Source organism: Bacillus sp. FJAT-25509, from assembly GCF_001420605.1.
Classification (GTDB): domain Bacteria; phylum Bacillota; class Bacilli; order Bacillales; family Bacillaceae_G; genus Gottfriedia.
Map to the genome: position 1 here is coordinate 1 of NZ_LJIZ01000028.1, position 53,365 is coordinate 53,365.

Annotated in this window: 53 protein-coding genes, 2 tRNA genes and 1 rRNA gene; 1 reads left to right on the plus strand and 55 read right to left on the minus strand. The window is 34.3% G+C overall.

The genetic code is table 11. The features are described from left to right. The 46 genes from AN960_RS18135 to metG all read right to left on the minus strand — a co-directional run. Positions 1-212 (minus strand): 16S ribosomal RNA (locus AN960_RS18135); the annotation flags it as partial. Between the two features lie 356 nt (positions 213-568). Beyond that, complete coding sequence (gene lysS, locus AN960_RS18140) at positions 569-2,050, minus strand: lysine--tRNA ligase (protein WP_056474397.1); 1,482 nt, start codon at positions 2,048-2,050, stop codon at positions 569-571. A gap of 134 nt (positions 2,051-2,184) precedes the next feature. Beyond that, entirely contained in the window at positions 2,185-3,183 is a 999-nt protein-coding gene (gene dusB, locus AN960_RS18145) for a tRNA dihydrouridine synthase DusB (RefSeq protein WP_056474399.1), read from the minus strand. A 30-nt stretch (positions 3,184-3,213) separates the two neighbouring features. Then, positions 3,214-3,414 (minus strand): helix-turn-helix domain-containing protein, encoded by a 201-nt coding sequence (locus tag AN960_RS18150; RefSeq protein ID WP_056474403.1) that lies wholly within the window; start codon positions 3,412-3,414, stop codon positions 3,214-3,216. Next, entirely contained in the window at positions 3,366-3,863 is a 498-nt protein-coding gene (gene folK / locus AN960_RS18155; RefSeq protein ID WP_056474408.1) for a 2-amino-4-hydroxy-6-hydroxymethyldihydropteridine diphosphokinase, read from the minus strand. The genes AN960_RS18150 and folK overlap by 49 nt, the downstream gene beginning before the upstream one ends. Continuing rightward, complete coding sequence (gene folB / locus AN960_RS18160; protein WP_056474411.1) at positions 3,860-4,222, minus strand: dihydroneopterin aldolase; 363 nt, start codon at positions 4,220-4,222, stop codon at positions 3,860-3,862. The genes folK and folB overlap by 4 nt, the downstream gene beginning before the upstream one ends. Beyond that, positions 4,215-5,057 (minus strand): dihydropteroate synthase, encoded by an 843-nt coding sequence (folP, locus tag AN960_RS18165; protein ID WP_056474414.1) that lies wholly within the window; start codon positions 5,055-5,057, stop codon positions 4,215-4,217. The genes folB and folP overlap by 8 nt, the downstream gene beginning before the upstream one ends. Next, positions 5,054-5,926: an aminodeoxychorismate lyase gene (gene pabC / locus AN960_RS18170; RefSeq protein ID WP_056474417.1), complete on the minus strand. Its 873-nt coding sequence runs from the start codon at positions 5,924-5,926 to the stop codon at positions 5,054-5,056. Before pabC ends, folP begins: the two co-directional genes overlap by 4 nt. Then, positions 5,923-6,510 carry an aminodeoxychorismate/anthranilate synthase component II gene (gene pabA / locus AN960_RS18175; protein ID WP_056474418.1) on the minus strand — a complete coding sequence of 196 codons (588 nt, stop codon included), beginning with the start codon at positions 6,508-6,510 and terminating at the stop codon, positions 5,923-5,925. The genes pabC and pabA overlap by 4 nt, the downstream gene beginning before the upstream one ends. After that, positions 6,507-7,925 carry an anthranilate synthase component I family protein gene (locus AN960_RS18180; RefSeq protein WP_056474420.1) on the minus strand — a complete coding sequence of 473 codons (1,419 nt, stop codon included), beginning with the start codon at positions 7,923-7,925 and terminating at the stop codon, positions 6,507-6,509. Before AN960_RS18180 ends, pabA begins: the two co-directional genes overlap by 4 nt. A gap of 144 nt (positions 7,926-8,069) precedes the next feature. Then, positions 8,070-8,990, minus strand: a complete 921-nt coding sequence (cysK, locus tag AN960_RS18185; RefSeq protein WP_056474424.1) for a cysteine synthase A — start codon at positions 8,988-8,990, stop codon at positions 8,070-8,072. A gap of 154 nt (positions 8,991-9,144) precedes the next feature. After that, a complete protein-coding gene (hslO, locus tag AN960_RS18190; protein WP_056474429.1) occupies positions 9,145-10,020 on the minus strand; it encodes an Hsp33 family molecular chaperone HslO in 876 nt (291 codons plus the stop codon). Positions 10,021-10,033: 13 nt separating this feature from the next. Next, positions 10,034-10,798: a type III pantothenate kinase gene (locus tag AN960_RS18195; RefSeq protein WP_056474433.1), complete on the minus strand. Its 765-nt coding sequence runs from the start codon at positions 10,796-10,798 to the stop codon at positions 10,034-10,036. A gap of 246 nt (positions 10,799-11,044) precedes the next feature. After that, positions 11,045-12,961: an ATP-dependent zinc metalloprotease FtsH gene (gene ftsH, locus AN960_RS18200; protein ID WP_056474435.1), complete on the minus strand. Its 1,917-nt coding sequence runs from the start codon at positions 12,959-12,961 to the stop codon at positions 11,045-11,047. 81 nt (positions 12,962-13,042) lie between these two features. Then, positions 13,043-13,582 carry a hypoxanthine phosphoribosyltransferase gene (gene hpt / locus AN960_RS18205; RefSeq protein WP_056474436.1) on the minus strand — a complete coding sequence of 180 codons (540 nt, stop codon included), beginning with the start codon at positions 13,580-13,582 and terminating at the stop codon, positions 13,043-13,045. A 9-nt stretch (positions 13,583-13,591) separates the two neighbouring features. After that, positions 13,592-14,980: a tRNA lysidine(34) synthetase TilS gene (gene tilS / locus AN960_RS18210; RefSeq protein WP_056474437.1), complete on the minus strand. Its 1,389-nt coding sequence runs from the start codon at positions 14,978-14,980 to the stop codon at positions 13,592-13,594. Between the two features lie 71 nt (positions 14,981-15,051). Then, positions 15,052-16,176, minus strand: a complete 1,125-nt coding sequence (gene prkT / locus AN960_RS18215) for a serine/threonine protein kinase PrkT (RefSeq protein WP_056474438.1) — start codon at positions 16,174-16,176, stop codon at positions 15,052-15,054. After that, complete coding sequence (locus AN960_RS18220) at positions 16,145-16,879, minus strand: VWA domain-containing protein (protein WP_056474441.1); 735 nt, start codon at positions 16,877-16,879, stop codon at positions 16,145-16,147. Before AN960_RS18220 ends, prkT begins: the two co-directional genes overlap by 32 nt. 80 nt (positions 16,880-16,959) lie before the next feature. Then, entirely contained in the window at positions 16,960-19,434 is a 2,475-nt protein-coding gene (gene spoIIE, locus AN960_RS18225) for a stage II sporulation protein E (protein WP_056474443.1), read from the minus strand. 333 nt (positions 19,435-19,767) lie between these two features. Beyond that, positions 19,768-19,839: transfer RNA gene (locus AN960_RS18230), tRNA-Glu, on the minus strand. Between the two features lie 11 nt (positions 19,840-19,850). Then, a tRNA-Met gene (locus tag AN960_RS18235) sits at positions 19,851-19,927 on the minus strand. 154 nt (positions 19,928-20,081) lie between these two features. Next, the gene (locus AN960_RS18240) at positions 20,082-20,552 is read right to left on the minus strand and encodes a S1 domain-containing RNA-binding protein (protein WP_056474447.1); all 471 of its coding nucleotides are present in this window, start codon (positions 20,550-20,552) and stop codon (positions 20,082-20,084) included. A gap of 85 nt (positions 20,553-20,637) precedes the next feature. After that, positions 20,638-21,015 (minus strand): FtsB family cell division protein, encoded by a 378-nt coding sequence (locus AN960_RS18245; RefSeq protein ID WP_056474450.1) that lies wholly within the window; start codon positions 21,013-21,015, stop codon positions 20,638-20,640. Then, the gene (gene yabQ / locus AN960_RS18250) at positions 21,016-21,627 is read right to left on the minus strand and encodes a spore cortex biosynthesis protein YabQ (protein WP_056474454.1); all 612 of its coding nucleotides are present in this window, start codon (positions 21,625-21,627) and stop codon (positions 21,016-21,018) included. Further along, entirely contained in the window at positions 21,624-21,929 is a 306-nt protein-coding gene (gene yabP / locus AN960_RS18255; protein WP_056474457.1) for a sporulation protein YabP, read from the minus strand. The genes yabQ and yabP overlap by 4 nt, the downstream gene beginning before the upstream one ends. 90 nt (positions 21,930-22,019) lie before the next feature. Then, positions 22,020-22,289 (minus strand): RNA-binding S4 domain-containing protein, encoded by a 270-nt coding sequence (locus AN960_RS18260; protein WP_056474461.1) that lies wholly within the window; start codon positions 22,287-22,289, stop codon positions 22,020-22,022. Positions 22,290-22,323: 34 nt separating this feature from the next. Beyond that, on the minus strand, positions 22,324-23,778 hold the full coding sequence (yabN, locus tag AN960_RS18265) for a bifunctional methyltransferase/pyrophosphohydrolase YabN (RefSeq protein ID WP_056474464.1): 1,455 nt from the start codon (positions 23,776-23,778) through the stop codon (positions 22,324-22,326). An 18-nt stretch (positions 23,779-23,796) separates the two neighbouring features. Continuing rightward, complete coding sequence (locus tag AN960_RS18270; RefSeq protein WP_056474467.1) at positions 23,797-25,386, minus strand: putative polysaccharide biosynthesis protein; 1,590 nt, start codon at positions 25,384-25,386, stop codon at positions 23,797-23,799. Between the two features lie 223 nt (positions 25,387-25,609). Next, entirely contained in the window at positions 25,610-26,146 is a 537-nt protein-coding gene (spoVT, locus tag AN960_RS18275; protein WP_056474471.1) for a stage V sporulation protein T, read from the minus strand. 231 nt (positions 26,147-26,377) lie between these two features. Continuing rightward, entirely contained in the window at positions 26,378-29,908 is a 3,531-nt protein-coding gene (mfd, locus tag AN960_RS18280; RefSeq protein WP_056474473.1) for a transcription-repair coupling factor, read from the minus strand. A gap of 176 nt (positions 29,909-30,084) precedes the next feature. Next, positions 30,085-30,318, minus strand: a complete 234-nt coding sequence (locus tag AN960_RS18285) for an anti-sigma-F factor Fin (protein WP_056474476.1) — start codon at positions 30,316-30,318, stop codon at positions 30,085-30,087. 90 nt (positions 30,319-30,408) lie between these two features. Continuing rightward, positions 30,409-30,972, minus strand: a complete 564-nt coding sequence (gene pth / locus AN960_RS18290; RefSeq protein WP_082459581.1) for an aminoacyl-tRNA hydrolase — start codon at positions 30,970-30,972, stop codon at positions 30,409-30,411. Between the two features lie 101 nt (positions 30,973-31,073). After that, a complete protein-coding gene (locus AN960_RS18295; RefSeq protein ID WP_056474480.1) occupies positions 31,074-32,027 on the minus strand; it encodes a ribose-phosphate diphosphokinase in 954 nt (317 codons plus the stop codon). Positions 32,028-32,071: 44 nt separating this feature from the next. Next, positions 32,072-33,430 (minus strand): bifunctional UDP-N-acetylglucosamine diphosphorylase/glucosamine-1-phosphate N-acetyltransferase GlmU, encoded by a 1,359-nt coding sequence (glmU, locus tag AN960_RS18300; protein WP_056474484.1) that lies wholly within the window; start codon positions 33,428-33,430, stop codon positions 32,072-32,074. 141 nt (positions 33,431-33,571) lie between these two features. Further along, a complete protein-coding gene (gene spoVG, locus AN960_RS18305) occupies positions 33,572-33,862 on the minus strand; it encodes a septation regulator SpoVG (RefSeq protein ID WP_056474486.1) in 291 nt (96 codons plus the stop codon). A 903-nt stretch (positions 33,863-34,765) separates the two neighbouring features. Beyond that, on the minus strand, positions 34,766-35,137 hold the full coding sequence (locus tag AN960_RS18310; protein WP_056474488.1) for a RidA family protein: 372 nt from the start codon (positions 35,135-35,137) through the stop codon (positions 34,766-34,768). Between the two features lie 51 nt (positions 35,138-35,188). Further along, complete coding sequence (gene purR, locus AN960_RS18315; RefSeq protein ID WP_056474490.1) at positions 35,189-36,031, minus strand: pur operon repressor; 843 nt, start codon at positions 36,029-36,031, stop codon at positions 35,189-35,191. A 53-nt stretch (positions 36,032-36,084) separates the two neighbouring features. Continuing rightward, positions 36,085-36,954 carry a 4-(cytidine 5'-diphospho)-2-C-methyl-D-erythritol kinase gene (gene ispE / locus AN960_RS18320; protein ID WP_056474493.1) on the minus strand — a complete coding sequence of 290 codons (870 nt, stop codon included), beginning with the start codon at positions 36,952-36,954 and terminating at the stop codon, positions 36,085-36,087. Between the two features lie 184 nt (positions 36,955-37,138). Next, a complete protein-coding gene (locus tag AN960_RS18325; protein WP_056474548.1) occupies positions 37,139-37,297 on the minus strand; it encodes a small, acid-soluble spore protein, alpha/beta type in 159 nt (52 codons plus the stop codon). Between the two features lie 118 nt (positions 37,298-37,415). Then, on the minus strand, positions 37,416-37,685 hold the full coding sequence (gene veg / locus AN960_RS18330; RefSeq protein ID WP_056474496.1) for a biofilm formation stimulator Veg: 270 nt from the start codon (positions 37,683-37,685) through the stop codon (positions 37,416-37,418). Between the two features lie 204 nt (positions 37,686-37,889). Further along, complete coding sequence (yabG, locus tag AN960_RS18335) at positions 37,890-38,768, minus strand: sporulation peptidase YabG (protein WP_056474498.1); 879 nt, start codon at positions 38,766-38,768, stop codon at positions 37,890-37,892. 190 nt (positions 38,769-38,958) lie between these two features. After that, positions 38,959-39,834, minus strand: coding sequence for a 16S rRNA (adenine(1518)-N(6)/adenine(1519)-N(6))-dimethyltransferase RsmA (rsmA, locus tag AN960_RS18340; protein WP_056474500.1), 876 nt, complete (start codon positions 39,832-39,834; stop codon positions 38,959-38,961). After that, positions 39,834-40,388 carry a ribonuclease M5 gene (gene rnmV, locus AN960_RS18345; RefSeq protein ID WP_056474503.1) on the minus strand — a complete coding sequence of 185 codons (555 nt, stop codon included), beginning with the start codon at positions 40,386-40,388 and terminating at the stop codon, positions 39,834-39,836. Before rnmV ends, rsmA begins: the two co-directional genes overlap by 1 nt. Before the next feature lie 140 nt (positions 40,389-40,528). Continuing rightward, positions 40,529-41,737 carry a resuscitation-promoting factor gene (locus AN960_RS18350; protein WP_056474505.1) on the minus strand — a complete coding sequence of 403 codons (1,209 nt, stop codon included), beginning with the start codon at positions 41,735-41,737 and terminating at the stop codon, positions 40,529-40,531. A 186-nt stretch (positions 41,738-41,923) separates the two neighbouring features. Then, complete coding sequence (locus AN960_RS18355; RefSeq protein ID WP_056474510.1) at positions 41,924-42,694, minus strand: TatD family hydrolase; 771 nt, start codon at positions 42,692-42,694, stop codon at positions 41,924-41,926. A gap of 424 nt (positions 42,695-43,118) precedes the next feature. Then, a complete protein-coding gene (gene metG / locus AN960_RS18360; RefSeq protein ID WP_172795440.1) occupies positions 43,119-45,101 on the minus strand; it encodes a methionine--tRNA ligase in 1,983 nt (660 codons plus the stop codon). Positions 45,102-45,398: 297 nt separating this feature from the next. On the opposite strand from metG, the gene AN960_RS18365 reads away from it, so the two are divergent. Further along, positions 45,399-45,683: an AbrB/MazE/SpoVT family DNA-binding domain-containing protein gene (locus AN960_RS18365; RefSeq protein WP_056474515.1), complete on the plus strand. Its 285-nt coding sequence runs from the start codon at positions 45,399-45,401 to the stop codon at positions 45,681-45,683. Positions 45,684-45,789: 106 nt separating this feature from the next. On the opposite strand, the gene rsmI is transcribed toward AN960_RS18365, so the two are convergent. The 9 genes from rsmI to AN960_RS18410 form a co-directional block, all read right to left on the minus strand. Then, a complete protein-coding gene (gene rsmI, locus AN960_RS18370; protein WP_156339725.1) occupies positions 45,790-46,665 on the minus strand; it encodes a 16S rRNA (cytidine(1402)-2'-O)-methyltransferase in 876 nt (291 codons plus the stop codon). Beyond that, positions 46,661-46,927, minus strand: a complete 267-nt coding sequence (locus tag AN960_RS18375) for a GIY-YIG nuclease family protein (RefSeq protein WP_056474521.1) — start codon at positions 46,925-46,927, stop codon at positions 46,661-46,663. Before AN960_RS18375 ends, rsmI begins: the two co-directional genes overlap by 5 nt. Next, complete coding sequence (locus AN960_RS18380; RefSeq protein ID WP_056474524.1) at positions 46,914-47,654, minus strand: tRNA1(Val) (adenine(37)-N6)-methyltransferase; 741 nt, start codon at positions 47,652-47,654, stop codon at positions 46,914-46,916. Before AN960_RS18380 ends, AN960_RS18375 begins: the two co-directional genes overlap by 14 nt. A 182-nt stretch (positions 47,655-47,836) precedes the next feature. Next, the gene (gene yabA, locus AN960_RS18385; protein WP_056474527.1) at positions 47,837-48,196 is read right to left on the minus strand and encodes a DNA replication initiation control protein YabA; all 360 of its coding nucleotides are present in this window, start codon (positions 48,194-48,196) and stop codon (positions 47,837-47,839) included. Between the two features lie 12 nt (positions 48,197-48,208). Further along, positions 48,209-49,036 carry a PSP1 domain-containing protein gene (locus tag AN960_RS18390; RefSeq protein WP_056474530.1) on the minus strand — a complete coding sequence of 276 codons (828 nt, stop codon included), beginning with the start codon at positions 49,034-49,036 and terminating at the stop codon, positions 48,209-48,211. Between the two features lie 3 nt (positions 49,037-49,039). Further along, positions 49,040-50,035 carry a DNA polymerase III subunit delta' gene (holB, locus tag AN960_RS18395; RefSeq protein ID WP_056474533.1) on the minus strand — a complete coding sequence of 332 codons (996 nt, stop codon included), beginning with the start codon at positions 50,033-50,035 and terminating at the stop codon, positions 49,040-49,042. 213 nt (positions 50,036-50,248) lie between these two features. Continuing rightward, positions 50,249-50,881, minus strand: coding sequence for a dTMP kinase (gene tmk, locus AN960_RS18400; protein WP_056474537.1), 633 nt, complete (start codon positions 50,879-50,881; stop codon positions 50,249-50,251). A gap of 12 nt (positions 50,882-50,893) precedes the next feature. Then, positions 50,894-52,315, minus strand: coding sequence for an aminotransferase class I/II-fold pyridoxal phosphate-dependent enzyme (locus AN960_RS18405; RefSeq protein WP_056474539.1), 1,422 nt, complete (start codon positions 52,313-52,315; stop codon positions 50,894-50,896). Between the two features lie 335 nt (positions 52,316-52,650). Then, the gene (locus AN960_RS18410; protein WP_286131748.1) at positions 52,651-52,839 is read right to left on the minus strand and encodes a sigma factor G inhibitor Gin; all 189 of its coding nucleotides are present in this window, start codon (positions 52,837-52,839) and stop codon (positions 52,651-52,653) included. Between the last annotated feature and the right edge of the window lie 526 nt (positions 52,840-53,365).

Below are 53,365 nucleotides of genomic sequence, written 5' to 3' on the forward strand. Positions count from 1 at the left end.
ATCTTTCAATAAAGGAACAGGAGTTCCTTTATGTCATCCGGTATTAGCTCCGGTTTCCCGAAGTTATCCCAGTCTTAAAGGTAGGTTGCCCACGTGTTACTCACCCGTCCGCCGCTAACTAACGGGAGCAAGCTCCCATTAATCCGCTCGACTTGCATGTATTAGGCACGCCGCCAGCGTTCGTCCTGAGCCAGGATCAAACTCTCCATAAAAGTTAAGTTTAAATCTTGTATTGCTCAAAAAACTAATAATTGACGTTTACTTCATGTTTTGTTTAGTTTTCAAAGTTCACTTCATCGCTCTGAGGCGACTTAAACATCTTAACATTTTCTTTCGAATGTTGTCAATGTTTTTTTAAAAGTTTTTTTGTTGTTGTTTCGAATTAACGTGACAACGTTTAATAATATAACACCTATAAAAACAAAATACAATACCTAAAATTAAATTCTTTTTATTCAGATAGTTTATACCAGATTCCAATAAATAAATGATGTCCTTATTCCTTTAAAAAGATACATCCAATCTTAAAAAAAACTGGCTAAAAGTACCCTTTTAGCCAGTTAGTTTCTTACTTATGTCTCATTAACGGGAACAATAGAACGTCACGGATTGAAGGAGAATTAGTTAACAACATAACTAATCGATCAATACCGATTCCTAGACCACCAGTTGGTGGCATACCGTGCTCTAATGCTTCGATGTAATCATCATCCATCATATGTGCTTCGTCATTACCAAGCTCACGTTCTTTAAGCTGTGCTTCAAAACGCTCTTTTTGGTCAATTGGGTCATTTAACTCTGTGAATGCATTAGCATGTTCACGCGCCACAATAAATAACTCAAAACGATCAGTAAAACGTGGATCGTCAGCATTCTTTTTCGCTAGCGGTGAAATTTCAACAGGGTGACCATAAATAAATGTAGGTTGAATTAACGTTTCCTCAACTTTTTGTTCAAAGAATTCGTTAATAATATGGCCAACGGACATATTCGCATTAACTTCAACATTATGTTCTTTAGCATATTCTCTTGCTTGCTCAACTGACATCTCTGGCCAGAAATCTACTCCACAAGCTTCTTTAATCGCATCTACCATATGAAGTCTAGTCCATTTTGGCTCTAGGTTTACCGTGTACTCACCATAAGGAATAGTAGTAGTTCCTAAAACTTCTTTAGCGATATGAGCAATTAGATTCTCAGTAAGTTCCATAATATCAGCATAATCAGCATAAGCTTCATATAATTCAATCATCGTAAACTCTGGATTATGACGAGTAGAAATACCTTCATTACGGAATACGCGACCAATTTCATAAACCTTTTCAAGTCCACCTACAATTAGTCGTTTTAAGTGTAGCTCAATTGCAATACGCATATATAATTCCATATCAAGCGCGTTATGATGAGTGATAAATGGTCTTGCAGAAGCTCCACCTGCAATTGCATGTAGCATAGGAGTTTCAACCTCTAAATAACCTTGGCTATCTAAATAACGTCTCATAGATTGGATAATTTTACTGCGAGCAATAAATGTTTGTCGGCTATCCATATTCATTAAATCTAAATATCTTTGACGGTAACGTTGTTCAACATCTTGTAAACCATGGAATTTATCAGGAAGTGGTAATAACGCTTTTGAAAGGAATGTATATTCTTTAACTTTAATAGATAATTCCCCTACATTCGTTTTAAATACCACACCAGAAACACCTACAATATCACCTAAATCAGTAATATCAAAGATTTCATATTGTTCTTCGCCTACAGCATCTTTACGTACATAGATTTGAACTTGTCCATTTAAATCTTGAACATGTGCAAATCCAGCTTTACCTTTACCACGTTTAGTCATTACTCGACCTGCAAATGAAACAACAATCGCTTTTTCTTCTAATTCTTCCTTAGAAAACTGGTCAAATTGTGCTAATAAATCGTTTGAAGAATGTGTGCGCACAAACTTCTTACCGAATGGATCGATACCTTTTCCTTCAAGTGTTTTTAATTTCTCCCTACGTATAAGGGCTTGATCATTTAATTCTTCGTGACTCATTTTCTCAACTCCACGTAATTATTCAATAAATATTTAAATACAATATGATTTTAATAGAAAAACTGCCAGTAATTCGATCTGGCAGTTTTGTTTACTATAACTTATTATATTTTGTCAAGCGAAACCTGTCAAACTTACAAAGCTTGAGCAGCTTTCATTTTTTCTTCCACTTCATTAACGTATGTTGTTAATACTTCAACCATTTGAGCACGAGTACTAACCTCGTTAATTTGATTTCGAACTAATACAGTGCCTTTCAAACCTTTTAAATACCATGCTGCATGTTTTCTCATTTCCATTACAGCTACATGTTCTTTTTTCAAATCAATTAAACGGTCTAAATGCAATAAACATACATCAATTTTTTCACGTGCTTCTGGCTCAGGCATTAATACACCAGATTCCAAGTATTTTACTGTACGATAAATCATCCATGGATTCCCTAAAGCAGCACGACCAATCATTACGCCATCACAGCCTGTTTCATCTAACATACGCTTGGCATCTTGAGGAGTCTCCACATCCCCATTACCGATTACCGGAATAGAAACCTGATTTTTAACTTCTTTAATCCAGCTCCAATCAGATTTCCCTTCATACATTTGATAACGAGTTCGTCCGTGGATTGCAACTGCTTTTCCACCCGCTGCTTCAACTGCTTTTGCATTATCTACTACATATATGTGATCGTCATCCCATCCAAGACGCATTTTAACTGTAACTGGTTTACTTACATTCTGTGCTACAGCATATACCATTTCATGAATTTTATTTGGGTCTAAAAGCCATTTAGCTCCTGCGTCCACTTTTGTAATCTTAGGAACAGGACACCCCATATTAATATCAATAATATCTGCATTCGTATTTTCGTCAACATACTTAGCAGCTTCAACTAATGTTGATTTATCACCACCAAAAATTTGTAAGCTTAATGGCTTTTCACGTTCATCCATATAAAGCATATCTAATGTCCGCTTATTATTGTGAAGAATAGCTTTATCACTTACCATTTCTGCGCATACTAAACCTGCACCAAATTCTTTTACTGTTAAACGGAAAGCTGAGTTACAAACTCCAGCCATCGGTGCTAATACGACGGGATTTTTCATCTCGATGTCACCAATTTTTAGCACATCCCATCCTCCTTCTATTACAATAAAACCCTATATTGATAATTCCTCAACACTTACTTTTAATTGTTTTGCACAATCATGCAAAAACTGTTCAGTTGGCATACGATTCCCTCGCTCAACTTCACCTAACACTGAAACAGAAACTCCAAGGTTTTTTGCAAAGCCTTCTTGGGTAAAACCTTTTAATTTTCTAAAAGCCCTAATCCGTCTACCCCACTTTTCAGCTTCCATAATCGAACTCCTTTATCCTCTAAAAATTTAGTTTCAACCTTAATTGATTGATTAATTTCTTTTAAGGGGATTAATACAAAGCTTCTTTCAAACATTCTCGGGTGCGGTATTCTTAGGTGCTCAACTTCTATATCTTCGTGATTATAGAGTAAAATGTCAAGGTCTATTGTTCTTGGACCCCAACGTAATTCCCTTTTTCTACCAAGGTTTTGTTCGATTCCTTGCGTAACATCAAGTAATTGAAGTGGTGTCAAATTGGTAGAAATTTTAATAACGAGATTTAAAAATGGATCTTGGTCTACGTAACCAACTGGGTCTGTTTCATATATAGAAGAGATTTGTTCTACTTGAATGTCGGGATGGTCCACTAATTCCCTAATAGCTTTTGTAAGAAAACCTTCTCGGTCGCCTATATTTGTTCCTAAACTTAAATATGATTCATTTTTCATATGCGACCTCTTGTTATTTCAACTGCTACAAAATCATAATGTCCTGGTATTGGTGGATCTGGTTTTATGACTTTTACAGTACATTGTTGAATTAAATCGTATGTATTTAATATTTGTTTGGCAATCTCTTCAGCCACTGATTCAACTAAATCATAAGACTGACCTTGAACTACTTCTTCGCAGGTTTTAAATAAGTCTGCGTAACTTACTGAATACGCCAAATCATCTGTTTCTCCTGCTTTTTTTGTATCTAATTCGACAATTAAGTCAACATTAAATCGTTGCCCTAATGTTTTCTCTTCTTTAAATACACCATGGTATCCATAAAATCTCATACCTGTTACATAAATTTTATCCATTTTTAACTCCAATCTTTAACATCGCATCCATCATTTTAGTCATACGGGAAATCGCTAATACATCATGTACTCGTACAATTTCGCAACCTTTCGTAATACCTAAACAAACTGTAGCCCCTGTACCTTCCATTCGCTCATGTACTTCAGTACCAAGAACCTCCCCTATAAACCTTTTTCGAGAAGTACCAAGTAACACTGGATAATCCAATGCTTTGATTTGCTCCATTTGGTTTAAAACTTCCAAATTCTGCTCAGCTGATTTTGCAAAACCAACACCCGGATCCAAAATAATCATTTCATCCTTTACACCTGCGCGTTTTGCAATATTAATACTTTCTACTAAATCACAGACAAGATCACTCATTAAACTATAATAGTTTTCATCCGTTCGATTGTGCATTAAACAAATCGGAACATTATACGCTGCAGCCACTTCAGCAATTTTAGGATCTTTCTTTGCTCCCCAAACATCATTAATGATTGTAGCTCCTGCTTCAACAGCTTGCTTTGCCACTTCAGATTTATATGTATCAATTGAAATTGGGACATCAATTTCTTTAGATAATGCTGAAATAATCGGAACTACCCTTCTTAACTCTTCGTCTACATCAACTATTGCAGCTCCAGGCCTTGTCGATTCCCCACCTACATCAATAATTTTCGCACCATCAGCAATTAACTTTTTTGCATGTTGTATTGCTAATTCAATTTCGTTGTATCGACCACCATCAGAAAATGAATCCGGAGTTACATTTAAAATCCCCATCACAATTGTTTCATTCTGAATTGGTAATGAGTAATTTCCACAAATCAAAGGTTTAATTGCTCTTCTCACACTCGTTCACTTCTTTCCATTTCATTCATGCTTAATAAGGATTTTCGAAGATGTCTATAATCCTTTTGCAAATCCTTTATTACGCTATTTTCACTAACATTAAAGTTCCGCTCGCCAATTACTGTAACGGGAATAATTTCTTGAATTGAGTTTGAAATAAATATTTCATCCGCTTCTAACAGCTCTTGCTCCGTGTAGAAGCCCTCTTCAACTGTAATCCCTTTTAATTTAGCCCAATGGATTACAAACTGTCTCGTTATCCCATTCAAGATTCCCGTATCAACGTGTGGTGAATATAATCGATCTTGTTTAATAAAGAAGAGATTTGAAACAATACCTTCTGAAAGAAACCCATCTTTATTTAAAAAGATTCCTTCTATACTTGGTGAGTTACCGATCTCTTTTTTCCCGATAATATTATTTAAATAATGATGAGACTTTAATCGTTCTTTTCCTTCGGGAGAGTTTCGAGGGGTATTTAGTATTACCCCTTCTTTCTCTAAGATATTACTTTCATGCATTGGTTTAATAAAAATGATTGTATTTGGATTCGAATACTTACCAGTGTATAAACCTATTTCTCCATCACCCGCTGAAACATTCAAACGTATATACGCGTCTTGTAAATCATTTAATTCAATTAACCTATTTAAAATCGTTCGTATTTCCTCATCTAGCAAATTCCACTCGATATTCAGGTTTAATAACGACTTTCTTAAACGCTTTAAATGATCAAATAATAAAAATGGATGCCCATTATAGATCCGAAATGTTTCAAATAATCCTAAGCCATATAAAAAACCATGATCAAATGGAGATATTTTCACTTCATGATCGTTCAAGAATTCTCCATTACAATATAGTTTCATACTGTACTCCTAGACGGTTTATATGCTTGTAAAAAGTTCCTAAGCATTTCTTTGCCGAATTGTGACATAATCGATTCCGGATGAAATTGTACTCCTTCAATCGGTAATGTCTTATGTTTTAATGCCATGATTTCTCCATCATTCGTCCAAGCTGTTATTTCTAGCTCCTCAGGGAAAGTTTCTTTTTTAACAATTAAAGAGTGATATCGTGTAACGTCAATTGGAGATGGTAAGTCATTAAATAACCCTAAACCTTCATGTGTAATTGCAGATGTTTTTCCATGCATTAAGCGTTCTGCACGGACTACGTCACCTCCAAATACTTGAGCGATTGATTGGTGACCTAGGCATACGCCCAATATTGGGATTTTCCCAGCAAAGTGTTCAATGGCTTTTAAACTGATTCCAGCTTCGTTTGGTGTACAAGGACCTGGTGAAATCATCAAATAAGATGGAGCTAATACTTCGATTTCTTCTAAAGTAATTTCATCATTTCGTTTTACAATTAACTCTTCACCTAATTCGCCTAAATATTGAACTAGATTATAGGTAAATGAATCATAGTTATCAATCATTAATATCATTTTACATTCCCACCCAACTTTGCTTTTTCTTCACTTACTTTCTTAGCTGTCCATAAAGCTTGAGCTTTCTTAAGGCTTTCTAAGTACTCATGTTTTGGATTAGAATCAATAACAATACCAGCACCAGCTTGTACAAATGCTTGCTGGTCTTTTGTAATCATTGTTCGAATCGTAATGTTTAACTCCATATCTCCTGTGAAGCTAATCCATCCAACAGAACCTGTATAAATACCACGCTTGGTTGGCTCTAGTTCTTCAATAATTTCCATTGTACGAATTTTTGGAGCTCCCGTAATTGTTCCCCCGGGAAATACTGCCTTTAATAGGTCAAATGAATCCTTACCCTTTTGTAGCTCACCTCTAACATTTGAAACAAGGTGCATTACATGCGAATACTTTTCGATTACTAATAGTTCGTCTACTTCAACAGTTCCATATTCGCATACTCTTCCTAAATCATTGCGCTCTAAATCAACTAGCATAATATGCTCAGCTTGTTCTTTTTCATTTGAACGTAGTTCTTCCATCAGTTGTTGTTCTTCTTCAACTGTTTTACCACGAGACCTTGTACCTGCTATTGGTCTTGTCCAAACTTCTTGGTCACGTTTCGCTACTAATAGCTCTGGAGAGCAACTAACAATTTGAAACTCTTCAAAATCTAGATAGGACATATATGGTGACGGATTTATTTCTCTAAGTTGTTCATATATATACAATGGATCTGTTACAAGCGTCTCAGATTGTAGTACAGATAAATTCACCTGGAATACATCTCCCGCACTGATATATTCTTTAACATTTCCAACAGCATCCGTAAATTTTTGTTCAGACATATAGATTGTTTTTTCAATCTCATCGGTAGAAGTTCTCTTAGATAAATCGATTTGTTCTATTTCATTAATGAAGAACTCTTCTAAAGAATCTAGTCGTTCTTGTGCCTTATTTGCATTTTTCATTTCATCTATAACAATAAAATATAATTGTTTTTCTTGATGGTCATAAATAACCGCTTCATGGAAGATTAATAAATAAACATCTGGAATATTGTAGACATCCTCAGCCATTGATGGTAGGTCTTCAATATAATGGTTACAGTCATATGTGAAATAACCGATTGCTCCACCTTGAAATGGTGGTAAGTCATCTCTTTTTTCCGTAGTGTATTTAGATAGATATTCCTTTGCTAAATCAATTGGATTCCCTTCATACTCCACTTTCCCTGAGCATTCTTCGACCGTTAATTTATTATGCTTTCCGTATAACTTCGCAACAGGATTAGATGCCATAATTGAATATCTTCCGTCACGACCACTTTCAAGAAGTACGGCATTCTTTTTCTCTTTTACCGTTTCTACAAAGTATTTAAAGAAAGGTGTAGTATAATTGATAACTTTTGAAAAGATTTCATAATTCATGTGAATATCCCCCTCTGATAGCGCTTCTTTTTTCATTTTACACAAAAAGTTAGAAGTATACATCAAAGCATTTTATGGAAAAACAAAAAAACCTTTGCAGCTTGCAAAGGTTTTTTTAAATTTATCATTTCATCCATCAAAAAATTACTCAAATTGGAATAATGCTGTACTTAAATAACGCTCTCCATTACTTGGAATAATCGCAAGTACTTTTTTACCTTTTCCAAGTTTTTTTGCAACTTGTAACGCAGCACTAATTGCAGCTCCAGAAGAGATACCTACAAGTAAACCTTCTTCTTTTGCTACTCTTCTAGCCGTCTCCATTGCATCGTCATTTTTGATTTGAACGATTTCATCATAAACATCCGTGTTCAATGTTCCAGGTATAAATCCTGCTCCAATACCTTGAATTTTATGTGGACCTGGTTTACCACCTGATAAAACTGGAGAGTCTTCAGGTTCAACTGCAACAATATTAATTCCAGGGTAAGCTTCTTTTAACACAGCTCCAGCACCAGAGATTGTTCCTCCTGTACCTACTCCTGAGATAAATGCATCAAGTTGGTCTCCCATTTGTTCAACAATTTCAGGACCAGTTGTTAAACGATGTACTTCGGGATTTGCATTATTATTAAACTGTTGTGGAACGAAATATCCATTTTCTTTTGCTAATTCATCTGCTTTACGAATTGCTCCTCCCATTCCTTCAGGGCCTGGAGTTAGAACTAATTCTGCACCATATGCACGTAATAAGTTTCGTCTCTCAATACTCATTGTTTCTGGCATTACTAGAATTGACTTATAGCCTTTAGCAGCTGCTACCATTGCTAATCCAATACCGGTATTCCCACTAGTTGGTTCAATAATTGTATCACCTGGTTTTATTAAACCTTTTTTCTCCGAATCCTCAATCATCGCAAGAGCAATACGGTCTTTAACACTGCTACCAGGATTCATAAACTCTAGTTTTAAGTAAATATCCGCGCTGTCCTCGTCTACTAATCTGTTAAGTTTTACAATTGGAGTTCTACCGATTAATTCGTAAACTGAATTTGCAACTTTCATTTCATCCACTCCTAATTCCTAGTATATTGACCTGTTTAATATACATTATGTAAAAAACAAAAGAATCTGTCAATTACTTTCTCCTATACATAACTTGTATGAAATTCATAATAAATTATGAAAAGAAAGGTCGACAAATTCCTTCAATTTTCACCTACAATTTGCTAATTAATTCTTCTAATTGTTCTCCAGAAAAATGATAAGGCTCATTACAGAAATGACACGTTACTTCTGCTTTTCCATCTTCTTCTAATATTAATTGTAATTCTTCTTTACCGATACTTAAAAGAGCCCCTTCAATTCTCTCTCTTGAGCATTGACATTGGAATTTTACATCCATCGTTTCTAAAATTTTAACTTCTTCTTTCCCTAACACTTCATATAGAATTTCTTCTGGTGTAAGTCCTTCTTCAATCATTTTGGAAACAGGTTTAATCGTTTTTAAACGGTTTTCAATCTTCGTAATACATTCGTCACTAGCGCCAGGTAAGATCTGAATAATAAATCCTCCGCTTGCTAAAATCGAATGATCCGGGTTAACTAATACGCCGACACCTACAGATGAAGGTGTTTGTTCAGATACAGCAAAATAGTAAGTAAAGTCTTCACCAAGTTCACCTGACACGATTGGTACTGAGCCAGTGAATGGTTCTCTCATCCCAATATCTTTAACAACTGAGATTGTCCCTACAGTACCAACAGCTTTAGCTACATCTATCTTTCCATGTTTGTTAAGCTCAGTTTGCACATGCGGATTCTGTACATATCCTCGTACTTCACCTTTTGCATTACTATCGACTAAAATATGACCAATTGGACCATTACCTTCAACTTTTAAAGTTAACTTTTCTTCACCTTTTAACATAGCGCCCATCATTGTAGCAGCTGTTAGTGTACGACCTAATGCAGCAGAAGCATTTGACCAAGTATCATGACGTTCTTGAGCTTCTTTTACAATATTTGTTGATCTAACACTATATGCACGGACTTCGCCGTTAAAAGCTAATGCTTTTACTAAATAATCTTTCATGTTGTACCCCTTTTTATGAATTTCGTTTATAAATTAAATGTAGACCTTTTAATGTTAAATATGGATCCATGACATCAATGATATCTGATTCCTTAGATATTAATGATGCAAGTCCGCCTGTTGCTATAACAGTAGGTTCTACCTTTGCTTGAGCTTTCATTCGTTTTACAATACCTTCAACTTGACCTACATAACCATATAGGATTCCAACTTGCATTGCTTCTACAGTTGTACGACCGACAATATTAGAAGGTCTTGAAAGCTCAATACGAGGCAGTTTTGAAGCCTTTGTATATAGTGCCTCTGTTGAAATATTGATACCTGGTGCAATAGCTCCACCGATGTAATTTTTATTTTCATCTATATAACAATATGTAGTAGCCGTTCCAAAATCTACAATAATCAGCGGACTACCGTATTGTGCAATTCCAGCAACTGCATTAACAATTCGGTCTGCGCCTACTTCTTTCGGATTATCATATTTTATGTTTAAACCTGTTTTTATACCAGGTCCAACGATTAGTGGCTTTTGTTTAAAGTATTTTGTTGCCATTCTTTCCAAAGAGAACATAATCGGTGGGACAACTGATGAAATAATAACTGCATGAAACTCATCAAACCCAATGCCCGCGTATTCAAGTAATGATCCTATGACCATACCGTACTCATCTTCTGTTTTATAACGATTCGTCTCAATTCTCCAATGATGTATTAACTCGTCTTCTTGGTAAACACCTAAAACAGTATTTGTATTTCCTACATCGATGACAAATAACATATAATCCACCGTCTCTCCATTTCAAAAATAAAACTTTTATTTTATATTTTTAGTTTCAAGTACAATTTTTAATCACTATAAAAATAATGATAACACAAGTTGATAGTAGTTTAAAAATAGATGCTTTCTGCTGTGGGCACGGGTTCGTATTCGCGTCATTAAACCGATTTTCCCCATGTCCTTGACCTATTTGACTTTTCGCCAATAAACAAAAGAAAGAGTGTCTAGAAAGACACTCTTAATTTTTTATTCAGTGATTTTAGGCTCAGTTGGTTCATCATTCTTTTTAGAAATGTTAACTTTAATCTCATCATTTGAAGTTGGAGCTGTAGGAAGTGTACCTTGTTCCCAAAGACTCTTAATTCCTTTTGCATCTAAAGTTTCCACTTCTAATAATGTGTTAGCAAGCAAGTCTAATTTATCGCGATGCGTCTTAATAATATCAGTTGCTTTTGCATAACACTCTTTAATGATTGTTTGAATCTCAACATCGATTTCATAAGCAATTTTATCACTATAATTTTGTTCATTATTAAAGTCTCTACCAAGGAATACATTTCCTCCTTGAGATTGACCAAACTGTAATGGACCTAGTTTATCGCTCATACCGAACTCAGTAACCATACGACGAGCAATACCTGTTGCACGTTGGAAGTCATTATGAGCTCCTGTACTTACTTCACCAAATACCACTTCTTCAGCAACACGTCCACCAAGTAGACCTGTAATTTTATCAAGTAATTCTGGTTTTGTCATAAAGTAACGATCTTCTTTTGGAAGCATTACTGCATAACCACCAGCTTGACCACGAGGTACAATTGTTACTTTATGAACCATTTCAGCTTCATCTAACACTTGGCCAATAACCGTATGTCCAGCTTCGTGGAACGCAACAATTTTTCGCTCTTTTTCAGATATAACTTTATTTTTCTTAGCAGGTCCCGCAATTACACGGTCAGTTGCTTCGTCAATATCAAGCATATCGATTTTCTTTTTATCACGACGAGCCGCAACTAATGCCGCTTCGTTTAATAAATTCTCTAAATCTGCACCAGAGAATCCAGGAGTTCTTTGAGCAATAGCTTTTAAGTCTACATCTGGAGCTAATGGTTTATTTCTTGAGTGAACTTTTAATACCGCTTCACGTCCTATTACATCTGGACGATCTACTGTAATCTGTCTGTCAAATCGACCTGGACGTAATAACGCTGGGTCAAGAACATCTGCACGGTTTGTTGCTGCGATGATGATAATACCTTCGTTAGCACCGAAACCATCCATTTCAACAAGTAACTGGTTTAATGTTTGTTCACGCTCATCGTGACCTCCACCTAATCCAGCACCACGTTGACGACCTACAGCATCAATCTCATCTATAAATATGATACAAGGAGCGTTTTTCTTCGCGTTTTCAAATAAATCACGAACACGAGAAGCACCAACCCCTACAAACATTTCAACGAAATCGGAACCACTGATTGAGAAGAATGGAACTCCAGCTTCTCCTGCAACTGCTCTCGCTAATAATGTTTTACCTGTTCCTGGAGGTCCTACTAATAGTACCCCTTTAGGAATTCTTGCACCTAATTCAGAAAATTTACGAGGATCTTTCAAGAACTCTACTACCTCAACAAGTTCTTGTTTCTCTTCATCTGCACCTGCAACATCTTTAAATCGTACTTTCTTTTTCTCGTCATTATATAGACGAGCTTTGCTCTTCCCAAAGTTCATAACACGGCTTCCGCCACCTTGTGCATTATTCATTAGGAAGAAGAAAAGAATGAAAATAATTACAAATGGAATGAGTGAAGTGAAAATTTGCACCCATGCACTTGTTGTTTCAGCTGGATTCCAATTAGCCTTTATTTTATAGTCAGCAACTGCTTTGTTAACTATTTTTGTCGTTTCATCACTAATTGGTACTTGAGTTTGGAAAGATTCGCCTTTTTTTACATCTGTAAAATGACCTCTTACTATGTACACTCCATTTTTAGGTTGGATAGATGTTAAACTGCTAACATCACCTTTTTGTAACTTAGTATAAAATGTATCGTAACTTACTTTCTTAACTTGAGATTCTGGCCCATTGAAATATGTAACAACACCAATCACAACTAAGAAGATTAATATGTAAAAGACTGTATTACGGAAAATTCGATTCAATTCCAAACCTCCTCTCTTTCAATTTAATTACTTTATATAGTAGCATAGTTATACCATGTAAACAAACGAATAAAACTTGACTTATTTCGTGTAAACTTCAGGCTTTAAAACGCCAACATATGGCAGATTTCGATAACGTTCAATATAATCTAAACCATATCCTACTACGAAAGCATCTGGTACTTCGAAACCAACTAAATCAGCCTGGATATCTGCTTTACGTCCGCTTGGCTTATCTAATAAAGTAACAATTTTAACTGTATTAGCTTTGCGATGTTTAAATAGTTCAACTAAATAATTTAAAGTTAGACCACTATCAATAATATCTTCTAGAATGATTACATCTCTTCCTTCTACAGAAGTATTTAAATCTTTCACAATTTTTACTTCACCAGAAGAAACTGTACTATGTCCATAACTAGAAACATCCATAAAATCAATTTCGATATATGTATCAATATGCTTGATAAGGTCAGACATGAACGGAAGAGCTCCTTTTAAAACACCCACTACTAGTGGAAAGCGGTCTTTGTACTCTTCAGTTAGTACTGCACCTAATTCTACTACTTTTTGTTGAATTGCCTCTTCACTTACTAATACTTGTTGAATATCTTGTTTCATCTTTTCCTCCTAGAAACTCTTAGAAACCACCTGTATTGCAATGAGTGACTCATCTGTCGAAAAATTTCTTTCAAATGCAGATTTCTTTACGAAAGGTACCCATAATATATTATTTTGACTATCCGTAATTATTGGCCATTCATCACGTAATGATTGTTTCATTTTTTCATCAATAAATATATCTTTTAACTTTTTTGACCCATTCATACCCTTTAATGACATTCGATCACCATTCTTTCGATTCCGAACAACGAGTGGAAAAGAAACATCCTTGACAGAACAAATAAACATGGCGTTTTTTGGTTCAAAACATTGATTGTTTAATTCAACTTTTATTGAAAAACCATTTGGTAGTTCGTATACGCCAGGCTCATTAATAGAAATAGTATAATCCTTCACATTCATTCGTTCGAATGTAAAGGTGCATTCATTATATGAGCGTGTAACAAAAAGTCCTTCAGGCAAATGTTGCTCCCAAGTGGATTTTTCATTTCGTAATAAAGTCAGAATTGAATTAAGATGCCCGTGTGTCAAGCCTTTAGGGATATATAGGTAGACATAATCTAATATTAGTTGAATACATCTTCTTTGTAAAGATATAGGCATATTTAAAAACTGTTCAACATCAATAGTGACTGCTTGCTTTTCTTTATTTTTTATAACTGTATTCATTGCGTCTTCAGTTAATTCCATTAAATATAGTTCATCTTCCAATTGCTGTCGACTAAATTGCTGGAATCTTTTTTGTGCAGTTGGATTTTCTTCAAAAATAAAAGGTAAAATATGATGTCTAAATCGATTTCTTGTGTAAACATCTTTATCATTACTTGGATCTTTTCGAGGGATAATACTTTGTTCACGACAATATGTAGTTAAAGCTTGTTTTCTTAAATCTAAAAATGGACGAATAATTTCGCCTGTACTAAAAGATCTCTTTTCCCTAATGCCAGCGTAACCGACCTGCGAGCTACCTCTTACTAATCGCATCAAAATCGTTTCAACTTGGTCTTCTCCATGATGCCCTAACGCTAAAAAATTCGCTTCATATTTCTTCATCGTTTCATCAAAAAAATGATATCGACATTCTCTTGCCGCCAATTGACTACTTAATCCCGTTTCCTCGATATACTGATTCACATTTATGCTCTTACCTTCAAATTGAACGTTATTTTGGAGGCACCAATTCTTAACATATTCCAAATCATCTAAAGATTCTTGTCCTCTAAACATATGATCTACATGTGCGATAATAATCGAAAACTCATATTCCTCTCTGATTGATAAAAAAGAGTGAGCTAACGCCATTGAGTCTGGACCGCCAGAAACACCGATCACAATTACACTATTTCTGCTAATATTGTTTTGTTTAATAAATTCCTTTAATTGATTAATTACCATTTACCTATACTCCTAATGAAAGTAAAATTCATATCTATATGTTACCATTCACACACTTGGAGTACTATAATTTACAACTGATAATAAAAATATAATGCATAGGCCAAGCCCATTAACAAAAGAATGGTCGATGTTTCAAACCAGTGTATTCTTTTTTTCTTTTGCTTCACTTGGACATTGTTCCCTGCTCTTGTTTGTGTTGATTGGTTAGGTGTTTGATTCTGACTATTTGAATTTCTAGATTGATTTGTAGTTTGACTATGTTTTTTTGATTTTGTTGTTTGAGCAGTTTGATGTTGTTTTTTTGATTGCCTCGTTTGATTCATCGAATTAGTTTGTGCTGTAGTAGTTTGAGCCTGTTTACTTTTATTCCTCTTTGTAGCATTTATCTTTTGTTCATACATTAATAGAGCCTGTTTCATAGCACTTGCACTAACATACTCCCCTTTTAATCCCCTCATTAGAAATTCTTTATATGGATTAAGGGTTTGTGTTTGAGCTATTACTTGTTCAATTTGTTTTATTCCTTGCCCATTTTTTAAAAACTGCTTTTTACAATGTAAATGGATAAAAATCATCGTAACAGCAAATAAGTCATAGGAAACTTCTGCTTTTCTAGAACCTAAGCCCCAATAACCACGATCAAAGAACTCCGTAAACTCTTTAACTGCACGTCCAATTTGCGTAACTCCTCCAAAATCAATCCACTGGATTTTATTTGGTTCTTTCGTAACTAGTAGATTATCTGTTTTTAAATCACCGAAAATAAAGCCTTTATGGTGCAATTTATCTAACAATGATAAAACTTGTATGATAAAAATACTACTCCATTCCATACCGTTTCTTTCGATAAATTTTGGTAAACTTACACCATTTACGTACTCCATTACATAGTAATAGCAGTATTCATTTGTTCCTGGATTTATATAGTCATCTACATCGATAAAAGAAGGCCCTAGGAATGAATCCTGGACCTGTGTGATTTTTTTTAAAACATTTACTTCGTTCGTGATATTAGTAGATTCTTTACTCAGCTTAATCGCAACTTCTCCAGTTTGTCCAGAAGCTAGATAAACTGTACCGTTTGCGCCATTTCCAAGTAAACTCTTAATTTCGTATTTGTTTTTATTCCACTTACCAGTAATGAGAGTTCCAGGCGCTAAATTAATCTGCCCATTCAATTGATTGTTCATCATCACCATTATTACCTCTATTATAGTTTTGTTCGTTAAAATAGTTTAAAGCCTCACGTATTGCAGGACCAGTTGGTGTCATACCACCCATCGTTAGCTTAGGAAAAATCGTGTTTAGCTTTTCTAATTTAGGTGTCCAATCTAGTAATTTGTCTACATCGTCTTGTTTCCCAGGAAATATAAATAATGAGTAGGCATTTTCTCCTGTTCTTGAGTTTAAACTAATTTGTAAATCAAATAATGATTCCTTAACAGTTTCTAGTTTGTCTTTCATACTAGCACTCGTATCTACTAAAATAATAACTTCTAAACCTACAGTTTCGCCGATCTCCTCTACAACCTCATATACCTCTTCGCGCTTTGAAGGAGGAAGTGATTCCATTGAATTGCTATCGCCTAAAATTTGCTTTAATTCTTTATTAACAAATCCTTGAATTGTTTGTGTCATCGCTTTTCTAGTAACCATTTGGACAGTTTGAGAAAGTTGCTTTGTGTAAACGACTTGGCTAATCCCTCCACCTGCTCTAGCAATTTCCTCGATTTCTTTTAAACCGTCACCACTTTGTACATTTTCATCTAAAATTCCAATTACATTTACTGTAATACCGTATTCTTGAGCCAAACTTGAAACAGCTAACGGATCTTCACCATGGTTTGAATAACCATCAGTTATTAATAGAATTTGTTTTAACTTTCCTTTATACATACAAAATCCCCTCCGCGTAAAAGTTGTTACCATTTTGTCCAATTACGGGAGGGGATAAACCTTTATTTATTTTATTTTACTTAAGCCATCGCGCTATATGACGAGATAGATGACCACTCTGGCAAGTTTCGTTTAACAACGGCAACCACAACCGTCATATCATCATTAATATCACCTGTATTCGAACGAATTACTTCCTCCAGTAACAATTCTGCTACTGATTGTGGATCATCAGTTTCAAATTCACTTATTTTACGTTTCATCCACATTTCGTAATTTTCAACATGTTTCGGACCTTCAAAAATACCATCACTCATCATAATTAATAAGTCTCCAGCTTTTAACTGCTCACTTACGACTTCTACGTCAAATTCATCAATGATTCCGATTGGTAGATTACTACCTTCAATTTTAATAACTTGCTTTCCTCGTTTAACAAAGCTTGGCGATGAACCAATTTTCAAGAATTTTGCTGAAGCATCGTGTAAATCAACCATCGCTAAATCCAATGTAGCAAAGACCTCTTCAGTAGTACGTAAAGATAGAATCGAATTAATCGATTTAATAGCGACTGTTTCTTCAATACCTGAATTTAATATTTTTTGAAGTAGTTTTAATGTCTCATTACTTTCAATATGAGCTCGCTCTCCATTCCCCATTCCATCACTAATTGCAATAGCGTGCTTTCCTGCTCCAACGTCCATTATTTTAAATGCATCACCCGATATAAAGCCTCCACCTTTAGCTGCCGTCGCAACCCCAGTTTCAATAACAAATGCCTTATCTGATCCAAATGTAACTAAGTAATTACCTCCATTTGGTATTGTCGCTGCCTCTTCTTTTAATACGACAATCGTCTCTTTTAAAATATCTGATAGAATCGGCGCAATTAGTTTTTGGCACTCACCATATTCGTTCTCAAACGGAATTAAGATATCTATATCAATATTACCTTGCTCTAAGTTATAAATTTCTACTTGGCTAACATCAATTCCAAAGTTTAATAAAGCTTGTAGGATTTGGTCTTCCTGTAATTGATGATTTTCTTTTTCTCGTTGAATCTCTTTTGCAAAATCGACCATTACTTTTGAAACCCCGCGCAATTGCTCTGCCACTAATCTTCTACTTTCTTGAACTTGTTTTTTAAGTCTTTGATTTGCACGGAAGTAGAAAACCTCTTGCTTCATTAAATCTGCCATTTTTGAAGAACGTTGGCAATATTTTTCCCACTCTCTCATAAATTGGCCATTCTTAATAAGCTGGTCCTTTTCAACTAATTGCATCATATTTTCCATGTATTGATATGTCCGGTCACCGTTGTTTGACCAGCAATGATCCTTTTTCATACAGCTATTACAGCACTTATTTGAAATACTGCAAATGAAAAGCTCTTCATCAGTTAATTCATCTTCAATATGCGCAAACTGACTAGGCTGTGAGAAGCTTGCCGATAACGCTTCAAACACATTAGAGAATTGAGTAATTCGATTCGCCGTCAAATCTCTTATTTTACGTAAGTACTGCTGTTGGTCAGTAGAGTGTTCCTCTGTCCCAGGTACTAGTTTAGCTAATTGTTTTAGCAGGAAATTCGGCGTCAATAAGAATAAGACAATCGCAATCACTGATTCAATGATGGAAAAGATAATATCAGACTGTTTCTCTGCATAAAAGCTGATTAGGCATGTCCCAATTAATAGTCCAGCTGCCGCACCCAATCTTTTACCCTCTTTTAGTAGGCCACCAAGTAATCCAGAGAATGCTAATAAGCTCATTTGGTATAAACTTGAAACACTTGCTAGACTTAATATAAGACCCGTTACAACCCCTACTGTACAACCGACCGTTCCCCCAGCTACGAAGGCAAATAGTAAGACAATATATCTAGTAACAATATGCTGAATAGATAAGTCTTGAATATACCAATCAGTTGTCCCCGTCACAACCGAAGCTAAAAGAATAACTAAACATACGATTTCTTCAACACCTAAAAGCTGTTTTCTTTTAGGAATCGCAAGTAGAGGTACACTTTGGAAAAAGATCATCGTTAAAATAAAACTTAATCCCGCTTCAACTGAAGCCATTAATACATCGTACATTAGAACTTCTTGTTGGAAAGCATATGCAATTAGTAGATGACTAATGAATACGGATAAAAATACTTGAAAAGGTACAAGACCTATATAATGTCGTTTAACTCTAGCAAAGAAAATATTGAGGATAAAAAATAAGATAATTGTGGCAAATGCATAACTAACCGTTTCAATCGATACAGTTAATGAACCGATCATAAGAGCAACGAAGGCTATTCCTGTACGCTCACGTTTCATCATATAAACTGAGGCAAAAAACGGTAATACAAACGGGAGAATATGTGATAGTATCAACGCTCGCCCTAATAAAAATCCCGTTAAAAAGATTAGTAGCCCAAAATCAAAGAATGCTCTCTCTAATTTGGATTTAATTGATTTAGAAGATTGCCGAAATACTGATTGAATACCATTAGTAGGGACTAAGCTCGCTGTAGAATTAGAAGACCCTCTTTGCAGTTTCGTCATATTTCCACCTCATCCGATTTGGTTTATTGAACATATTTTAACTTGTCCAATTGAAGGAATATGTCAAAATGACAAAGGCAAATAAAAGTTTTCTTCGACGGAAAAAGCTTTTACGTACAACTGTTTTACAAAATATGAGTAAAGCTTGCAGCATAATTTCTCTAATAGGGTAAAAGAAACGCAATTATTAAATTTTATGTCAATCGAAATTCAGAATAAAGAGAGAAAGTTTGGAATGAATTATGTGATTAAGAGACGGAGGACACGCATGTTCCTGGAAAAGAAAAAAACGCTTAGCCTCTCTTATAGAGACCAAACGTTTTTGTTGTTGTATGACCCGTACGGGATTCGAACCCGTGTTACCGCCGTGAAAGGGCGGTGTCTTAACCGCTTGACCAACGGGCCGTTAAAGGGAATGGTAGCGGCGGAGGGAGTCGAACCCACGACCTCACGGGTATGAACCGTACGCTCTAGCCAGCTGAGCTACACCGCCATAATCTTTAAACGACAAGATTTATAATATCATGGTACTAATTACCCGTCAACAGTTTTTTCAAATGTTATTTTATTATTTTTTTCATACAAAAACGCACCCATTAAAGAGTGCGTGTTCTATATACCTATTTATGTCCTGACAAGGTAGGAAATTAGCCTCGACGAGCTCCACGGCCACCACGTTTAGATTCTGTGTTGCGTTTTAAAGAAGCTAGACGATCTTCACTGTCTTTTAAAAATTTACTCATTTTTTGATCAAATGTTTCTTTAACCGGACGTTGATCCGAACGGTTTTGATTTTTACCACGGTTTCCACCACCGCCGCCTCCATATGAAGGTCTGCTTTGACGAGGTCTTTGCTCACGCTCTCCCTCTTTTACTGGTGGACGTTCTTTCGCTTTTTTGATTGAAAGACCGATTTTACCGTCTTTTTCAACATTGATTACTTTTACTTCTACTTCATCGCCAACTTTTAAATGTTCGTTAATATCTTTAACATAGTTGTCAGCTACTTCACTAATGTGAACAAGTCCAGTTACTCCTTCTGGTAACTCTACAAAAGCACCAAAATTTGTAATCCCTGTAACTTTCCCACTAACTTTGCTGCCTACCTCAATTGACATAAAAAAAATGCTCCTCCTTAAAAATGTTTAACTGGATTTACTTTATTATATAAAATTATAAAAACAAGTGTCAATGAAACGATAATTACTTGATATTGGGAAAAATTATTTCTCCCTTTTTAGAAAAAAATAAGTTTTTTCTAGCTAACTCAATAATATATTGATCATCGTTCAATTGGTCAATCATGCGTTTTGAATCCTCAACCTTACTCTTTGTTCTCTTTAAATCCACCTTTGCTAGTTTTAATTGTTTTACTTTAGATGAATACACATGTTGTTGTGTTACATAATGAGATTGTAATAAAAAAAATAGGGGGACAGTTAAAAAGCAAAATAATGAAATGCGCACTAAAAACTTTTTAAAACTCCTTCTCCTAGGCTTAACACCTTGTTCTTCAACTAAAGTAATATTTTGTTTATCTTGAACTTGACTAGTTAAATCCAACTTTCTCGCATGTTCCACCTATTTCTTCCTCCTATCTAAAAGGTCCTTTACTTTTTTAATAGTAGTAAGGAAGATATTCTTGAATTTTCCGAAAACTCCTTTAAATTGTATTAAATAGTTTTTGACTCGTTTTGGCACAAAAAACCAACATACTCTGACGAAAAACAAAAGAATTGATAGTAGAACGTTGTAAACTAAACGGATTAGTCGAATAAGGAGTCCATAAATAAACAAAAGGATTACAATTATTACCTGAATAATCCACTTTATAGGTTTTACAATAAATATTACGATTAACTTTACTATAACGCGATAAATGCCAATAACCAACTGAATAATAAATTCTAATATCTTTTTATAAATAGTTCGAAATAGACTTTGATATGCCGCATAACCACATAGTAAAGCTAATAGTAAATAAAACCTGAGTGCACCTTCATTAACTAAGTATAATACATAAAAAACTAGTAGAGCCTGAAAAACCCAAAATAAAATATCAGTTGCAAATACAATCAATCGATTACGAGTACCTCGATATAAAAAACGATGGTATGTATCTAGTGCCATACCAAGATAAGCACCCATACCGACCATCGCTATCATTGAGTAGAACTGAACGTTTAAGCTCATTTAAATAGCTTGCTAAAGATTCCTTTAGCTTTCCCCGAATTGTATTCGTCAATATAACAAAGTTCATTAATCTTTCCCTTTATTGCTACATGACCTTTTTCTACATCGAGGTTTTTCATTTGTAAATTATGACCTTTAATATGCAAAAATCCTAATGCTGTTTCTAATAGAAACTCTTCACTATCAAAGCTCTCAACTTGTTTTACTCCAGTAATTTCAAGATATCTTCTACTTTTTAACGATAAATCCTGCTCGATTATTTGGCTTGTATTTTTCGCATTTAACTCATACGGATTATTCATACTAGTCCCTCCATTTACATAAACTGTACCACTTGTAAATCGATTCCTAATACAGTGTTATTTGTACAAGTATATGAAGGGACAACTTTTTTAGAACAAGCTATCTGACAGTTTTTCCTCACTTATGATCGTATACATTGCATCTGCTTCTTCTTTTCGAACAGTCTCTTTAAGTAAATTAATTTTTGCAGTAACAATTTTCTGTCCAAAACGAATTTTTAATTCATCATTTACTTTGACTTCTGTAGATGCTTTTGCAACTGTTCCGTTGATCGTTATTCTGCCTTGATCAGCTACTTCTTTTGCAAGTGTACGACGCTTAATAATTCTCGATACTTTTAAAAATTTATCAAGTCTCATAATTTATTCTCCTCAATTCTCATTCAATTAGACATTATTCATATTTTTTAGCTTCATTCCATATCTCATCCATTTCTTCAAGAGATACATCAGAAAATGCCTTATTTATTTCACGAAGTCTTGATTCAATATATTGAAAACGTTTTGTAAATTTCATATTTGTTTTTAAAATCGCTTCTTCAGGATTTACATCAATAAAACGTGCTAAATTAACAATACTAAATAATAGATCACCAAGTTCCGCTTCAACTTTAGACTGATCTTTCAATTTGATGGCATCAAGAACTTCAGTTAACTCTTCATTAACTTTATCTACAACCGGCGGTAGTTCCTTCCAGTCAAACCCTACTTTCGCAGCTTTACTTTGAAGCTTCTCTGCTTTTAATAATCCTGACAGATCCTTTGGTATACCTGAAAGAACGGATTCAACGACGTGTCCCTTTTCAGCTTGTTTTAATTCTTGCCAATTTTTTAATACGTCTTCCTCACCATTCACATGAACCGTTGAAAATACATGCGGGTGACGATAGATTAGCTTGCTTACTAATCCTTGAATTACATCTTGAATTGAGAAGTAACCTTCATCTTCTCCAATTTGAGCATGTAACATGACTTGAAGTAATACATCTCCAAGTTCTTCAATAATATGATCATCATCTTCTTCATCGATTGCTTCAAGAAGCTCGTATGCCTCTTCTAGTAAGTACTTCTTTAATGATTCATGGGTTTGCTTTTGATCCCACGGGCAACCATTAGGTCCTCTTAAAGTAGCTATGACAGAGCGAAGCGTTTCAAATTGATGATATAGATCCTCTTCATTTTTAACTGGAGGAACATAAACACTTGTCAAATTATTAATTGATGTATCACGATCTAACTCAAACAATGGTACTCTTCTTATTTGCTCAGTTGCACTACCCGCTGCAGTAACAATTACGACTTCATAATCATCGGGAAGCTGCTCCATTAGCTTTAATTTCGCATGTGAGGCAGTCATTTGATCATAAACCTGGCAGATGATCAAATGCTGTCTAAACGTAATCGATTCCGACTCTAAATCCGTTGCATCAACAAACTGGAATCCTTCAATTGGATCAATCTTCAAACTAGTAAACATTGCATCTAAAAAGCTTTGTCCGCCTTTGATGTCTAGCTGGATTTTTCCTTTATCTGCAAGCTCTATTAATAGCTGAACAGTTTTTTCTGCTACAAGAGGATGTCCTGGCACAGCATATGTAATTGCCCCTTCTTCAGAAGCTTTCACCAATAGATGAACAATTTCTTGATATACCTCTTCGAAGCGATCATGTTTTTCATAAATTTCATCGAATGATTGGAACGTTAATCCTTCTGTTTCTAATTCACTTATAACAGGGTGGTCTTTTGTACGTAAATATAGATTGTCAGTTTTTTGTAACACTTTATAGATACCAAACGGAAGCTGATTAAGGTCACCTGCACCTAAACCTAAAACTGTAATCTTGTTCATTTTGATCCTCCTGTTCTTTTAAGAAAGCCATTTCTGTAGTTTTTCGCTTTTAACGATTGAGCTTAGCTCTTCTACTGTAAATAACTTAATTTTTATTAATACAACCGCAAATGCGATCGCACCTACAACCGCTGAAGATAGCGCCTCAACTAACATCCTTAAACGAAGCGGATTAATAAACATTGCATATTTTTCATAAACGTATTCATAACCATATACACAACCATACATAAAGGCTAAAGATACTAGTAATTTCAAAATAAACTTAAAGTCAAAAAATGTAACTTTTGACAATTTATATATATAAGCTAAGTTCAAAATCGTAACAATGATTAAAGCAGATACCGTTGAATATGCTGCTCCTTTCGATCCGATTTGCTCCATTAAAATAACATTTCCAATAAATTTAACACATCCTCCAGCAATTACATTTAAAGCTGGAATTAAACTTTTACCTAACCCTTGTGCAATTGAAGATGTCGTAATCGATACGCCAGCAAAGAAGATCGATATACATAAAACAGTTAGGACATCCGTTCCTAAATCATTTCGATAAAGCATGATATTCGTCGGATGGATAATTGAAATTAACCCAATTGTTGCCGCTGCTCCTACTACAATACTTACTCGAATGGCACCTGATATTCGAGTATTAATAGAATGATGTTCTTTACGAACCAATTCACTAGATAAGTACGGAATTAGGGCCAGTGAAAAAGATGAAGCAATGACAGAGCCTAATTGAATTAGTGGAAATCCACGGTCATAAATACCCTTTACTAGCTTAGCACCTTCAACATGGTAACCATATTGTACTAATAACGGATAAAAAGAGAGTGAATCAATAAACTGAATGAATACAAGTACTAAACTACTTAAGCTTAGTAAGATTCCTTGATATAAAATTGTTTTTAATTCTAAGCGATAGGTTTTAAGCAAACCAAATGATGGTATCGTTAAACCAGAGCCCCGAAAAGAAACCCAATAAAAGAAGTACAGTATCGCTGCTATACTACCAAGTATCGAACCTGAAACGGCCCCTGCACCTACAATATAAAGATTGTCGGTCGTTTGCATTAAATAAAGTGACAGCACTAAAATCGTAATAACTCGAATTAATTGCTCAATCACCTGACTGACTGAAGTAGGTCCCATATCCCCTAAACCTTGATAATATCCTCGAAATGCTGAAGTTATTGGTACAAATAAAAAGCCAACACTAACAACACGAATTAACATCGCTAGATGATCATCACGCATAAACTTCGCTATACTATTACTGCCTATGTATAAAGTAAAGAAACACAATATACCAATGACTAACAACATCATAAATGTTGCATAAACCAAATCTTTAGCACCTTTATCATCTTTTTTCGCCAATCTTTCAGCAACATAAGATGATAAAACTAAAGGAAAGCCATATGTAGAAAAAGCTAAAGCAATTGCGTAGACAGGATATACTTGTTGGTAAATATAGTAACCTAAATCGCCGGCAATATTTTGATAAGGAATTTTATAAAACGCACTTAGTACTTTCGATAATAATGATGCTATTGTTATGAACAAAGCCCCTTGTAGGGCTGCTTTTTGCTTAGCTTTTTGCAAAAGGATAACAACTCCTTTGTTAGACGGTTCACCCTTTAATGTATTACATTATTAGGGCTTATGTAAAGAGTTGCCAAAAGAAAAAACCTCTCTTTTCCAAATTTAGCAAGTAATGGTGTTTTTATTAAATGTACATCCAGTAGTTTATGCCAAAGGGTAAAACGAAAAAACAAAGACCAGTTAAGGTAATATTCCTTTACTGGCCCATGTACTTCATATATGATTATTGCTCCATTTGTCTAGCCAAGAAGTTAGTAGCAGTATCGATTGCTTTCTTTTCAACTTCAGAAATTGTTTTATCTTTTGAAAAGATAACAACAGCTCCAATTGGATCCCCGCTTGCGATGACTGCTCCTACTGCATAGGATTGATATTTTTCAATGACACTTTCGATAAATGAAGCTTCCCCAGGCTCGCCAACTACTTTTGAGTTACGCTCTGCCATAGTTTTTTCGATGATATCACCAATGTTTTTGTTTAAGTATTCTTTTTTGGAAGCCCCCGCAACTGCTACGACTGAATCTCGGTCACTTATAATGACTGTATGTCCAAGTGTGTCGTAAAGTGCATCAGCGTACTCCTTCGCAAAATCACTTAATTCACTAATTGGTGAATATTTCTTTAAAATGACTTCTCCATCTCGGTCCACAAATATTTCTAATGGATCACCTTCACGAATCCGTAAAGTTCTCCTAATTTCTTTTGGTATTACTACTCGACCTAAATCGTCAATTCGACGAACAATACCTGTTGCTTTCATACTTGTAAAGCGCCTCCTCACTTACTTGCATGTCTACGTTGATGAAAGATACCCGAGTGACAATGAGGTAAGGTCACCCTTAATTAATGATAGTATCCTACACAACGAAAGTTCTATACAAAATAAGTGAGATTTTTTAACACCTTTACTAAAAATATAGTACTGTAAGCACTTTTTGGTAACTTTTAATGACTTTATCACCAAAATAAAGAAGCCATTCGTACTACTTTCTTATGCATTTACACTCTCTTTTTTCACGTTCTTTAATCCATTAATTAAACCTTCTAGCGTTGTAAGCCAGTCAGCTGGATTTTTTCCTTTTACGTCTAGCGTTACTTTTAATTTCGATCCATCCATTCCTAGGCCAATGCCTCTTCCGAATGAATTACATAATTGGAATAACTTTCCACCGTCGATATTAGTACTTGCCTTCTCAGAGAAATAAACACTTACTTCTGATTTAACTTGTTTAATAAGCTCAATCTGCTCTGCAATCGCTAAAAGTTTAATATGAGCAACTTGACATAGATAGCCTACTTCTACCGGGAAATCACCAAAACGATCCATTAATTCATCTTGTAAATCATTTAACTCTTCAAACGTTTCAACACGTCTAAATTGCTTGTACATCTCAATTTTTTGCTTACTATCTTGAATATACGTATCAGGTAAATAAGCATCAACTTCAATGTCAATTTCAATTGAAATGATATCTTCTTTCTTAACTCCTCTACGCTGTTCGATTGCATCTTTTAACATTTGAGAATATAAATCGAAACCAACCGAATCGATAAATCCGTGTTGTTGTGCTCCAAGTAGATTTCCTGCACCTCGTATTGATAAGTCACGCATAGCAATTTTGAAACCTGAACCTAGTTCTGTAAATTCTTTAATTGCTTGCAGACGCTTCTCGGCAACTTCAGTCAGTACTTTATCCTGTTTATATGTGAAATAAGCATACGCTACTCTATTCGAACGTCCTACACGTCCTCTTAATTGATAAAGTGTTGATAATCCCATTCGATCTGCATCATATACAATCAATGTATTAACATTTGGAATATCCACGCCCGTTTCGATAATCGTCGTGCTTACTAATACGTCGTATTGGCCATCTAAAAAGGCATACATAACTGATTCTAATTCGCCTTCATTCATTCGACCATGTGCTACAGCTACTTTTGCATCTGGTACAAGCATCGAAATCTGTTCAGCCATACGTTCAATATCTTCTACCCGATTGTATAAGAAATATATTTGTCCATCTCGGGCAAGCTCTCTTTCAATCGCTTCTCTCGCTAATGCAGCATTATATTCAACTACATATGTTTGAACCGGAAAACGATTTTCTGGTGGCGTTTCAATAACTGATAAATCTCTTACTCCTAGCATTGACATATGCAATGTACGAGGAATCGGAGTTGCAGTTAACGTTAAAACATCTATATTTGCTTTTAGTTGCTTTATTTTTTCTTTATGAGATACACCAAATCTTTGCTCTTCATCAATAATTAAAAGTCCTAAATCTTTATATAAAATATCCTTCGATAATAGGCGATGTGTTCCAACTACTATATCGACAGAGCCCTCTTTTAGGCCTTTCATCGTTTCAAGCTGCTGTTTACGAGATCGGAAACGATTTAACACACCGATATTAATAGGGTGATCTTGAAACCTTTCCCTTAATGTTTCGAAATGCTGCTGTGCCAAAATTGTAGTAGGAACTAAAATAGCAACTTGCTTACCTTCCACAATTGCTTTAAAAGCAGCTCGAATAGCTACTTCAGTTTTTCCGTATCCTACGTCACCACAAAGCAGTCGATCCATTGGACGTTCTCTTTCCATATCCTTTTTAATTTCATGAATTGATCTAAGTTGATCGTCAGTTTCCTGATAAGGAAATGAAGATTCAAATTCTTGTTGTTCCAAGCCATCAGGTGAAAAAGCGTAGCCTTTTGATGCTTCTCGTTCTGCATAAAGCTTAATTAAGTCATCAGCTATATCCTGAACGGAGCCTTCAACTTTCTTCTTAACCTTTTTCCAATCAGTTCCACCAAGCTTATAAATCTTCGGTTCTTTACCTTCAGATCCAACATACTTTTGAACTTGATCAATTTGTTCAATTGGTACGAATAACTTGTCGTCGCCATGATATCGAATATGTAAATAATCTTTATGAATACCATTAATCTCTAATGTTTCAATTCCCAAAAACTTACCAATACCATGATTTACATGAACAACATAATCTCCAACTTTTAATTCTGAGTAATTTTTTATTCGTTCAGCATTTGATAACTTTGTATTGATTCTTTTTTTCTTCTTAGCTTTTTTCGTGAATAGCTCACGCTCTGTTATTAGAACGAATTTTTCTAAAGGAAGTTCGAATCCAGAACGAAGATCACCTTTCATGATGTATACTTCACCATTTTTGATTTGTTCAAGAGAAGAAATAATTTTACCTTCAATTTTGTAATCTTCTAATATATTTTCAATTTTATTTGTTCTTTCGTCACTTTCGCCGAGCATAACGATTGTATATTTATTTTTCTTCCAACGGTCTAATTCATTTTTTAACAAGCTCATTTGACCATGAAACTCTTGCATCGATTTACATTGAATCGAAACTACCTGTTCTGGATGCGTATGAGGTACTCTTCTTGGAAAAAGACTCGTATGAATTTGTTGACGCTTTCTCGAATGTAGTAATTCAAAAAAGTCATGTGAAAAACTTACTCCATGTAACGCATTTCCTTCAGCTAGTAAGGAAGTATACCACTCTGCTTCATCCTTTTTAAGCTGCTCTACGATTTCATGGACCCTCGAAATCTCATCAATAACGACAACAGTTTCCTTAGGAACGTAATCTAGTAAACTAAATTGGTTTTCATAGATTAGACCAAAATATTTATATATTTGATCAATCAATTGCCCTTGCTTTAATTGCTCAAGATCATAAGTTACCTTTTCAACCAATAACTCTTTTACTTGTTGGTCACTTATTTTTGATAGGGTTTCTTTAAAAGCTTGTTCGATTCGTTGAACTCCTAATTGCAAATCAGTCTTGGAAATAATTCTTTCCGTCGCTGGGCCAATTTGGACACTCTCATACTTTGTAATAGATCTTTGGGAATCAGGAGAAAACGAACGGATCGAATCGATTTCTGTATCAAAGAGTTCAATTCGAATAGGATCTTCATACGTTAATGGATAAATATCAAGAATTCCTCCGCGTACGCTAAATTCTCCTTTACTTTCGACCATCCCAACGCGTTCATAGCCCATTTGGACAAACTTTGAAACCAAATTCGATAAGTCGATATCTTCACCAATTTCAAAATTGATCTGGTAGCTAGACCATAATTCTGGAGATGGCAAATAGCCAATTAATCCCGATACAGGTGTAACCACTACCGACGGTTTTTTTGACATCAAACTGTTTAACGCAATTAATCTTTGTGATCTAAGCTCTGGACTTGATACTGCAATCTCTGAAGCAATCAGTTCATTTGCAGGATATAAAAATACTTTGTCTTCCCCAACTACTGATTTTAGATCTTCCGATACTTTTTGAGCTTGGAGAAGATTATTTGTCACGATTAACTGCGTTTGTCCAGTTTCTTTAAAAACAGCTCCAGAAAGCAATGTTTTCGCAGACCCCGTTAAGTTTGTAACTAATTGTTCTCTTAACCCATTTTTTAGGCCGTTTATTATTTTCTTAATATCTTTATACTGGTTAAATTGTTCAATTAAACCAATCACGAAGTCAATCTCCCCTAACAGTCAATCTAAGTAACAATAATCTTAGTTGAAGTTTATATTTATAGTTTTTTAGTAATTTGCTCCATTTTAAGTGGCATTTGTATAGATAAACGCACTCCATCTTAACGGAGTCTAGAAAAAACAGAAAAACGCCTCAGTTATAAACCAAAGGCAATTTAATTTATGAAATTCTTATATTCATGGTAATGTGGAAACTCAGATAGAGTCATTTCGCAATCCTCGCACACAATATAAATTACTTGATTAGGAGATTGAATAAAGTTTACAAAATCGCTCAATTCTTCATCGAAAGAATGACAATACGAAGATGAAACTTGTAACAACTGTTGTTTTTCAATACTACCCATTTGTTTACTACAATACCTACACTGACAATCTAATAATTCCATTACTTCCTCCATACTACAAAAAAATTCATATATACAGTATGGATTGTACTAACTATACTTATTCAATGTGAAAGCTTAAATTCCTGTTTTTTATTTTTTATTATATTGATTCATTACATCCACGAAAGAATGCTTTAAAAAATATTCACATGCATCTGCGGCTCTTTTTACACCATCAACTACTTCCGCAATTTCTTCTTCAAAGAAGTTTGATAATACATGATTTACGACACTCATTCCATTTGACGGACGATCTACTCCAATTCGAACACGTTGGAATTCCTGTGTTCCTAAATGCTGAATTAATGACTTTATACCATTATGACCCCCAGCACTTCCTTTTGTACGTAGACGTAGCTTTCCGGTTGGAATATCCATTTCATCATATAGTACGACAAGATCTTCTAAATCAATATTAAAATAATCCATAAACGGTCTTACACATTCACCTGACAAGTTCATATATGTTAAAGGTTTTAATAAGAAAACTTTTTCTCCGTTCACAATTCCTGAAGTATAAATACCATTAAATTTTTGTTGGGTTAATGAAATGCCCCATCGGTGAGCCAATTCATCGATCGCAATGAAACCAATATTGTGTCGCGTTCTTTCATACTCTCTACCCGGGTTGCCTAATCCTACAAACAACTTCATTTTATTATCCTCCATTCTAACCTTGGTTATATTACGAAAAGACGTAACCACTTCTGGTTACGTCCTCTTATAAGTTTTAAAGCAAAGATGTAATTTTTATATTAATCAAATAAAGTACTTACTGATTGCTCTTCATATACACGAATAATCGCTTCACCTAATAGGCCAGCAACTGATAATTCAACAAGTTTATCAGTCTTTTTATCTTCAGTAAGACAAATTGAATTTGTTACAACTAATTCTTTAATACAAGAGTTTTCAATACGATCAATTGCCGGTCCAGACAATACAGGGTGTGTACAACATGCATATACTTCTTTTGCACCGTGCTCTACTAATGCATTAGCAGCAAGCGTAATTGTACCAGCTGTATCAATAATATCATCAATTAAGATAGCCGTTTTACCTTCAATATTACCGATGATGTTCATAACTTCAGAAACATTTGGTTTTGGACGACGTTTATCAATGATAGCAATCGGAGCTTTTAGACGATCTGCCATTTTACGTGCTCTTGTTACTCCACCATGGTCAGGAGAAACAATTACGATATCTTCAAGCTGTTTTTTTCTAAAGTAATCTGAAAGGATAGGTACACCTAATAAATGATCAATCGGAATATCAAAGAATCCTTGAATTTGTGGTGCATGTAAATCAAGTGTAATCACTCGAGTTGAACCAGCAGTTTCAAGAAGGTTTGCAACTAACTTAGATGTAATTGGCTCACGTGAACGAGCTTTTCGATCTTGACGAGCGTAGCCGTAATAAGGAATTACAATATTAATTGTTTTTGCAGATGCACGTTTTAAAGCATCAATCATAATTAATAATTCCATAATACTTTCGTTTACAGGGAAACTTGTTGATTGAATGATAAATACATCACAACCACGGATACTTTCCTCTATGTTAATTTGCACTTCTCCATCGCTAAAACGAGAAACCGAGCATTTACCAAGCTCTACACCAATGTGTTTTGCAATTTCTTCAGCTAATTTAGGATTCGAGTTTAGAGTAAATACTTTTAAATGCTTGTCTGGATAATGATTAGGCATGTTTCGTGTACCCTCCGCTTTTTTTCTTTTCTTTTTATCTATAATTAATTTTTATAGTAACCTTCTTTGTTCACTTGTCTTGCTCTTGCAATTGCTAGTGAATCTTCTGGAACTTCATCTGTAATTGTTGAACCAGCTGCAATGTATGAACCTTTTTTCACAGTTACAGGTGCAATTAAATTTGAATTACAACCAACAAAGACATTGTCCTCAATCGTTGTTTTAAACTTGTTTTTACCGTCATAATTCACAGTGATTGAGCCACAACCAAGATTAACACCTTGACCGATTTCCGCATCACCAATATAGCTTAAATGAGATGCTTTACTTCCGTTACCAAAAGTAACTTTCTTAGTTTCAACAAAATTTCCAATTCGAACTTCATCACCTAATGTTGACGCCGGACGAATGTGAGCAAATGGTCCAACTGAAGTTGAATGACCAATTTTACTTTCATGTACAACCGATTGTTTAATAACTGTATCATTACCAATTTCACTATCAATAATTTCAGTATTTGGGCCAATTGTACTACCCGTTCCAATTATACTATTTCCATAGATCATTGTACCAGGGTAAATAATTGTATCCGAACCAATTTTTGCATCTGCAGAGATGTATGTGCTATTTGAATCAATAATCGTTACACCGTTCAACATATGCTTTTTGTTTATATTTTTGCGCATGATTGATTCTGCAATAGATAATGCATATCGATCATTTACACCTAATGTTTCATCGAAATTTGCTGTTTTATATGCAGCTACTATTTCGCCTTTTGCTTTTAGTATCTCAATAACATCTGGTAAGTAGTACTCACCTTGAGCGTTATTATTATTTACTTCGTTTAATGCTTCAAATAATGCTTTATTATCAAAGCAATATGTACCTGTATTTATTTCTTGAACTGTTAGCTCTTCTGGACTTGCATCCTTATGCTCAACAATTTTTAATACAGACCCATTTTCGCCCCTAATTATTCTACCATAACCAGTTGAATCCTCAAGATGAGCTGTTAAAATTGTAGCTTTTGCCTGTAATCTTTCATGCTCATCGAATAAAGCTTGAATTGTCTCTGGTGAAATTAAAGGAGTGTCGCCACAGATTACTAAAGTAGTTCCTTCTTTATCTTTTAACATTGGCGCTGCTTGAATAACAGCATGTGCAGTACCTAATTGCTCAGCTTGTAGAGCATATTCGCTATGATCACCTATTTGTGTTTTAACTAATTCCGCTCCGTGACCTACAACGGTTACAATATTTTGTACACCAACTGATATTACGTGGTCTACAACATGTTGAACCATAGGCTTCCCACAAACAGGGTGTAGTACTTTATATAATTTTGATTTCATTCTAGTACCTTTTCCTGCAGCTAGAACAATCGCATATTTATTTGACATAGTCATCCTCCATCAATCTAAATACCTATACCTGGTAGCTCAAAATGCTAATTTTAATATTTTTCCACAAAATACATCCATTTTATTATACCATAAAAAAAGAACCCATTATACATTAATGGGTTCTTTTTGGTCATATTTTTAAGAAGCACCTGCTTCTTCAAAGTCTTCTTCTAACTCACCTACACGGTGATATTCAGCTAGTACAGAATCCTGTATTTTGCTACGAGTTGAAGAGTTAATCGGATGAGCGATATCACGGAACTCTCCATCCGGAGTACGTTTACTTGGCATTGCTACAAATAAACCGTTATTACCATCGATTACGCGAATATCATGAACAACAAATTCATGATCTAATGTAATTGATGCAATAGCTCTCATACGACCCTCCGTGTTTACGCGGCGTAGTCTTACGTCTGTCACTTCCATCTTGTTCACCACCTTTATCAACTTAAACCATAATTAGTAAGTTTCAACAATTATCAGTAATTTCCTTCTTTTTGGAAATTTTTTTATTTAAATTATTTAATTTTTACAAAAGTTTATTAAATAGAGGCCTCAATCTATTTATCGGAATTTTTTAATTGAATTTCAGTGAAAAAAAAAAAAAACCTGAAAAAATTTCAAGTTTTTTCATGCTGTTGGAAACAACCTTGTCAATTAATTATCAAATTTTCGTAAAGGGAGTTTAGTGATGTTGATTTCCACTACGGGGTGCTCGCTTTCCATGGGGCGAGACCTGAGCCTCCTCGGCGAGCCTGCGGGGTCTCAGCCTTTCCGCATATCCCATAGGAGTCGAGCACCCCTTCGTTCCAATCAACTTATTCATCAAAAAAAGTCTGCAATAAAAATCTAATCTAATAGCCCTTTACTTAGCGTGAACTAACAGTTGTTTATTAATCAGTTTTTGGGTCAATCAATATCAAACATTTTAATAAACTATCGATTGAACTTGTTTTTCTAAAAATTAGCCTTAATATTTTTAACTTCTCAAGAATAAACAATTAACCCCCCTCAAACATATTAAGATTTAGAATCGTTATTAGATCGTAAAAAATGAATTCTATTATCAATAAGATTCACTTAATATCCTTTATATTTAAGGTTTTTAAAAGAATAAGTATTTAAAGGAGAAAACAAGAAAACTGCAAGTAGGTCAAGATTCATTAAGAAAAAGAGTAAAAAATAAAAAAGTTGCATTAATAAATGTTCAACATAATACCAACGATATTCACAACTGCTTAACTTTCACTTATTTTTCTATTTTCTAATATTGACTACGTAATATATCCAAACAATAAAAAAAACCTGAAAAAATTTCAGGTTTTGGGCTTATATAACTGCGATACATTCGATCTCTACTAATACGTCCTTAGGTAGTCTTGCAACTTCCACACAGCTTCTTGCAGGTTTGTGTCCATTGAAAAACTCTTCATAAATAGCATTAAAGTCAACAAAAGTTGTTAAATCTTTTAAAAATACAGTTGTTTTAATAACTTTTGATAAGTCTGTTCCAGCTTCTTCTAGCACTGCCTTAAGGTTTGCAAACACTTGCTTTGTTTGTTCCTCAATTCCACCTTCTACAATATTTCCTTCTACAGTTAATGGAATTTGTCCAGAAGTGTATAATAATCCGTTAGCGATTATCGCTTGAGAATATGGTCCAATTGCCTTTGGTGCATGATCAGTATGAATTAATTGCATTATGTATCTTCCCCTTCTTCATTATATACAAGTAGCTTATTTATCTAACGACTATAAGCTTTCAGTTTTAATAAATGATTCTTCTTGGAAATTGCCTCTTTCAACTCGAATAAGCTGTTCTCTTTCATTTACCTCAGATAGCTTTACAAGTGATATATAATCTTCAACTAATCTTTCTTCAATATTTACTGCCTCAACTAATACACCAATTCCCGCAACATTTGCTTGAAATTCCTTAAGCAAATTTTTCATACCAGTAACCGTTCCACCAGCTTTCATGAAATCATCGATAATTAAAACATTTGAACCTGCCTCGATGCTTCTTTTTGCCAATGACATTGTTTGTATACGTTTTGAAGAACCAGATACGTAGTTAATACTTACTGTTGACCCTTCCGTTACCTTGTTATCTTGACGAACAATTACAACTGGTACATTTAAAAAGTTTGCAACAGCATACGCTAAAGGAATTCCCTTCGTTGCGATTGTCATAACAATATCTATTTTTTGATTACTGAATATAGATGCAAACATACGGCCTACACTATTAACATAGTTAGGATTGCTTAATATATCAGTCATATATAAGTATCCACCAGGCAACACTCGGTCTGGTTTTTGAAGTAAATCACATAATTCTTCAATTACTGTATTTACTTCTTGATTACTAATACTAGGAATATACTTTACACCACCAGCTGCTCCTGGCACAGTCAATAGTGTCCCAATTCCTTGCTGTTCGAACGTCTGTTTTATAATACCTAAATCTTCACTTACTGATGATTTAGCAGACGCATATAAATCAGCAAAAAATGTTAATGATACTAATTGTTGTGGATGATGCAACAAATAGTGTGTCATACCTACAAGACGAGAGCTTCTTCTAATTTTCATGCAGCACCTCAAATCACGAATATTTTATAAAAATTTTATAATAATATTCGTTTTTAATCAAGTTTTTCCCTTTCACCTAACATCCGAACGGCGTATACTTGATCGCAGAAACCTTTTAGTCCGTTATAAACACGATTCATCCTAGAATCATGGCGAACTAATCCAAATACTGTTGGACCACTTCCGCTCATTAAAACGGCATCAGCACCAAAACGTTTCATTTGATCCTTAATCATTGCAACTTCAGGGTGTAATTGCAATGTAACTGATTCTAATACATTTCCTAATGACAGACAAATATCGTCGTAATTTTTATTCGAAATGGCATTTACCATACGATTTACATCAGGATGTTGAACATTATCTAATTTAAGCTTTTGATAAACAGTTGCTGTTGAAACGCCTTGTGTCGGTTTCGCTAAAATAACCCAACAAGGTGGGGGTGTATCGATATGTTCAATCTTTTCACCACGACCTGTAGCTATAGCTGTTCCTCCATAAACACAAAATGATACGTCCGACCCGATTTTAGAACCAATTACCGCTAATTCATCTAACGAACAATTTAAATTCCAAAGCTTATTTAGACCTCTTAGTACTGCCGCTGCATCTGAACTACCTCCAGCTAAACCAGCAGCTACAGGAATATTTTTTGTAATAAAAATATGCGCTCCTAATTTAACTCCGAACATTTCTTTTAGTAGCATCGCAGCCTGATAAGCTAAATTGCGTTGATCATCAGGTACGTACCGATTATGTGATGTAACGACAATTTTATCTTCTTGAATAAGCTCTAATTCAATTCGATCGGCTAAATCGATTGTTGTCATGATCATTTTTACATCATGATAACCGTCGTCTCTTTTCCCTACTACGTCTAATGAAAGATTTATTTTCGCAGGAGCCTTCACCATTAATTTCACTATTCTCACCTTCTTATGAACACTTACTTTTTTGCTATTGTATCATAATTAACTCATAAGAAAAATGTAACCCAATGAAAGTAAGCTAGAACAGTAAATTTTCTTTTAAGAAGATTCACAAAAACCGAAGCATTTTGCTTCGGTTTGATGTGTAGACAAATTCGCTTGTCGAAGTGAAGATTGTTTATTGTTGCTTATTAGATAATTGTAACTCAGCTAATTCGATTGCCCTTTTAACCATGTTGCCGGCATCTTTCGCTCGGATGCCTCCCCAGCCTTCTTTTTGAACGACGTCATAGAAACCAAGATCTTTTGCAAGTTCTTCTTTAAAGCCCTGTGACATGATACCTTTTTTTCTTCTACCCAAAAAAAGCAACCCCCTTTTTCCACTTCGACATGATTAGTATGTGTATATCTGTTAAATTTCATGAATAATAAAAAGAAAAGGACAGTAGAAAATTCTACTGCCCATTCGCCATTAGTCCACTTGTATGGTCATCACAGAAAAACAATTCAACTGTTTCTGTTAAAATATCTGCATAACTAAAAGATAAGCGTTCAAATGTGTTCTCTTCTTGATCTAATTGTACTACGAATATGGATGGATATGTTTCTGCTAATACACCGGAACGTTCCACAGTCTTTCTACGGCCGCTGTTTGCTTTCAATGTAAGTCGTTTTCCAACATGACTATCTAAAGTATCCTTTATTTCAGATAATTTTTTTGCCATTTCATACCACCTCACTATGACAAGTATACCATCTTATGTAAACTAAGTCAAAAAAGATAAAATTATACCAACGATACAGGTTACCTGTCAATATTTTTTTGCAACACCCGATTATTATTTGTGAAAATCAGAAAATTTATGTATGAAAATAAAAAAAAGATTTTCTACAAACGAGTTCTCTCGTTAATGTAGAAAATCTTTTCCTTATTCCTCTTCCATCGATTGGAAAGGTAGCCCTGTTCTTAAAATTCCTTTTGTTTCTACTCCGCCTAGTCCTTTTTCACCTGTAATTGTATTACGAACTACTTCATAAACATTTACTCGATCCATAAATGATGTGAAGCTTATCTTCCCAACTACATAAACGGGATCTAAAGCATGTATGTTTACCCTCGTTGGTGAGCTGGCAAAGTTTGCTCCCGCACGTATAATCGCTTCAAAGTGAGATTGACATGCCCCAGCAAAAATAACAAGGTGGTCTAAAGATGGAACCTTTTTTCTCGCTTCTTTTACAGCTTCGACAAAATATCTTGAATGTCTGTAAGCTTCTAAATCAGTAACGACCCCTTTTGCCTTTGTGTATGCATCATGACCAGTAATAACTAGTATATCGGGGCGATAATGATCTAAATAATAACCAATTTTCGTTGGTAATTCTGTTTCCTTACAATAGATTCCCTCAACGGGAACACCCATCTTATTATACATTTCAAGACATTTTTTTAAATAAATTGGATCTCCATCGATGTGAAGAACCCGACCTGGTATTTGAAAAAGATTTACATCTGTTCTAAATCCATTCGTTGCTTGAAATCTTCTTTTTTCTTTTTGCTCCATAGCTTCCCTTTTAAATAGTTTGTAGTTTTCCTCAATTTGAACAGATGATCTCTTACCTTTTTCTCGATACTCTGATTCAATGATTACTCGCAGGTCGGATAAAGGCGCATCAGCAATTAAACGAAAATCGTCACCATATAAAACAGCAATGACTTCATCCCCGATTTGTTTTACCTCCACTACTCGAAAAACTAGGTCATATTTATAAGATGCTCTTTCTACTATATCCCCTACATTAATATTCACATGCCTTCCCCTCCAAAATTGCTTAAGTACACTACGAGTTCGCTCTCTTTTCTTAGATTATGTATGGACAAAAAAAAGGGTGAAAAGAAGGTTTATTGAACTTTTGTAGGGCATCGGAACTAAAATGAGGCAGCAAATAAAAAAGATGATTACAAACTAGTTAGTAAATTAGTTTATAATCATCTTTTTGTTATTTCATTCTTTTATATAGATTATTACTTAAAGTTCCAAATTCTTGAATTGATAAAGTTTCTCCTCTTCTTGTTCCTTCAATACCTGCTTCTAAAAGACAAGCTTCAAGGATTGTCTTGTCCTTTTTCAGTTGAGAAAAATGATTTAATAAATTATTATTTAATGTTTTTCTTCTTTGAGCAAAGCTCGCTCTAACTACTTCAAAAAAGAATGATTCATCAATTACCTCTGCTGCTGGTTCTTCTCGTTTTACTAGCTTTATAACAGCAGAATCAACGTTTGGCTGTGGCATGAAGACCGTTCTAGGTACAGTCATAACCGTTGAAGCATGTGTATAAAACTGTATTGCTATTGATAGTGAACCATAATCCTTTGTCCCCGGCTTTGCGGAGATACGGTCAGCTACTTCTTTTTGCAACATACAAACAATTCCTCTGATTGGTAAACCTTCAGTTAATAGCTTCATGATTATTGGTGTCGTTACATAATAAGGCAAGTTTGCGACTACCATTATATCCGACTCATTTGGTAAATGCTCATTAATCGCTTTTTCAACATCTGCCTTTAGAACGTCTTCATTAACGATTTGTATATTATCATATGGAGAAAGTGTATCTTCTAAGATTGGGATTAGTCTATTATCAATTTCAAAAGCTAATACCTTCTTAGCACGCTTAGCAATTTGCTCAGTTAATGCCCCAATTCCCGGACCAATTTCAATTGCACAACTTTCTTCAGTTAAGTCTGCATAACTTACAATGTTTTCTAGTATATTTGTATCAATTAAGAAATTTTGACCAAAGCTTTTTTTAAAGAAGAAATCGTACTTGGCTAATATTTCTTTCGTTCGACTAGGTGTCGCGATATCCTTCATTATTTTTCCTCCATTAAAACTTTTTTTACTGCTTGCCCAAATTCATCTTTTGATATTTGAAACATTTGCAGTCTTTTCTCTAGTTGCTTACCGTTTGTATAACCTATATTAAGAATTTTACCAAGTTTATCTCGTCTTTCACTTGATGAGGGATGTCCAATTAACCCAGCATCTATTAAATCTTCCTTAGTAATTTCGGATTCAACTTCGATAAATTCCTGCTTAACATGAATTAAAGCATTTCGAATAGATTCTCTAGTAGCATGCTCGATCCCTAATCCTTTTTTACCTGAACGAACAGCTTCTTCCTTTGGTAAAAACGCATGCTTACACCCTGGTACGTGCTCTTTAATAATCGAGCGTATACGTTGACCAGGATAATCAGGATCTGTAAATACAATTACTCCTCGAGTCTCCTGAGCATGCTTTATTAATTTTAAAGTATCCTTATTTATAGCAGAACCACTTGTTTCAATTGTATCTGCATCCACAGCTCTTTTAATTGCCGCCGTATCATCTTTACCTTCAACAACAATGATTTCTTTAATTTTCATTTGTTCCTCCAACCAATACAAGTATATGTAATCATACCATAAGGATAATAAAACTTCATACTCTCTTAAAAGTAGTATAAAAAAAAGCAGAAGGACTTATCCTTCTACTTTCATTCAAACAACGATCTATTTTAAAAATATTAACTAATAATACGAATTTTTACAGTACGACGACCAAAATTATAACAATCGTCTTTTGTAGGCATTAAAATATCGATTCTTCTGCCTTTAATTGCGCCACCAGTGTCACCAGCAATAGCAACGCCATATCCTTCAACCCAAACTTTAGATCCTAAAGGAATAACTTTTGGATCAACTGCAATCAGTTTTGTGTTAGGATTTTTACGTACATTAATACCTAAAGCTGTTACACCTGACATCCCCGCATCATAAGGTGAATATGCAGTTGCTTCAACAGACATTTCTTTCACCTTACTACTTGATTTAGGCGCACTAGATTTTACTAATGCACTTGATGTTGGTACAGACTTTGTTCCAACTGCAACTACTCGATCAACTGGTTCTTTTAATATCGTTTCATCAACTAGTGTTTTAGAAACTACTTTACCATTTTCTTTAATCAGTTCAAAGTTACGTTTAACAAGTCCTTTTACACCTTCTGAAATGACCGAAGATTCATCTTTATTCATTGAAGAATCTTTTTGCTCTTTTTCTTTAAAATCTACAGGCTCTTCCACCACATCGTTGACTTTTTCGACACGGATAACTCGAACTGTATCATTTTGTTTGATCATTTCGCCGGCACCTGGTTCAACTCGGTCAAATTCGTTTAAAGTAATGTTCTGCTTTTCTAAAAAGTCAGCGACAGTAGTCGAAGTTGCAAACACTTTTTTAGAAACTCCTCCGTCATTTAATACCATTGGGAATGCTTTTTCGTAAGATACCTTACCATTTTCCTCTAACGGTGTTGAAAGTGCAGGCATTATAACATCATCAGGGTTGATCTTAATATTTTGTTCCTTTAATAATTCCTCTACCGTTTGAGCAGTTGTCATAATGACTTTTTCTTGCCCATCGATCGTAAGTTTAACAGGTTTTGCTAAATGAACCGTAATATCCATATCATCTGATATTTTCGTTTTGGCTGACGGATATATTTCATCTGCATTCGTAATATTAATATTTTGTTCTTTTAATAATTCAGCCACAGTATTTGCATGTGTTTGAATAACTTGTTCCTTCCCGTCTACCTCAAGAGTTACTTGTTCTTTAAGTCCCTCATATGCTCCTGTACCTACTGATCCAGTGAAAACTAAAGCTCCTGCAATTTGTACTGCTAGTTTTTTACTACTCCCAAGTCTAGAAAGTAACCTATTCGCGTCTATCACGATTTTACTCCTCCTTTTCGCCTGAGAAAAAAGATTGACTAGCTCCAAACCTATTAACTAGTGCTTCTACTCTACTGAATGTATGTTTACTAGATTTAGAAGTAGAAGAGTTTTCTTTCGACAAATTCTTCAACTCTTCATACGTGAACTGTGACGAATGTTATGTATTCGTACTAGTTCATGAGATCATTTGTTAATCTGAAAAATATTACACGCATTTTCGAAAGTTCGTTTTTGAACTTCCTCAACTGATATGTTTTTTAAACGTGCAATCTCATCAGCAACAAGTGATACATAGCTAGGTTCGTTTCTTTTTCCTCTATACGGATGTGGTGTTAAGTATGGACAATCCGTTTCGATTAATAGATTTTCTAACGGAATCTCTGTCGCTACTTCTTTTGGTTTTTTTGCATTCTTAAATGTAACTGGTCCTCCCAATGAAATATAGAAGTTCATTTTAATACATTCTTTTGCAGTTTCCACACTTCCGCTGAAGCAGTGCATGATGCCACCTACTTCTGATGCATTTTCTTCTTTTAAAATGGTTACAATGTCTTCAGTTGCGTCTCGATTGTGAATGACAATCGGTAGTCCACATTCTTTTGCTAATTGAATTTGTTTACGAAATACTTCTTTTTGAATTTCTTTTGGAGATTTATCCCAGTAGTAATCTAATCCAGTTTCTCCAATTGCTACTACTTTAGGATGTTTTGATAATTCCTTAATCCATTCAAAATCTTCTTCAGTTGCGTCAATTGCATCAACTGGATGCCAGCCAATAGCTGCATAAAGAAAATCATATTTCTCAATTAATTCCATAGCCTTCGTAATTGTTGGTCGATCAAAGCCAACAACTACTTGATGAACAACTCCTGCTTCTAGAGCTCTACTAATTACTTCTTCAAGGTCTTCTTTGTATTGATCTGCATTTAAATGTACATGTGTATCAAAAAGCATTTCTACTTCCCCTTTGCTCATCTGAGATTTAGTCTAGCATACCGTAAAATTTCTTACCTAACGCACAGTTAACAATTCCGTTACAAAAAAAAACGGTCAAAATTAAGCAATTTCTAATAAAATTTTAAAGATGTTTTAAATTAATTCCATGTTATATCAAGACTTTCTTACTTTTTGTTACCAAATTCAGATAATTATTTTAGTTTACCGTTGTAATCAATCTGTAATATTTTCTTCATATAATGACATTTTCTAACAATACCTTGTTAACACCTGCCATAAATCAACAAATTATTATCATATTTGTGATTATTATGATATTTTTACAATTTTCTGCACAATACAACAATTATTTCAGTAAAACAAATTAAAAAAGAAAAGCATTTCATGTTAGTTTTTACACGAAATACTTTTCCTAGTAACATTATTTAATAATAGTACCGTTTGGTAATGATTGATCAATTGTTGCAAGTGATAGCTTACCTTCAATACTTCCTGCAAGAATCATCCCTTCGGATAGTTCCCCTCTAAGCTTAACAGGTTTTAAATTCGTTACACAGATCACTTTTCTACCAATTAAGTCTTCTGGTTTATAGTATTCCGCTATACCCGATACAACTTGTCTAGATTCATTCCCTAAATCTAATTGAAGTTTTAGAAGTTTTTTTGCTCCTTTTACTGCACCAGCTTCTTTTACTTCAGCTACTTTTAGTTGAACTTTAAAGAAGTCATCAATCGTAATTTCAGGAACAGTTTCTTCCACTTTCTCTTCTGCCACTGGTTTTACAGTAGCTTGCATTTGTTCTTTAATATAAGCAACTTCAACCTCTGTCTCTAAACGAGGGAAAATTGGCTCACCTTTTTGTACTCTCGTATCCTCTTGAATTGCTCCAAACTTATTCAAGCTGTCCCATGAAAGAATCTTTTCATCAACTAGTCCTAACTGAGCGAAAATTTTCGCTGGAGTCTGAGTTAAGAAAGGTTTTAGTAAAATCCCTACTTGACGTAAAGATTCAGCTAAATGTGCCATTACCGAAGCTAGTTCGTTTACACGGCTTTCATCTTTAGCAAGTACCCACGGCTGTGTCTCATCAATATACTTGTTCGTACGACTAACGAACTGCCAAATATTTGTTAAAGCAACTGAAAACTCCATATTTTCCATTGCTGCTTCAACAGATTCTTTCGTATTTTTTGCAACTTGTTGAAGGTTTTCATCAAAATCTGTTACTGCTCCATTAACAGCAGGAATATTACCATCAAAATATTTTTGGATCATTGCAATTGTTCGATTTAATAAATTACCTAGATCGTTCGCTAAATCAAAATTAATGCGGTCAACGAATCCTTCAGGCGTAAAAATACCATCTGATCCAAAAGGAACTTCACGTAGTAAGTAGTATCTTAGTGCATCTAAGCCATATCGATCGATTAATACTACTGGATCTACTACATTTCCTTTTGATTTACTCATCTTGCCGTCTTTCATTAATAACCATCCATGAGCAAAGACCTTTTTAGGTAATGGTAAGTCTAATGCCATTAACATAATCGGCCAATAAATCGTATGGAAACGTACAATTTCTTTACCAACTAAATGAACATTCGCTGGCCAATATTTTTTATAGTTTTCTTCATTATCTGAACCATATCCTAACGCTGTAATATAGTTAGATAAAGCGTCAATCCAAACATAAATAACGTGTTTAGCATTACCAGGTACTTTTACACCCCAGTCGAATGAAGTACGTGAGACAGCTAAATCCTCTAAACCAGGTTTAATGAAATTGTTAATCATTTCATTTTTTCTTGATTCAGGTTGAATAAACTCTGGGTTTTCTTCATAATACTTCAGTAATCGGTCAGCATATTTACTCATTTTAAAGAAATATGACTCTTCTTTAACTAGCTCTACTGGATGACCGCTGTCTGGACTCTTTCCACCAATAATTTTTCCTTCTTCATTATATAGAGGATCTACAATTTGTGTTTCAGTATAATATGTTTCATCCGGAACAGAATACCAACCCTCATACTCGTCCAAATAAATGTCACCTTGATCAAGTAATTGCTTAAAAATCTTTTCAACTATTTCTTTATGTCTGTTTTCTGTCGTACGGATAAAGTCATCATATGAAATATCTAATTTTGACCATAGGTCTTTAATTCCAACAACGATATCGTCTAGGTATTCCTGAGGTGAGACATTTAACTCCTCAGCTTTTCGTTGAATTTTTTGACCATGTTCATCTGTACCCGTTAAATAAAAAACATCAAAACCTTGAAGTCTTTTATATCTAGCCATTGCATCCCCAGCAACAGTCGTATAAGCATGACCTATATGTAATTTTCCGCTCGGATAATAAATTGGGGTTGTAATATAAAATGTTTTATTACTCATTACCAAAAATCCTCCTTATTAAAAATTTCTAAATATTGACACTAAATTATTCGCATGATTTTGCATTTCATTATAAAATGAAAAATGAGTTATCTGCATATCCCCATCTACTATTACAACTTCATACTTATTTTATAAGTTAAATTTTACACAATAGTAACATCTATTTCTATTATTTCTCATAAATATACATACATTTTCTCTTAAATTAACCCATTTTGGCACAGTAGCATTATGTAGCTCTGTTTTTTGGACTACATAGTACAATTATTTTCATAAAAACTTTATATAGGAGGATTAATTATGAAATCTACAGGAATTGTCCGTAAGGTAGACGAGCTTGGCCGTGTAGTAATTCCCATTGAACTTAGAAGAACACTAAACATCACTGAAAGAGACACACTTGAAATATTTGTTCAGGATGATCGAATTATCCTAAAAAAGTATGAACCAAATATGACTTGTATGATGACTGGAGAAATTTCTCAAAATAATCTTGAGGTTGGTGATGGCAAAATTGTTTTAAGTAAAAAAGGCGCAGAACTTCTAAAATTCGAGATTGAACAATTTATAGCTAATAATAATTAAATTGAAGAGGCTGCCTATTTTAATTGCATTCTCTAAATAAAAGCAAGTAAAAATGAGTAGAGAATTACAAATAAATAAGACAGCCTAACTTCATTTTTAAACCATATTAAATTTCGTGATATTCCGCATAGACGTCCCTTTTATTTAATGAACGATCCTTCGCAACAAGTTTTATTGCATCTTTACTTTTTTCATTTTTTTCATTTATGTACCAATCGACATGTTGGTTAATTGATAGTTCCTGCCACCAACAATCCTCATTGTTTTTCATATCTTCTTCAGATGCCCCTTCTAGAACAACTACAAACTCTCCACGTACTTCTCCATTCGTTGCCCAGTCTATTGCATCACTAACTGTCCCTCGTAAAAACTCTTCGAACTTCTTTGTTAATTCTCTACAAAGTACAATTTTTCTGTCACCTAATACTTCAAGAATAACATGTAACGTTTCTTTTAAACGATGTGGAGACTCGTATAAAATAACTGTACTACGTTGTGCCTTTAACGGCTCCAATTGCTTCTTCTTATCTTTCTTTTGACGTGACAAGAATCCTATGTATAAAAATGAATCAGTAGGTAGTCCAGATGATATTAAAGATGTTAAAGCAGCATTTGCGCCCGGTAAAGGGATGACAGAAATACCTTCTTCTAAACAAAGTTTTACAAGCTCATAACCTGGGTCATTTATGCATGGCATTCCTGCATCACTTACTAATCCAACTTTTAATCCTTGTTTCAAGTCTTCTACAAGCTTTAATCCTGCTTTTTCTTTGTTATGTTCATGGTAACTCACTAATGGCGTTGGTATTTCAAAGTGATTACAAAGCTTTTTCGTGTTACGAGTATCCTCAGCTGCAATATAATCGACTTCTTTTAGTATTCTTACCGCTCTAAACGTCATATCTTCTAAATTACCAATAGGAGTTGGTATTAAATAAAGACAACCTAATTCTTCATTTAAGAAGCTCTTTTGACTTTTAATCATTGCTCGCTCCTCCTCTCATATATCGTTCTTTGTTTTCCCTTGATAATTGCTTAAAAGCGTATTCTGCTTGCATCGCTTCTCTTTTCGTTAGGTACTCCTCAAAAAATATACAATTTACAGGTGTCCTACCTCTCGTATATTTTGCACCTTTTCCATCATTGTGTTGTTTTACTCTACGTTCAATATCTGTTGTATACCCTGCATAGAAAGTAGCATCAGAACATTCTAGCACGTATAAATAGTGTTTATTGTCTTCCATATAGAATTTCCTTTAGCTCAGTCGTATACTCGTTATTTTCCTCATATACGTAAATCGGAGGCAAAATTTTAAGGTCTGCCTTACCACCTTTAATACCTTCAATTAGAAGTGTATTTGCTTCTTTACCCATTTTTGGATAGACAAACTGAATTCTTTTCGGCTCAATGCCATGTTTACGCATTGTTGTAACAATATCCAACATACGTCCTGGACGATGAACCATCGCCAATTTCCCACCGTGCTTCAAAAGTTGTTTACTTGCATTGATTACTTCTTCTAAATTCGTTTTAATCTCATGTCTCGCTATTGCATAATGCTCATTCATATTCTGTTCAGAAGTCGGAATATCTTGAAAGTATGGTGGATTACATGTAACAACATCTACAAACTCTCTACCTATTTTATCTGGTGCATTTTTTAAATCGTCATGAATCATTGATATTTTTTCATCTAACTTGTTATATTCAATGCTTCTTTTAGCCATATCATATAATCGCTCTTGTATTTCTACACCAATTATATTTGCTTTAGATCTTCGGTGTAGCATCAATGGAATAACTCCATTTCCAGAACATAAATCAACAATTGTACCTTTTTGGATCGGGACATATGTAAAATTGGATAAAAGAACTGCATCTAATGAAAATGAAAAAACAGATGGACTTTGAATAATCCTCATATCATCGGTTAATAAGTAATCTAAACGTTCGTCACCTTTAAGCATAATTAGTTCCTTTCAAATTCACACCAATAATATCTTTTAGCATTGCCTAATCGCCTAACAATTAACTAGCAGTGCATAAAAAGAAGCTATTCCATTTGGAATTGGCGCATTACCTTTTTAATCAGCTTATTTAATAGCTGTTTTCTAAAAAGGTAATTGCTCGCTTCTTCCGGAATAGCCTACCATTACTTTTTATCAAAGAAGGATAAACAAAACAGACAGTCCTCACCATGACGTACGCTTCCATAATGTAGATTACAAATATGGAAACCCTCTTGGTACAATCTTGCTAAATTATCATAGCCTTCCCCAAGATCCTTATCCTTTTGTACCTTTTTCTTCTTTGAGTCTTTTATTTGCTCTTTTTCTTCTATACGTTTATTTAGACCTAATCTTTCTCGTAAATGATCATTCTCAATTTTCGTATAGTGGTTTTCTTCTAGTAGCTCAGCAATATATTGTTTTAATTCGCTAAGCTGTGTTGATAAATCTTGAATTTGTTCTTCCATATTGGAAAGAGATAAGAATATATTCTTCTTGTCCAATCTTACCACCTCTTAATCTGTGGTTTGTATTGACACGACTCCCTCGTGAATCAAATCATCTAGGGTATACTCCACAACGCGTTCTTTTTTGATCAATTCTACCTGAATAACTCGTTCTAAGATGTTTAATCCTACTACTCTTCCAGGACCTTCTGATGTTTTGATGATATCCTCTAAGTCTGGAAGTTGTTCTTTTGCAGCCTCATACTCGTCATTTTCATATTTTAAGCAGCACATTAATCGGCCACAAAGTCCTGAAATTTTCGCCGGGTTAAGAGAAAGGTTTTGATCTTTAGCCATTTTAATGGATACTGGTTCAAAATCACCTAAGAACGTTGAACAACACAACATTCTACCACAAGGCCCTATCCCACCAAGCATTTTAGCTTCATCACGTACGCCTATTTGTCTTAGTTCAATTCGAGTACGGAATACTGCAGCTAAATCCTTTACTAATTCCCTAAAGTCTATTCTACCATCTGCTGTAAAATAAAAGATGACTTTATTTCGATCAAACGTATATTCGACATCAACTAATTTCATATCTAGTTCATGTTGCATAACTTTACTAGAACAAACTTCATAAGCTTCTTTAGCTGATTGTTTATTCTCATCAACAATCATACGATCATGCTCATCAGCTAATCGCATAACTTTTTTTAACGGAAGGACTACGTCATTTTCTCCGACCTTTTTATTTGGTACAACTACTTTTCCAAATTCAATCCCTCTCACCGTCTCAACGATGACAAAAGTATCTTTAGGGATTGCTAATCCATTCGGGTCGAAATAATAGATTTTACCAGCTTTTTTAAAACGTACTCCGACTACTTCGTACACAATCTACAATCCCTCCTGTAGCTCTATTATCATTTGCTCTAAAACCATTAACATGTTTGCGTTGGATGTTAATCGCTTTTTAGCAAAAAGGATGATTTCTAAACAAGTGGTTATTTTCTCTAATGAAATACGATTTAATGCTTGTCTCATTAATGGTTCTTCATTTTTAAAAACAACGTTTTGATCTTGCTCAGCATATATATATAGCATATCTTTAAAGGCTAATACAAGCATATCAAGCATCATTTGTAACTGTTCCTTCGTATCAAAATGACGAGAAACATTTTGTTGTATGACTAGAAGACTATCTTTTTTCGTCGTTAATAATGCTTCATATAATTCTATCACTAAATCTCTAGCTTGTGCAAACCATTCTTCTTCAGCAATTTGAAGTGCGACTGCCTCACTATTTGTTAATCTTGCTAATAATGGTACTAAGTTTGATTGGAGCTCTATATTAACTAAATGTTCTTCAAAGTATTTTGTTGGTAATGGATTAAAATGGATTGATTGACAGCGAGATTGTATCGTTGGCAAAATTTGTTGTACTTGTTCAGTTAATAAAAATGCAGTTGTAATTGAGACCGGCTCTTCCAAAAACTTTAATAAAGAATTAGCTGCATTTGTCGTCATTCGATCAGCATGGTCTATTATATAAATTTTTCGATTTGATTCAACAGCCGTTTTAGAGAATTCTTCTTGTAATTGTTGAATTTGATGTTTCTTTATAGAGGCTTCTTCAGGCTCAATTACATAAACATTTGGGTGATTACCAGAATCGACACGCTTACAATTACGACAAGTTCCACAAGGTGTAGCGCCACTTACATTCTCACATAGTAATACTTTTGTGTAGTATAATGCAAGTTCGCGTTTACCAGTTCCTCTTGGACCCTCAAATAAGTAAGCATGTGCTACCCTGTTCTTAATGACTGCATTTTTTAACATTTTTGTAGCAACTGGCTGACGATCGCTTAATTTCTCCCAAGATGTTTTCATGTTTACACCTACTTATATCTGTAAAATAATCAATAATATTTTTTCAATTGTATCGGTTTTTTTAAAAATTGTTTTACCAATTACACAACCCTTGTTTTGGCCTACATTTTTCTATTGATACAAGTAATTTTCATTTAAGTTCCGAAAGTTTTCTTTCTTCTATTATACCAGTTCCGTCATGTTATTGTTCATGTAATCAATTTTTATAAATAATTAAATTTCTTCTATTTTTTCTAAAATGACTTTTAAAGTATCATTAAATACTTGCTCGACCTGGTTTGATGCATCAATTCGTTTAAAGCGCCATGGTTCTCTCTTCATGATCTCATCATATCCACTTTGAACTTTTAAATGAAAATCTAGTTCTTCTAAATCCAATCGGTTGATTTCTCTCTCATCTGCTTGGTGAACTCTATTTAATCCAACTTTTGGGTCTAAATCAAAGTAAATCGTTAAATCAGGCATTAAACCATCGATCGCGAATTGATTGATATTATAAATTTCATCTATTCCGATTCCTCTACCGACACCTTGATATGCAAGCGAGCTATCCACAAATCGATCACATAGCACCATTTTACCTTCTTCCAATGCAGGGATTACTTTCTCTGCCAAATGCTGTCTCCTTGCCGCAGCATAAAGTAGTGCCTCCGTACGTTTGTCCATTTCAATATTCTCTGTGTCTAAAATAATATTTCTTATACTTTCTGCGATACGTATACCGCCTGGTTCACGAGTAGATATAAAGTTCACGCTTCTTTTATGAAGTTCTTCCGATATCATTTTTATAATTGTTGTTTTCCCTGCACCTTCTGGTCCTTCAAATGTAATGAACAAAGATTTCAAATGTGTTTCCTCCTAAATCAATACTTCAATTTGTAAATTTTTATCTTCAATCAAATTTTGAATCGTCATTCCATATTGATATACATCTTGAATATAATCAACATGCTTAGTAGTAATTAGTTCACCTTTTAGTAAAATCGGAATTCCTGGTGGATAAGGTACAATATTTTCTGCAGAAATTTCTCCAACTGAATCTGCCAAATCTTTTACCACCTTCCTTTTTTTCTTTAAATCAGCGTAACTATGTAAAACTGTACTCGTAAAATTAGGTACGTTAAGCTTAGGTTGTTTACTTTCAATATATACCATAGATTCAATTGCTTTTTTTATACGATTAATAAGGTCATTAAAATCCATTCCTTCATCTAGCGGAAGGATAAACAGAACATGTCCCCAATCTGATAGCTCAGAATAGATTCCCTCATTTTCAAATATTTCCTGTAATTCTTTACCGGTATGTCCTTTTACACTTTTTACGATTACTTTTAGTAAATCTTGTGTATAGTTTATATGGCTTGATGAAACAATCTGTATACTAGATAAACCATTAACTTCTCTAATAAATTCGGCAATTTTCTTTTGAAGTAATTTTACTTTATCAATAGAAAATGTTTCAACAAAACCCCTTGCGTAATCTAAGGAAGCCATGATTGGATAAGAAGGACTGCTGCTTTGTAGCATTCTCAGCATTTCTCTTACTTTATCTTTGCAAACAAGTTTTGATTTTATATGTAAATATGAACCCATCGTCATTGCGGGCAAAGTTTTATGCGCTGACTGTATGACAATATCGGCACCCATAGATAGCGCATCTTCTGGAAAAGGCGCCCCAATGATAAAGTGTGTTCCATGAGCCTCATCTACTATAGTTGGGATATCCATATTATGAGCGAATTCAATTATATTTTTTAAGTTTTGAGACATTCCATAATAATTAGGGTTTGTTAAAATGATTGCTTTAGCTTTTGGATAATTTTTTATTACATTTATAGATTGTTCAGCGTTGATTCCAAGTGGCTGTCCTAGCTCTTCATCAATATCTAAAGGCAAGAATATAGGCTTTGCTCCAGCAAGTAAAAGACCATGAAAAACTGACTTATGACAGTTACGTTGTACCAATACTTCATCATTTTCGCCACATAACGCTAAAATTGCAGCTAGGTTACCTACAGTTGATCCATTTACTAAAAAGAAACTTTCTTCTGCATTGTATACTTTGGCTAACAATTTTTGAGCCTCACTGATCACCTCTGAGGGATAATGTAAGTCATCTAAGCCGTTTAATTCCGTCACATCATAATTTAATATATTTGGTAATCCTAATTCATTTATAAAAGTGTGCTTTCCATTTTTATGACCCGGAACATGTAGTGATATTGTTTCTTCTTTAACAAACTGTTTCAATGCATTTAGTAATGGCATTTTATTCATCATTAACGCTTCCTTTAATTTTCGCTAATATTTGTATGTATCGTTATACTACTATATTTTTTTGTTACTTTTTTAATTGAACATATTAAACATACTTTTCGATAATTTAATATAACTTCCTAATTCAAAATCCAATAATTTTTAGACAATATAAAAACCGATTATATTTACAAGTTCTCTCCATTACTTAAAGGCTCAGTCACTAAAGAGGTGACCAAACAGTAATAAATTATGGCAGAGGTACCTGTATATAAAATCGGTCCTTCACTTATATCTTATTTTAACTTACAAAAACTTATTAGACTACTACTATTAGTCTATTACCCTTATGCTAATCTCTAATTCGCAATTTCTTCTTTCACCGTACTGATACATCTTAACTTCTCTACAAAGGAATTGTATATAGGTGCATCTGTTTCAGTTTTTACGATTTTCTTTTCACACTCTTCACATACGAATGCTTCAATAATATGAATGCCATGTTCCTTATTCTCTTCACAAACTATACATTTTGATAAACTGTTCACCTTTATTCCTCCTCTAAGTGTTTTTCAGTGCAATTTACGTTTGATTAAACAATTTCGTTTATTATTTAGTTTTGCAAATTAAAAACTTTTTATACAATTTATGGCCTATTTTTTTGTAATATATGAAAATAGTTCTAATTTTGTGCTCTATATTTTTAATTTTTTTTCTAAATATGATACTACTTTCCTGCTTTGAACTTATTTTTGTTCCTTCTAACTACTAAAAAAGGACTACAAATAGTTTGTAGTCTTCCCCTCCAAACTGATCATATTCTTCGATACTGCGCGGTGCTCATTACCATGTAGGGTAACTCCGTACCTCGAAAGAACTGCTACTTAAATCAATACCTTTAAGTGAAGTACCAATTAAATTAGCTTTGTTTAAATATATTGATCAAGTTTCACATTATTTAACTTTGATTCTTAAAATTTTATATCTTTGTAAATACAAAAAAACATCAGCCTAATAGCTGATGTTTTTGGTTACCAGGCGACGTTCTACTCTCACAGGGGGAAACCCCCAACT

Coding starts and splice junctions, on each gene's coding strand:
- lysS (WP_056474397.1), bottom strand. CDS start 2,050: ATGAGTCACGAAGAATTAAATGATCAAGCCCTTATACGTAGGGAGAAA.
- AN960_RS18150 (WP_056474403.1), bottom strand. CDS start 3,414: ATGGAAGCTGAAAAGTGGGGTAGACGGATTAGGGCTTTTAGAAAATTA.
- folK (WP_056474408.1), bottom strand. CDS start 3,863: ATGAAAAATGAATCATATTTAAGTTTAGGAACAAATATAGGCGACCGA.
- folB (WP_056474411.1), bottom strand. CDS start 4,222: ATGGATAAAATTTATGTAACAGGTATGAGATTTTATGGATACCATGGT.
- pabC (WP_056474417.1), bottom strand. CDS start 5,926: ATGAAACTATATTGTAATGGAGAATTCTTGAACGATCATGAAGTGAAA.
- pabA (WP_056474418.1), bottom strand. CDS start 6,510: ATGATATTAATGATTGATAACTATGATTCATTTACCTATAATCTAGTT.
- AN960_RS18180 (WP_056474420.1), bottom strand. CDS start 7,925: ATGAATTATGAAATCTTTTCAAAAGTTATCAATTATACTACACCTTTC.
- cysK (WP_056474424.1), bottom strand. CDS start 8,990: ATGAAAGTTGCAAATTCAGTTTACGAATTAATCGGTAGAACTCCAATT.
- hslO (WP_056474429.1), bottom strand. CDS start 10,020: ATGAAAGATTATTTAGTAAAAGCATTAGCTTTTAACGGCGAAGTCCGT.
- AN960_RS18195 (WP_056474433.1), bottom strand. CDS start 10,798: ATGTTATTTGTCATCGATGTAGGAAATACAAATACTGTTTTAGGTGTT.
- hpt (WP_056474436.1), bottom strand. CDS start 13,582: ATGAAACAAGATATTCAACAAGTATTAGTAAGTGAAGAGGCAATTCAA.
- tilS (WP_056474437.1), bottom strand. CDS start 14,980: ATGGTAATTAATCAATTAAAGGAATTTATTAAACAAAACAATATTAGC.
- prkT (WP_056474438.1), bottom strand. CDS start 16,176: ATGATGAACAATCAATTGAATGGGCAGATTAATTTAGCGCCTGGAACT.
- AN960_RS18220 (WP_056474441.1), bottom strand. CDS start 16,879: ATGTATAAAGGAAAGTTAAAACAAATTCTATTAATAACTGATGGTTAT.
- spoIIE (WP_056474443.1), bottom strand. CDS start 19,434: ATGACGAAACTGCAAAGAGGGTCTTCTAATTCTACAGCGAGCTTAGTC.
- AN960_RS18240 (WP_056474447.1), bottom strand. CDS start 20,552: ATGTCAATTGAGGTAGGCAGCAAAGTTAGTGGGAAAGTTACAGGGATT.
- yabQ (WP_056474454.1), bottom strand. CDS start 21,627: ATGAGCTTAAACGTTCAGTTCTACTCAATGATAGCGATGGTCGGTATG.
- yabP (WP_056474457.1), bottom strand. CDS start 21,929: ATGAATAATCCGTATGAGTTAAATGCGAAAAATACAAGCCAAATAATC.
- AN960_RS18260 (WP_056474461.1), bottom strand. CDS start 22,289: ATGAGACTTGATAAATTTTTAAAAGTATCGAGAATTATTAAGCGTCGT.
- yabN (WP_056474464.1), bottom strand. CDS start 23,778: ATGAACAAGATTACAGTTTTAGGTTTAGGTGCAGGTGACCTTAATCAG.
- spoVT (WP_056474471.1), bottom strand. CDS start 26,146: ATGAAAGCAACAGGTATTGTTCGTCGAATTGACGATTTAGGTCGAGTA.
- AN960_RS18285 (WP_056474476.1), bottom strand. CDS start 30,318: ATGGAATTATTAGATTGTCAGTGTAGGTATTGTAGTAAACAAATGGGT.
- pth (WP_082459581.1), bottom strand. CDS start 30,972: ATGAAGTTGTTTGTAGGATTAGGCAACCCGGGTAGAGAGTATGAAAGA.
- AN960_RS18295 (WP_056474480.1), bottom strand. CDS start 32,027: ATGCCTAATCATTATCCAGACAAGCATTTAAAAGTATTTACTCTAAAC.
- glmU (WP_056474484.1), bottom strand. CDS start 33,430: ATGTCAAATAAATATGCGATTGTTCTAGCTGCAGGAAAAGGTACTAGA.
- spoVG (WP_056474486.1), bottom strand. CDS start 33,862: ATGGAAGTGACAGACGTAAGACTACGCCGCGTAAACACGGAGGGTCGT.
- AN960_RS18310 (WP_056474488.1), bottom strand. CDS start 35,137: ATGCAATTAATTCATACTGATCATGCACCAAAGGCAATTGGACCATAT.
- purR (WP_056474490.1), bottom strand. CDS start 36,031: ATGAAAATTAGAAGAAGCTCTCGTCTTGTAGGTATGACACACTATTTG.
- AN960_RS18325 (WP_056474548.1), bottom strand. CDS start 37,297: ATGTCACAGGGCTTTAAAGAAGAACTTGCAAAAGATCTTGGTTTCTAT.
- veg (WP_056474496.1), bottom strand. CDS start 37,685: ATGGCAAAAAAATTATCTGAAATAAAGGATACTTTAGATAGTCATGTT.
- rsmA (WP_056474500.1), bottom strand. CDS start 39,834: ATGAAGGATATCGCGACACCTAGTCGAACGAAAGAAATATTAGCCAAG.
- rnmV (WP_056474503.1), bottom strand. CDS start 40,388: ATGAAAATTAAAGAAATCATTGTTGTTGAAGGTAAAGATGATACGGCG.
- AN960_RS18355 (WP_056474510.1), bottom strand. CDS start 42,694: ATGCTTTTTGATACACATGTACATTTAAATGCAGATCAATACAAAGAA.
- AN960_RS18365 (WP_056474515.1), top strand. CDS start 45,399: ATGAAATCTACAGGAATTGTCCGTAAGGTAGACGAGCTTGGCCGTGTA.
- AN960_RS18375 (WP_056474521.1), bottom strand. CDS start 46,927: ATGGAAGACAATAAACACTATTTATACGTGCTAGAATGTTCTGATGCT.
- holB (WP_056474533.1), bottom strand. CDS start 50,035: ATGAAAACATCTTGGGAGAAATTAAGCGATCGTCAGCCAGTTGCTACA.
- AN960_RS18405 (WP_056474539.1), bottom strand. CDS start 52,315: ATGATGAATAAAATGCCATTACTAAATGCATTGAAACAGTTTGTTAAA.